The 56,750-nt window shown below is 65.0% G+C and carries 54 protein-coding genes and 1 tRNA gene (2 of these 55 only partly in view); 43 read left to right on the top strand and 12 right to left on the bottom strand.

What is annotated here, in order from left to right; translation table 11 throughout:
• From WDO72_01030 to WDO72_01020, 3 genes are all read right to left on the bottom strand, one after another.
• On the bottom strand, window positions 1-972 hold the 5' portion of the coding sequence (locus WDO72_01030) for a PA domain-containing protein (GenBank protein ID MEJ0084240.1). The gene continues 474 nt to the left of window position 1, outside the view; the window shows 972 of its 1,446 coding nt (coding positions 1-972); its start codon is at window positions 970-972; its stop codon lies beyond the left edge, outside the window.
• Window positions 962-1,474, bottom strand: coding sequence for a hypothetical protein (locus WDO72_01025; protein MEJ0084239.1), 513 nt, complete (start codon window positions 1,472-1,474; stop codon window positions 962-964). The genes WDO72_01030 and WDO72_01025 overlap by 11 nt, the downstream gene beginning before the upstream one ends.
• Window positions 1,475-1,552: 78 nt before the next feature.
• Window positions 1,553-2,158, bottom strand: coding sequence for a choice-of-anchor J domain-containing protein (locus tag WDO72_01020; GenBank protein ID MEJ0084238.1), 606 nt, complete (start codon window positions 2,156-2,158; stop codon window positions 1,553-1,555).
• A 622-nt stretch (window positions 2,159-2,780) separates the two neighbouring features.
• Between WDO72_01020 and WDO72_01015 the strand changes: the two genes are divergently transcribed.
• On the top strand, window positions 2,781-3,194 hold the full coding sequence (locus WDO72_01015) for a secondary thiamine-phosphate synthase enzyme YjbQ (protein ID MEJ0084237.1): 414 nt from the start codon (window positions 2,781-2,783) through the stop codon (window positions 3,192-3,194).
• A 108-nt stretch (window positions 3,195-3,302) separates the two neighbouring features.
• On the opposite strand, the gene WDO72_01010 is transcribed toward WDO72_01015, so the two are convergent.
• Entirely contained in the window at window positions 3,303-5,522 is a 2,220-nt protein-coding gene (locus WDO72_01010; GenBank protein ID MEJ0084236.1) for an ATP-binding protein, read from the bottom strand.
• Window positions 5,523-5,823: 301 nt separating this feature from the next.
• Here WDO72_01010 and WDO72_01005 point away from each other — a divergent pair, with 301 nt between their 5' ends.
• The 6 genes from WDO72_01005 (at window position 5,824) to lpdA (ending at window position 14,513) form a co-directional block, all read left to right on the top strand.
• A complete protein-coding gene (locus WDO72_01005) occupies window positions 5,824-6,369 on the top strand; it encodes a YfiR family protein (GenBank protein ID MEJ0084235.1) in 546 nt (181 codons plus the stop codon).
• Complete coding sequence (locus WDO72_01000) at window positions 6,366-8,288, top strand: TonB-dependent receptor (GenBank protein MEJ0084234.1); 1,923 nt, start codon at window positions 6,366-6,368, stop codon at window positions 8,286-8,288. The genes WDO72_01005 and WDO72_01000 overlap by 4 nt, the downstream gene beginning before the upstream one ends.
• Before the next feature lie 80 nt (window positions 8,289-8,368).
• Window positions 8,369-8,827, top strand: a complete 459-nt coding sequence (locus tag WDO72_00995) for a DUF5658 family protein (GenBank protein ID MEJ0084233.1) — start codon at window positions 8,369-8,371, stop codon at window positions 8,825-8,827.
• A gap of 91 nt (window positions 8,828-8,918) precedes the next feature.
• The gene (locus WDO72_00990) at window positions 8,919-11,807 is read left to right on the top strand and encodes a 2-oxoglutarate dehydrogenase E1 component (GenBank protein MEJ0084232.1); all 2,889 of its coding nucleotides are present in this window, start codon (window positions 8,919-8,921) and stop codon (window positions 11,805-11,807) included.
• Window positions 11,808-11,822: 15 nt separating this feature from the next.
• On the top strand, window positions 11,823-13,061 hold the full coding sequence (gene odhB / locus WDO72_00985; protein MEJ0084231.1) for a 2-oxoglutarate dehydrogenase complex dihydrolipoyllysine-residue succinyltransferase: 1,239 nt from the start codon (window positions 11,823-11,825) through the stop codon (window positions 13,059-13,061).
• Between the two features lie 9 nt (window positions 13,062-13,070).
• Window positions 13,071-14,513 (top strand): dihydrolipoyl dehydrogenase, encoded by a 1,443-nt coding sequence (lpdA, locus tag WDO72_00980; protein ID MEJ0084230.1) that lies wholly within the window; start codon window positions 13,071-13,073, stop codon window positions 14,511-14,513.
• Window positions 14,514-14,552: 39 nt separating this feature from the next.
• On the opposite strand, the gene WDO72_00975 is transcribed toward lpdA, so the two are convergent.
• Both WDO72_00975 and WDO72_00970 read right to left on the bottom strand, forming a co-directional pair.
• Complete coding sequence (locus WDO72_00975; protein ID MEJ0084229.1) at window positions 14,553-16,487, bottom strand: TonB family protein; 1,935 nt, start codon at window positions 16,485-16,487, stop codon at window positions 14,553-14,555.
• Between the two features lie 127 nt (window positions 16,488-16,614).
• The gene (locus WDO72_00970; GenBank protein MEJ0084228.1) at window positions 16,615-18,528 is read right to left on the bottom strand and encodes an HD domain-containing protein; all 1,914 of its coding nucleotides are present in this window, start codon (window positions 18,526-18,528) and stop codon (window positions 16,615-16,617) included.
• Window positions 18,529-18,696: 168 nt separating this feature from the next.
• Here WDO72_00970 and ruvC point away from each other — a divergent pair, with 168 nt between their 5' ends.
• The 17 genes from ruvC to WDO72_00885 all read left to right on the top strand — a co-directional run bounded on the left by ruvC (window position 18,697) and on the right by WDO72_00885 (window position 34,447).
• Complete coding sequence (gene ruvC, locus WDO72_00965; GenBank protein ID MEJ0084227.1) at window positions 18,697-19,254, top strand: crossover junction endodeoxyribonuclease RuvC; 558 nt, start codon at window positions 18,697-18,699, stop codon at window positions 19,252-19,254.
• On the top strand, window positions 19,251-19,838 hold the full coding sequence (gene ruvA / locus WDO72_00960; protein MEJ0084226.1) for a Holliday junction branch migration protein RuvA: 588 nt from the start codon (window positions 19,251-19,253) through the stop codon (window positions 19,836-19,838). Before ruvC ends, ruvA begins: the two co-directional genes overlap by 4 nt.
• Window positions 19,835-20,893 (top strand): Holliday junction branch migration DNA helicase RuvB, encoded by a 1,059-nt coding sequence (gene ruvB / locus WDO72_00955; GenBank protein MEJ0084225.1) that lies wholly within the window; start codon window positions 19,835-19,837, stop codon window positions 20,891-20,893. The genes ruvA and ruvB overlap by 4 nt, the downstream gene beginning before the upstream one ends.
• A 10-nt stretch (window positions 20,894-20,903) precedes the next feature.
• Window positions 20,904-21,299, top strand: coding sequence for a tol-pal system-associated acyl-CoA thioesterase (ybgC, locus tag WDO72_00950; GenBank protein MEJ0084224.1), 396 nt, complete (start codon window positions 20,904-20,906; stop codon window positions 21,297-21,299).
• 21 nt (window positions 21,300-21,320) lie between these two features.
• A complete protein-coding gene (gene tolQ, locus WDO72_00945; protein MEJ0084223.1) occupies window positions 21,321-21,995 on the top strand; it encodes a protein TolQ in 675 nt (224 codons plus the stop codon).
• 3 nt (window positions 21,996-21,998) lie between these two features.
• Window positions 21,999-22,454 carry a protein TolR gene (tolR, locus tag WDO72_00940; GenBank protein MEJ0084222.1) on the top strand — a complete coding sequence of 152 codons (456 nt, stop codon included), beginning with the start codon at window positions 21,999-22,001 and terminating at the stop codon, window positions 22,452-22,454.
• Between the two features lie 5 nt (window positions 22,455-22,459).
• Window positions 22,460-23,362 (top strand): cell envelope integrity protein TolA, encoded by a 903-nt coding sequence (gene tolA / locus WDO72_00935; GenBank protein MEJ0084221.1) that lies wholly within the window; start codon window positions 22,460-22,462, stop codon window positions 23,360-23,362.
• Window positions 23,363-23,366: 4 nt separating this feature from the next.
• Window positions 23,367-24,665 carry a Tol-Pal system beta propeller repeat protein TolB gene (gene tolB, locus WDO72_00930; GenBank protein MEJ0084220.1) on the top strand — a complete coding sequence of 433 codons (1,299 nt, stop codon included), beginning with the start codon at window positions 23,367-23,369 and terminating at the stop codon, window positions 24,663-24,665.
• 20 nt (window positions 24,666-24,685) lie between these two features.
• Complete coding sequence (gene pal / locus WDO72_00925; protein MEJ0084219.1) at window positions 24,686-25,198, top strand: peptidoglycan-associated lipoprotein Pal; 513 nt, start codon at window positions 24,686-24,688, stop codon at window positions 25,196-25,198.
• A 45-nt stretch (window positions 25,199-25,243) separates the two neighbouring features.
• Window positions 25,244-26,014, top strand: a complete 771-nt coding sequence (gene ybgF, locus WDO72_00920) for a tol-pal system protein YbgF (protein MEJ0084218.1) — start codon at window positions 25,244-25,246, stop codon at window positions 26,012-26,014.
• Complete coding sequence (queE, locus tag WDO72_00915) at window positions 26,004-26,657, top strand: 7-carboxy-7-deazaguanine synthase QueE (GenBank protein MEJ0084217.1); 654 nt, start codon at window positions 26,004-26,006, stop codon at window positions 26,655-26,657. The genes ybgF and queE overlap by 11 nt, the downstream gene beginning before the upstream one ends.
• Window positions 26,658-26,700: 43 nt before the next feature.
• A complete protein-coding gene (gene queC, locus WDO72_00910; GenBank protein ID MEJ0084216.1) occupies window positions 26,701-27,393 on the top strand; it encodes a 7-cyano-7-deazaguanine synthase QueC in 693 nt (230 codons plus the stop codon).
• A 20-nt stretch (window positions 27,394-27,413) separates the two neighbouring features.
• A tRNA-Lys gene (locus WDO72_00905) sits at window positions 27,414-27,489 on the top strand.
• A 17-nt stretch (window positions 27,490-27,506) separates the two neighbouring features.
• Complete coding sequence (locus WDO72_00900; protein MEJ0084215.1) at window positions 27,507-29,129, top strand: GMC family oxidoreductase N-terminal domain-containing protein; 1,623 nt, start codon at window positions 27,507-27,509, stop codon at window positions 29,127-29,129.
• A 60-nt stretch (window positions 29,130-29,189) separates the two neighbouring features.
• Window positions 29,190-30,659 (top strand): DUF1080 domain-containing protein, encoded by a 1,470-nt coding sequence (locus WDO72_00895; protein MEJ0084214.1) that lies wholly within the window; start codon window positions 29,190-29,192, stop codon window positions 30,657-30,659.
• A 320-nt stretch (window positions 30,660-30,979) separates the two neighbouring features.
• A complete protein-coding gene (locus WDO72_00890; GenBank protein ID MEJ0084213.1) occupies window positions 30,980-32,878 on the top strand; it encodes an ATP-binding protein in 1,899 nt (632 codons plus the stop codon).
• A gap of 48 nt (window positions 32,879-32,926) precedes the next feature.
• Window positions 32,927-34,447 (top strand): sugar porter family MFS transporter, encoded by a 1,521-nt coding sequence (locus WDO72_00885; protein MEJ0084212.1) that lies wholly within the window; start codon window positions 32,927-32,929, stop codon window positions 34,445-34,447.
• Between the two features lie 42 nt (window positions 34,448-34,489).
• Here the strand turns inward: WDO72_00885 and WDO72_00880 are convergent, their stop codons facing one another.
• Window positions 34,490-34,756, bottom strand: coding sequence for a hypothetical protein (locus WDO72_00880; protein MEJ0084211.1), 267 nt, complete (start codon window positions 34,754-34,756; stop codon window positions 34,490-34,492).
• Between the two features lie 172 nt (window positions 34,757-34,928).
• Here WDO72_00880 and WDO72_00875 point away from each other — a divergent pair, with 172 nt between their 5' ends.
• The 7 genes from WDO72_00875 to WDO72_00845 all read left to right on the top strand — a co-directional run bounded on the left by WDO72_00875 (window position 34,929) and on the right by WDO72_00845 (window position 39,828).
• Window positions 34,929-36,212: a cation:proton antiporter gene (locus WDO72_00875; protein MEJ0084210.1), complete on the top strand. Its 1,284-nt coding sequence runs from the start codon at window positions 34,929-34,931 to the stop codon at window positions 36,210-36,212.
• 106 nt (window positions 36,213-36,318) lie between these two features.
• Window positions 36,319-36,591, top strand: coding sequence for a CsbD family protein (locus tag WDO72_00870; protein MEJ0084209.1), 273 nt, complete (start codon window positions 36,319-36,321; stop codon window positions 36,589-36,591).
• Between the two features lie 2 nt (window positions 36,592-36,593).
• On the top strand, window positions 36,594-37,013 hold the full coding sequence (locus WDO72_00865; protein ID MEJ0084208.1) for a DUF4398 domain-containing protein: 420 nt from the start codon (window positions 36,594-36,596) through the stop codon (window positions 37,011-37,013).
• A gap of 12 nt (window positions 37,014-37,025) precedes the next feature.
• Window positions 37,026-37,937 carry an OmpA family protein gene (locus WDO72_00860; GenBank protein ID MEJ0084207.1) on the top strand — a complete coding sequence of 304 codons (912 nt, stop codon included), beginning with the start codon at window positions 37,026-37,028 and terminating at the stop codon, window positions 37,935-37,937.
• 11 nt (window positions 37,938-37,948) lie between these two features.
• On the top strand, window positions 37,949-39,004 hold the full coding sequence (locus WDO72_00855) for a sigma-54 dependent transcriptional regulator (protein ID MEJ0084206.1): 1,056 nt from the start codon (window positions 37,949-37,951) through the stop codon (window positions 39,002-39,004).
• Window positions 39,005-39,017: 13 nt separating this feature from the next.
• Window positions 39,018-39,287, top strand: a complete 270-nt coding sequence (locus WDO72_00850; protein MEJ0084205.1) for a GlsB/YeaQ/YmgE family stress response membrane protein — start codon at window positions 39,018-39,020, stop codon at window positions 39,285-39,287.
• Between the two features lie 19 nt (window positions 39,288-39,306).
• On the top strand, window positions 39,307-39,828 hold the full coding sequence (locus WDO72_00845; protein ID MEJ0084204.1) for a YetF domain-containing protein: 522 nt from the start codon (window positions 39,307-39,309) through the stop codon (window positions 39,826-39,828).
• Here WDO72_00845 and WDO72_00840 read toward each other — a convergent pair.
• Complete coding sequence (locus tag WDO72_00840) at window positions 39,761-40,156, bottom strand: hypothetical protein (protein MEJ0084203.1); 396 nt, start codon at window positions 40,154-40,156, stop codon at window positions 39,761-39,763. The two genes, WDO72_00845 and WDO72_00840, sit on opposite strands and share 68 nt — an antisense overlap.
• A gap of 133 nt (window positions 40,157-40,289) precedes the next feature.
• Between WDO72_00840 and WDO72_00835 the strand changes: the two genes are divergently transcribed.
• Both WDO72_00835 and WDO72_00830 read left to right on the top strand, forming a co-directional pair.
• Complete coding sequence (locus tag WDO72_00835) at window positions 40,290-41,177, top strand: mechanosensitive ion channel family protein (GenBank protein MEJ0084202.1); 888 nt, start codon at window positions 40,290-40,292, stop codon at window positions 41,175-41,177.
• Between the two features lie 73 nt (window positions 41,178-41,250).
• A complete protein-coding gene (locus tag WDO72_00830; protein ID MEJ0084201.1) occupies window positions 41,251-41,847 on the top strand; it encodes a hypothetical protein in 597 nt (198 codons plus the stop codon).
• Between the two features lie 16 nt (window positions 41,848-41,863).
• Here the strand turns inward: WDO72_00830 and WDO72_00825 are convergent, their stop codons facing one another.
• The 3 genes from WDO72_00825 to WDO72_00815 all read right to left on the bottom strand — a co-directional run bounded on the left by WDO72_00825 (window position 41,864) and on the right by WDO72_00815 (window position 43,319).
• On the bottom strand, window positions 41,864-42,067 hold the full coding sequence (locus WDO72_00825) for a hypothetical protein (GenBank protein MEJ0084200.1): 204 nt from the start codon (window positions 42,065-42,067) through the stop codon (window positions 41,864-41,866).
• A 17-nt stretch (window positions 42,068-42,084) separates the two neighbouring features.
• Entirely contained in the window at window positions 42,085-42,774 is a 690-nt protein-coding gene (locus tag WDO72_00820) for a DUF4142 domain-containing protein (protein ID MEJ0084199.1), read from the bottom strand.
• A 140-nt stretch (window positions 42,775-42,914) separates the two neighbouring features.
• Complete coding sequence (locus tag WDO72_00815) at window positions 42,915-43,319, bottom strand: hypothetical protein (GenBank protein MEJ0084198.1); 405 nt, start codon at window positions 43,317-43,319, stop codon at window positions 42,915-42,917.
• Window positions 43,320-43,588: 269 nt separating this feature from the next.
• Here WDO72_00815 and WDO72_00810 point away from each other — a divergent pair, with 269 nt between their 5' ends.
• Together WDO72_00810 and WDO72_00805 are read left to right on the top strand one after the other, a co-directional pair.
• Window positions 43,589-43,930 (top strand): DUF883 family protein, encoded by a 342-nt coding sequence (locus WDO72_00810; GenBank protein ID MEJ0084197.1) that lies wholly within the window; start codon window positions 43,589-43,591, stop codon window positions 43,928-43,930.
• Between the two features lie 79 nt (window positions 43,931-44,009).
• Window positions 44,010-44,561 (top strand): DUF4142 domain-containing protein, encoded by a 552-nt coding sequence (locus WDO72_00805; protein ID MEJ0084196.1) that lies wholly within the window; start codon window positions 44,010-44,012, stop codon window positions 44,559-44,561.
• Window positions 44,562-44,565: 4 nt separating this feature from the next.
• Here WDO72_00805 and WDO72_00800 read toward each other — a convergent pair whose 3' ends face one another.
• Window positions 44,566-47,730, bottom strand: coding sequence for a PAS domain-containing protein (locus tag WDO72_00800; GenBank protein MEJ0084195.1), 3,165 nt, complete (start codon window positions 47,728-47,730; stop codon window positions 44,566-44,568).
• Window positions 47,731-47,989: 259 nt separating this feature from the next.
• On the opposite strand from WDO72_00800, the gene WDO72_00795 reads away from it, so the two are divergent.
• The 8 genes from WDO72_00795 to WDO72_00760 form a co-directional block, all read left to right on the top strand.
• Entirely contained in the window at window positions 47,990-48,562 is a 573-nt protein-coding gene (locus tag WDO72_00795) for a GNAT family N-acetyltransferase (GenBank protein ID MEJ0084194.1), read from the top strand.
• Between the two features lie 26 nt (window positions 48,563-48,588).
• On the top strand, window positions 48,589-49,143 hold the full coding sequence (locus WDO72_00790) for a polysaccharide biosynthesis/export family protein (protein ID MEJ0084193.1): 555 nt from the start codon (window positions 48,589-48,591) through the stop codon (window positions 49,141-49,143).
• A complete protein-coding gene (locus WDO72_00785; GenBank protein MEJ0084192.1) occupies window positions 49,140-50,342 on the top strand; it encodes a hypothetical protein in 1,203 nt (400 codons plus the stop codon). Before WDO72_00790 ends, WDO72_00785 begins: the two co-directional genes overlap by 4 nt.
• Complete coding sequence (locus WDO72_00780; GenBank protein ID MEJ0084191.1) at window positions 50,343-52,001, top strand: GNVR domain-containing protein; 1,659 nt, start codon at window positions 50,343-50,345, stop codon at window positions 51,999-52,001.
• A gap of 16 nt (window positions 52,002-52,017) precedes the next feature.
• A complete protein-coding gene (locus WDO72_00775) occupies window positions 52,018-52,854 on the top strand; it encodes a CpsD/CapB family tyrosine-protein kinase (protein ID MEJ0084190.1) in 837 nt (278 codons plus the stop codon).
• A 326-nt stretch (window positions 52,855-53,180) separates the two neighbouring features.
• The gene (locus tag WDO72_00770) at window positions 53,181-53,864 is read left to right on the top strand and encodes a putative Ig domain-containing protein (GenBank protein ID MEJ0084189.1); all 684 of its coding nucleotides are present in this window, start codon (window positions 53,181-53,183) and stop codon (window positions 53,862-53,864) included.
• A 59-nt stretch (window positions 53,865-53,923) separates the two neighbouring features.
• Window positions 53,924-55,351 carry a pectate lyase gene (locus WDO72_00765; GenBank protein MEJ0084188.1) on the top strand — a complete coding sequence of 476 codons (1,428 nt, stop codon included), beginning with the start codon at window positions 53,924-53,926 and terminating at the stop codon, window positions 55,349-55,351.
• Between the two features lie 130 nt (window positions 55,352-55,481).
• Window positions 55,482-56,750, top strand: partial view of an undecaprenyl-phosphate glucose phosphotransferase gene (locus tag WDO72_00760; GenBank protein ID MEJ0084187.1) — the 5' portion only. Its footprint extends 162 nt past the window's final position; the window shows 1,269 of its 1,431 coding nt (coding positions 1-1,269); it begins with the start codon at window positions 55,482-55,484; the stop codon falls past the right edge of the window.

Here is a 56,750-nt window from a genome sequence, read left to right as displayed (position 1 = left end):
CTTGTCAGCCGCACTGAAGGCCAGGCAGCCGTCACCATTCGCACCGCCATTGCTGACGGGCATCACGTCCGCGGAGAGGCCCGGAAACTTCAATGGGGGACCGAAGGACGCCGAGCCCAACAGGTAGCTGCCCGCGGTCGCGCCGGCCGCTGGCCCGCCGATCGTGAGCCGTGGAACGCCACGCAGAACCTGCGGCACTTTCGCCGTCACGTTCGGACCGGTCCACACGAGGCTATTGACGCCGACCGCCGAGGCCACGCGCTGCGCCGGAGTCATCTGCACCCAGTTCACGCCAGCGACGTTGTCGTACAGGTAGTGATCCCAGATCGCAGGCTGCGGGATATCCGGTTCGCCCAGCAGGGTTCCGTTCGAGCCGTTCGTAAACGTCTGGAACCCGAGCCCATGAGCCATCTCGTGCGTCAGCACCGTGACGAAATCGACCGCGGAGCCATGGTTGTTGTCGAGACCGAAGTAAAACGGAACGCCGGTGAGGCAGCCCGTTTTACCGAGGTTCACATTGAAATTGGCGTTGATGTCGTATGCGACCGGATCCAGATCCTCTCCGGCGATCTTGTCGGCCAGCGCATTCGAGTACCAGGTGTTGGCAATCGGTGCGTTGGGGAAGTCCGAGAAGACCTCCGTCGTGCCGGCGGAGCCGAGCACCGCGCCGGTCTCGCTGCATGCGAGCGCAGTGAAGCGCGCGTAGATGTAGACGTCGACCGAGCTCGTGAGTGTGGCACCCCATTTCTGCGCCGCGTACGCGAACGCAATCTGGCGCTGCTGGCCAAGCGTCGTGCCGCTGTTGCCGCCGACCGGCGCGACCGGAGTCGTGTCGTTGAAACCCACGCCGGCAGCGTTGCCGTTGGCGATGTAGATGGTGAGAGCCGCGTTCGCGGCAGGAGCGGCCATGAGGCCGGTTGCGAGCGTCGCCGCCGAAGCGAGCAGGCGCAGTTTTGCAAAACTATTTTTCATGGCTGTCTGCTCCGGCCTTCGCCGCAACCGCGAGGGCTGCTTGCTGATTCGGCTGTTGATCGACACAGGCCTGTTTGACCTTTCCGTCCGGGCCGACGGTCGCTACGGCGTAGGAGAGGTACGCATCGTCGAGCGAGACCTTTTTGACACCGTTGGCGAGTTTCTCGACCGCCGGGCCAGTCTTTACGGCCGCAGTGGCGACTCCTGCGCTGCGTTTGGCGGCCGCGGGGGCCGCGGGGCGCGCGGCCGACTCGTTCAGCTCGGCCTGTGTGGCCGCGCGTAATTGTTTGGTGTCGGCATCGATGTAGGCGCGCATGCCGGCGCCACTCTGTGTGGAATCGCCGCCGTGGCGCGCGATCTGCTCCGGGGTCGCCGTGATGAACTTTACGACAACCTGCTGGGTCGCCGGCTTTTGTTCATCGGCCATTGCGGGCGAAGCGATCGTGAGCGCACCGGTGATACCGGCCGCGGCCACGAGACGCGTTATGTGAATTTTTTTCATCGTCAAACTCCCTTGAGTCGATGGAAAACAAATGGGAAAGAAGCGGCCGGCCCGCAGGCCGGCCGGATCAAAGAGCGTTCAGATCTGGCCGCGACGACGGCGTGTTGCCACGAACATCATCAGCAGTGCAGCGGCGAACAGCGCAATCGTGGACGGTTCCGGTACGGCAACCGAAAGCGAATCGATTCCGATGTAGTCGCCGTTGTTCAGCGTATCCGTCACGAGATAACGGAATGCGAGCCGGATGTCGGCGGTGCCGGTGCCGACCAGCGAGAACGTGCCCCAATCGATCGGATACACCGCGCTCAGGATCGACCCGAGCGAGAAGAAGTCCGACGTGTTGGTGCCGCCCAGGCTGTACAGCACTTCGAGGTTGTCCCCCGGAAGCCCGCCCGCGGTGCGGGTTGCAAACGTGATCAACGTGGCCTGCTCGATGTGGAACACGGGCGTGATGAGCCAGTTGTCGACGTTTCCACCCAGACCCGCATTGAGGTAGTTAGCCGCGATGTACGAGTCCGCGGCGCCCGACTCGGCGGCGAAGATGCCCGAGTTGCCTTGAAACCAGCCGGTTTCGCCACCCGGCGTGCTGTTATTGGACTGGACCCAGCCGGCGGCCGCGAGGTTGGCGACGTCGTCGAATCCTTCGTTGTAAATGACGTCGGCATTTGCCGCCGCGCTGCTCACAATCAACACTGCGCTCAATAAAATTTTCCGAAACATTTGTGAATTCTCCCTGAGCATTTGATTTTTCATGTTGGCGCGTTTCTCTTTCGTCGCGCCGCTCGTTTCACTCGCTTTGGCCGATTCTAGTCCCGAGCGCGCGCGATTCGAAAGCGAGAATTTTCGAGCTGTAAAGTTTCTCGACGATCTAGCTAGCAAAATCTGCGAAGAGATTTCTTCGCCGAGTCGAGAAAAAATCGGCGCGCTGTAAGAAATTCCGACAGAAACGAGCGGCGCGCGGCGCTGTGGCGATCGGGCTTGTAGGTGTTTTCCGTACACACGAAGTTCGCGCGGTCTTCAGCGCGCGCGATTCATGCGCGCGCCGGCGTTCTTTGAACCCACTCGCGAACAGGAATACGCTTCGGCCGCCGGCGCGATTCATCGCGAACAATTCAACGAGTTATCGGGCGTTGTGTCGGCTGGAACGCAGGTCCCTGCAATGCTGTCGCGTGAGACCGCGAAGGTTTCACACCTGCGTATTCGACATAACGAGGTCCGGCGCTCGCGCAGCGCGCGGCACGTTGGACATGACCGCGGTCAATGCGCCGTTGAAGCAGCACGTGTTCGTAACGCGGGAGCTTTGAAGATGAAGCAGGCGATGCACACTTTGCGGACGCGGGCGCCGCGCCGCGGATTGGTCGAGATAACCGCCGAGGTGCGCCGCTGGGTCGCTACCCAACCGATCGAGGCGGGGATTCTCACGCTGTTCTGTCGACACACTTCGGCGTCCCTGCTCATTCAGGAAAATGCCGCGCCCGCGGTGCGCGCCGATCTCGAGATGTTTTTCGCACGCCTCGCACCCGAGGACGGTTCGTATACACACGACGACGAAGGACCCGACGACATGCCGGCGCACTTGCGCACCGCGCTGACGCAGGTGCAGCTGACGATTCCGGTTTCCGGCAACCAGCCGATGCTCGGAACGTGGCAGGGAATCTATCTCTTTGAGCATCGCGCCGTTCCGACCGAGCGGCAGATCGTGCTGCATCTCATGGGCTAGGCGGCGAGGGCGCCGATCAACACGTTCGATCAGTCGTGCGGCGTTGCGCGGCTCAAAGGTCGCGGCCACACCTATATATAGGTGTGCGGGGTGGCGCGGCACAGCCTCTCAGCCATTGCCGACGGATTCGCTGGGCCCGCCGGCGTGTGGCTTCGCGGACGACAGGAGCCGATCGCCTAACATGCGTTCCACATCGACCGGGTCCACGGGCTTCGTCATGTGTTCGTCGAACCCCGCGGCAATCGCGGCTTGTTTATCCTGCTCCTGGCCCCAGCCGGTCAGCGCGATCAATACCGCGTTTTTCCCCCAGGCTTCGTGCCGCATGCGGCGCGCAACTTCATGGCCGCTCATGCCGGGCATGCCGATGTCGATGAGCCCGGCATCGGGCCGCTCGCGGGCGGCGATTTCCAGCGCCTCGGCACCGCCGAACGCGATGAACACTTCGTAACCCGCGAAGCGCAGCACCAGCGCCAGCGATTCGGCGGCATCGCGATTGTCATCCGCGACGAGCACGCGGCCGCGCCGCACGGAGCTGGCATTCGCGGCGCCGCTATCTGCCTCCTGCGTGGCTTCGTTCTTCGGCGCCAAAACTTTGTGCGGCAGGTGCACGATGAATTCGCTGCCCTTACCCAGTCCCTCGCTCTTCACTTCCACGCGTCCGCCGTGCAGCGCCACCAGTCCTTTCACCAGCGCCAGCCCGATACCCAGCCCGCCTTCGGCGCGATCCACCGCCGAATTGACCTGCGAGAACATGGTGAACAGCCCCGGCATCACTTCCGGCGTGAGCCCGATGCCGTTATCGCGGATGCCGATGACGAGCTCGGCGTTTTCGATGCGCGCATTCAGCGCGATGGCGCCTTCCGGGTCGGTGTATTTCGCAGCATTCGTCAGCAGGTTGCCGATGACCTGCGAGAGGCGCAGCGGATCGGCTTCGAGCTTGATGTTCTCGGCGGGTAGATGGACGGTGAGCCGGTGCTGCTTGGCGTCCATCAGCGGCCTTGCGGTTTCCACTGCGACACCCACCACCGATTTCAGATCGACGTAGTCCTTCTTGAGCTCGAGCTGGCCGCGCGTGATGCGCGAAACGTCGAGCAGGTCGTCGAGCAGCAGCGACATGCGATGGACCTGGCGCGCGATGACCTCGCGGCCCCACTTGCGCTGCCTCTCGTCGGCGGCGGCGGAATCGAGAATACGCACCGCATTGCGGATCGGTGCCAGCGGATTGCGCAGTTCGTGGGCGAGCGTCGCCAGGAATTCGTCCTTGCGGCGGTCGGCTTCGAGCAGCGCGCGTTCGGTGTTTTTCAGACGCGAGATGTCGAGATTGATGCCGGCCCAGCGCTGCACCTGGCCTTGTTCGTCGCGGATCGGCACACCCTGCGCGAGGATGGAGTGGTACTTGCCGTCCACACCCAGCATGCGGTGCTCGCGATACCAGGTGCTGCCGGTGCGCGCGCATTCCTTCCAGGCGGACATCGTTTCCTCGATGTCGTCCGGATGCAGCACGCTGCGCCAGCCGTCGTCCGCGGCCTGCTGCATCGTGAGGCCCACGAGCCGCAGGAACGAATCGCTGGCGTAGATCGTGCGGCCGTCGGCGCTCGTCACCCATACGCCGTAGTTGATGGATTCGCCGATGGCGCGATACAGCTTCTCGCTCGTCTCGAGCGCGCGCGAATGCGACTGCACCTCGTCGAGCATCTTGTTGAATGCGTCGATGACCACGCCGATCTCGTCGTCGGTGGTTTTCTCCGCGCGAAAGGAGTAGTCGCGTTTTTCCACGATCTGCCGCGCCACATTGGCCATGGATTCCATCGGCCGGCTCACCACGCGTTGCAGCCAGCTCGAGGCCAGCAGCGCCGCGATGAAGCCGATGACCATCACTGCCCCGAGTACGCTGAGATATGCGCGCACGCGCCCCTCGACATCGTATTGCGCCCGCAGGTAGATAGTGCCGAGCATTTCGTCGCCCTGTTTGACGACCTTCACGAGGTCCACCTGCGCGCCGTCGATGTGTATTCCGGGCGCGATGGCCGGCACCATTGCCGGTGCCGGGTTCTCCCCGCGCCTTGCGTATTGGACGAAATTGGCGCCGTCGGCGGTATAAAGTGCCGCCACGCGAATGGATTCGCGCGCCTGCAGGGCGATGACCGCGCGCTGCGCGCCTTCGCGATCGTTGAAAGACAATGTCGGCTGAACGGAGAGCGAAAGAATGTCGGCTTCAGTCAGCAAATCGTCGGCCCAGGCCGCGCGGTTGTCGCGCAGGTCGGTGAACAGAAGCGCCGCGCCGGCTGCGGAGAGCGCGATCGCGGTCGTTGTAAGCATTACAACCATGAGCTTTCCGCTCAGCGAACGCCGGGCGTTGCGCATCGACGCCAATGCGCGCCATAAACGCGGGCTTTCATCGCGACGATGGTATTTTTCGTTAGGGTTCACGCGCGCTCATCTTGCCTAAGTTTTGGAAATACGGTCCACTGCTATCAGACGATTCCTACACGCCTCATCAGGGAGCTATACCAAGTTGACGAAGCCGGCGATGAAGCGCGCGCGACGGATGGCGCGTGTCTCATTACTCGTTCTCGCAACCCTGTTAGCCGCCTTTCAGGCTCACGCGGCGCTATTCTCCGCCGACGCCGTGAAAGCCGCATTCCTTTATCGTTTTGCTTCGTACATCGACTGGCCTGAGGACGCTCCGGCGGTGGGTCCGTTCGTCATCGCTGTGTACGGCGCCGAGGACGTCGCCAAACAACTCGACGAACTACTGCCGAAGATGACGGTGCACGGGCGCGCCGCGCTGGTACGCAGGGTCACGCGCGCCTCGGAGCTCGACGGCGTGCACATCTTGTATGTCGGACCCAGAGAGCCGTTGGCGCGCAGCCGCTCCGTGCGGGAGGCGGCGATTCAATTGCCCATCCTCATCGTCACCGACGATGAGAAGGGTCTCGATGCCGGCGGCGTGATCAATTTCATCGAGGTGTCGCGCAACGTCCGTTTCGAGGTTTCGCTGGCAGCCGCGGATCGTGCGCGGCTCAAGATAGCTTCCGGCTTGCTGTCGGTGGCCGCACGGGTGGAGCGGCGGCCGCAGGCGTGGTTCAACTGCGCCGACCCCTATATGCAGCGTCATCGAAACTCCGCCTGCGTCATCCGCGTGGCGATGACTGAAACGCGGTCGAGCCAATGATCTGCGCAGCCGGCAAAACCGCGGCCGTCGTCATGGCCGTGTTGCTGACGATGACGCAAGCCGTCCGCGCGCAGCAGCTGGCCGATGCCGGTGGCCCCATCAACGAGCTCGGCCGCATGTCGCTCGAAGAGCTCGCCAACGTCGAGGTCACCTCGGTTTCCAAGAGCGCGCAGAGCCTGTCGAGCGCGCCGGCCTCCATCTACGTGATCACGCGCGAAGAAATCCTGCGCACGGGTGTGCTCAGCATTCCCGAAGCATTGCGGCTCGCGCCGAACATGCAGGTGACGCAGCTCAATTCGAGCGAATACTCCAACGGCGCGCGTGGGCTCGCCGGTTCGCCCGACCTGCAGAACTTCTCCAACAAGACTCTGATCCTCATCGACGGGCGCAGCGTGTATTCGCCGCTGTTTTCCGGTGTCGTCTACGACATGCAGGATGTGCTCATGGATGACATCGATCGCATCGAAGTCATCTCCGGGCCCGGCGCCACGTTGTGGGGCGCGAACGCAATGAACGGCGTGATCAACATCATCACGCGCAAGGCCGCCGACACGAAGGGTGCGCTGATCCGTCTCGATGCCGGGGACGAGGAGCAGGCGATCGGCGCGCGCTACGGCGGCGCGCTCGGCGACGACGGCGCGTTTCGTGTGTACGCCAAGTGGTTCGATCGCGGCGCCAGCAATTTCGCCAACGGCGACAGCGCGCAGGACGACTGGAGCAAGTGGCAGGCCGGGTTCCGTACGGAGTTCGGCTCGCCAGAGGACATGTTCACAGTGCAGGGCGACTATGAACGCGCCAGCCAGAATTTCCTCGAGGACGACGGCGTCGGCTTCACCGGCGCGAACGTGCTCGGCCGATGGGAACACGCGGGCCCGGTTTCGACGCGTGTGCAGGTCTACTACGACCGTGTGCAGCGCGACCACCCGCCGAGCGGCATCGCATACGACATCGACACCTATGACTTCGAGTTGCAGCAGAGCGCAGCGCTCGGTACGCGGCACCACCTCATCTGGGGTGTGGGCCGGCGTTCGAACGACTATCACACCGTCAACAACGTGCTCGCGTTCGTCCCCGACCATCGCACGCTCGAGCAGACCAACCTGTTCGTCCAGGACAACATCGCGCTGACCGACGAGATCAAGCTGGTGGCGGGCATCAAGCTCGAGGACAACAGCTACTCGGACTGGAGCGTCCTGCCGGACCTGCGGCTTTCCTGGTCGCCGAACGACACCACGCTTCTCTGGATCGCCGGTTCGCGGGCGATCCGCGCGCCGACCCCGTTCGACACGGACGTGCAGGAGTTCGTCGACGGACAGCTGTTCCTGAGAGGCGATCCGGACTTCAAGCCGGAGAAAGTGACCGCGTACGAGATCGGTTATCGCGGCCAGCCCAGCGCCACCGTGTCGTTCTCCGCAAGCGTCTTCTACGACGAGTACGACGATTTGCGCAGCATCGAGATCACCCCGGTGACCTTGCTGCCGTTGCGCTGGGGGAATTTCATCGAGGGCAGCACGTACGGTATCGAGGCCTGGGCCAATCTGCAGGTGAACGCCTGGTGGCGTCTGTCGCCCGGATATCGCTCGGTGCACAAGCGGCTGGAATTCAGCGAGGGCGGGTCGGGTCTCGCCGGTATCGGCCAGGCAGGCAACGATCCCACCTCGAGGTATCTGCTCAAATCCTCGATGGACTTCGGCAAGTTCAGCGTCGATGCGGTGTGGCGCAAAGTCGGCGCGATGCCAAGCCCCGCGGTTCCGGAATACACCGAACTCTCGGCGCACGTCGGCTGGCGCGCCAGCGAGCGTCTCGAGATCGCTGTCAAGGGTTTCAACTTACTTAACGAAACGCATCGTGAGTACGCGGAACCGCAGGGCCGCGAGATTCGCCGCAGCGTCATGGCGGAGCTGCGCTACAGCTACTGAAACGAAATGGGACTTGGCTCACACGCCTTTGCGTGTTCGCGACCGTCCGCGAAGCGGCGGCACTCTAGAATGAATGCCACATGCCTCAACCCAGTATCGAACGACGCGTCCCCATCGAACGGCGTCGTTCCGTCCTTCGTGCGTTGTGGCATGGCAACTTCCAACGCCGACGCATCGCTCCGCGCCGCGACACCGAACGTCACATCGTCGTTACCGACTGGTTTCATCCGCAGTGGCTCGCGGTCGGCGTCCTGATCCTGGTTCTGTGCGGCGCCGACGCGTTCCTGACGCTCATTCTGATCGGCCATGGTGCGAATGAGGTCAATCCGCTCATGGATCCGCTGGTCCGCGGCTCGGGGCACAGCTTCGCTTACTGGAAATTCGGCTTGACCGCCCTGGGTGTCGTCGTTCTGACGCTCTTGGCGCGGCTGCGTTTTTTCGGCAAGGCGGTGGGATGGGTGTTGTACGCCGTCCTTGGAATGTATTGCGTGCTCGTGGGTTACGAGCTCTTTCTTTTACGTAACATTCCCCTAGATTAGGCACTGGTCGCCTTTCGGGTGGGGGCCGCTTCGGCTAACATACCGCCCCCTTATTGCTCCAGGACCTTGAGTCCACAGGATTTTTTCTCGTATGGCCGGAAGCCTTGGCGAGTTGCTGGCATCCACGCCTCTGTCGGGTGGCAACGCTCCTTACGTTGAAGCTCTTTATGAGCAGTTCCTGACCGATCCTCAATCGGTCGATGCGAAGTGGCGCGACTACTTTCAGAAGTTGCGCGACGGCGCGGGTGCCGAACAGATTCACTCCGCCGTGCAGGCGGGAATTCTGCAACGCGCCGGCAAGCCGCGGCTCGCGGCAGGTGCGGTATCGCGCGGCGGTGAAACGGCCGCCAAGCAGGGCGCGGTCTCGCGCCTGGTGCAGATCTACGCCAATCGCGGCCATCTGATCGCCAATCTCGATCCGCTCGGGCTGCAGAAACGCGAACGGCCGCGCGTACTCGAGCTCGGCTATTTCGGCCTCACCGATGCCGACCTCGACACCGAGTTCCTGACCGGTTCGCGTCCGAGCGAGCTCGCACCGCGGCTCAAGCTGCGCGAGATTGTCGCCCAGCTCGAATATGCCTACTGCGGCACGATCGGCGCCGAGTTCGCGCACGTGTCGAATACCGAAGAACGCCTGTGGCTGCAGGACCAGTACCTGGTCGGCCGTCTGACGGGCAAGCTCACCGTCGAAGAACAAAAAAACATTCTGTGGCAGCTCTCGGCGGCCGAAGGCCTCGAGCGTTACCTGCACACCAAATACGTCGGCCAGAAGCGCTTCTCGCTCGAAGGCGGCGATTCGATGATTCCGCTGCTCGACGATCTCATCCAGCGCGGCGGCGAGCAGGGCGTCGAAGAGTGTGTCATCGGCATGGCGCATCGCGGCCGCCTCAACGTACTGGTGAACTTGTTAGGCAAGTCGCCGTCGGTGCTGTTCAACGAATTCGAAGGCAAATACGACACCGCGCACATGCAAGGCTCGGGCGACGTGAAGTACCACAAAGGCTTCTCGTCGGATCTGCGCACGCCCGGCGGCAACGTACACGTCGCACTCGCGTTCAACCCCTCGCACCTCGAGGTGGTGAACCCGGTGGTCGAAGGTTCGGTGCGCGCGCGGCAGGAGCGCCGCGGCGACACGGCCGGCACGCGCGTATTGCCCATCCTCATTCACGGCGACTCGGCCTTCGCCGGCCAGGGCGTCGTCATGGAGACGCTGCAGCTGTCGCAGGCGCGCGCGTTCTTCACCGGTGGCAGCGTCCACGTCATCATCAACAACCAGGTGGGTTTCACCACCTCGGATCCGCGCGACACGCGTTCGACGATGTACTGCTCGGACGTCGCGAAGATGCTCGAGACGCCCATCTTCCACGTGAACGGCGACGATCCGGAAGCCGTCGTGTTCGTCACGCGCCTCGCGCTGGCCTACCGCCAGCGGTTCCACAAGGACGTGGTCATCGACCTCGTGTGTTATCGCCGTCACGGCCACAACGAGGCGGATGAGCCGGCGGCCACGCAGCCGGTGATGTACCAGACCATCCGCAAACATCCGACCACGCGCAAGATCTACGCCGACCGCCTCGCGGCCGCCGGTGTGCTGACCGATGCCGAAGCCGCCGCCTTGAGCGAGTCGTATCGCCAGGGTCTCGACGAAGGGCGCCCGCAGGCGCGCGCCTCGCTCGGCATGATCGGCAACAAGTACACCGTCGACTGGAGCAAGTATCTCGGCAACGACTGGACCGAGCGCGTGAAGGGCGGCGGCAACATGGCGCGCCTGAAATCGCTCGGCGAACGCATCGTGAAAGTCCCCGAGAATTTCGCGCTGCATCCGCGCGTCGCGCAGGTCATGGCGAATCGCGTGAAGATGATTCACGGGGAATTGCCGCTCGACTGGGGCTGCGCGGAAACGTTGGCGTACGCCAGCATCCTCGAGGAAGGCAATTCGATCCGCTTCACCGGGCAGGACGCCGGCCGCGGCACTTTCTTCCATCGCCATGCCGTGTTGCACGAGCAGGCCACCGGCGCGCAGTACATTCCGCTGCAGCACATCGCGGAGCGTCAGCCTTCGTTCCAGATCACGGACTCCGTGTTGTCGGAAGAGGCCGTGCTCGGTTTCGAATACGGTTACTCGACCACCGATCCGTCGGCGCTCGTCATCTGGGAAGGCCAGTTCGGCGATTTCGTCAACGGTGCGCAGGTCATCATCGACCAGTTCATCAGCTCGGGCGAAGCGAAGTGGGGCCGCCTCTGCGGTCTCGCGCTGTTCCTGCCGCATGGCTACGAAGGCCAGGGGCCGGAGCATTCCTCCGCGCGCCTCGAACGCTTCCTGCAGCTGTGCGCGGAGAACAACATGGCGGTGTGTGTGCCGTCGACGCCGGCGCAGATGTATCACATGATTCGCCGGCAGATCCTGCGCAGTCTGCGCAAACCGCTCATCGTGATGACACCGAAGTCGCTGCTGCGTCACGAGCTGTCCGTGTCTTCGCTCGAAGACCTGGCCAATGGCGAATTTGCCGTCGTCATCGACGACATCGACAAGCCGCAGGCGGCGAACGTGCGCCGCGTGGTGTTGTCCTCCGGCAAGGTGTACTTCGACCTGCTGAAGGCGCGCCGAGCGACCAGCAACAATGACGTTGCCCTGGTGAGAGTCGAGCAGCTGTATCCATTCCCGGTGCCGGAGATGGAAGCTTTGCTCGCGAAGTATCCCAACGCACGCGAAGTCGTGTGGTGCCAGGAAGAGCCGCAGAACCAGGGCGCCTGGTACCAGATCCGCCATCGCCTGCAGGCGATGGTGGGGAAACGCGAGTTGCTGTACGCCGGCCGTCCGCCGGCCGCTGCGCCCGCGACCGGTATTTCGAAGATCCACGACGCCGAGCAGCGCGGCCTGATCGAAGCCGCGTTGACGGCCACCAACAAAGAAGACGGGGCGCGCGAAACCAAGCGCCTCACGGCAACGCCAGCGGCCGCCACTGGCACGTCGCGTTAAGGACATACAAACAACATGGCCATTGAAATCAAAGTTCCGCAGTTACCCGAGTCGGTCGCCGATGCGACGCTCGTCACCTGGCACAAACAGGCTGGGCAGGCCGTGACGCGGGATGAAAACCTCGCGGACCTCGAGACCGACAAGGTCGTGCTCGAAGTCCCCGCGCCAGTCAGCGGCGTGTTGAAGGAATTGCGCATCGTCGCCGGCACGTCGGTCACCAGTGGCCAGGTGCTCGCCGTTCTCGAAGAAGGCGCCGCGGCTGTTGCTGCTCCTGCTCCTGCTCCCGCTGCCGCCAAGCCTGCCCCTGCTGCTGCCGCTCCGGCGCCCGCTGCCGCGAAAGCCGCCGCCGCACCCGCGGGTGGTGACAAGCTCGCTCCCTCGGTGCGCCGCATGGTCGAAGAAAAGCAACTCGACCCGTCGAAGATTCCGGCCTCGGGCCGCGATGGACGCATCACCAAGGGCGATGTCGTGGACTATCTGGACAAGCCCGCGGCCGCTGCGCCTGACAAGGTTGCCGCGGTTGCCGCGCCGGCCACGGTCAGCGGCGCCGCCGGCCGCCAGGACCAGCGCGTGCCGATGACGCGCCTGCGCGCGCGTATCGCCCAGCGCCTGCTCGAAGCCCAGCAGACACAGGCACAGCTCACCACGTTCAACGAAGTCGATCTCAAGGCCGTCATGGACGTGCGTGCGAAGTACAAGGACAGCTTCGAGAAGAAACACGGCGTGAAGCTGGGCTTCATGTCGTTCTTCGTGAAGGCCGCGGTCGAGGCGCTGAAACGCTTCCCGACGGTGAATGCGTCGATCGAAGGCAACGACATCGTCTATCACGAGTACTACGACATCGGTGTCGCGGTGTCGACGGAAAAAGGCCTGATGGTGCCGGTACTGCGCGACGCGGACCTGCAGAGCTACGCGGACGTCGAAAAGAACATCGGCGTGTTTGCCACGCGTGCCCGCGAAGGCAAGATCACTCTCGAAGAACTCACCGGCGGCACGTTCTCCATCACCAATGGCGGCACGTTCGGTTCGCTGCAGTCGACGCCCATCGTGAACATGCCGCAGAGCGCGATCCTCGGCATGCACAAGACCATGGATCGGCCCGTGGTCGTGAACGGCGAGATCGTCATCCGGCCGATGATGTACGTGGCGCTGTCCTACGATCACCGCATCATCGACGGCCGCGAGGCCGTGCAATTCCTCGTGACCATCAAGGATTGCCTGGAAGATCCGGCGCGTCTGCTGCTCGGCGTCTGAGGAAACCAAATGGCCAATGAACTCGGTGCCAAAGAATTCGATGTAATAGTCATCGGTGGCGGTCCCGCCGGTTATCCCGCCGCCATCCGCGCCGGCCAGAACAAACTCAAGGTCGCCTGCATCGACGAGTGGAAGAACAAGGACGGCACTGCCGTCTTTGGTGGCACTTGCACGAACGCCGGCTGCATTCCGTCGAAGGCGCTGCTCGAATCGAGCGAGCTGTATCACAAGACGAAAGAAGAGCTCGCCGTGCACGGCATCAAGGTCGGCAGCGTGGAATTCGACGTCGCCCAGATGCAGAAGCGCAAGACGGGCATCGTGAAGGCCAGCACCACCGGTATCGCCATGCTGCTCAAGGGCGCGGGTGTCACGCCGCTGCAGGGTCACGGCAAACTACTCGGCAAAGGCAAGGTCGAGTTCACGGCGCACGACGGCAAGGTCGAAACGCTCACTGCCAGACACATCGTGCTGGCGAGCGGCTCGATCCCGACCGAGCTCAAGAGCATGCCGTTCGACGGCAAGAACATCGTCGATTCCTGGGGCGCGCTCGATTTCGACGCCGTGCCGAAGAAACTCGCCGTGGTCGGAGCCGGGGTCATCGGCCTCGAGCTCGGTAGTGTGTGGCGCCGTCTCGGCAGCGAAGTCGTGGTGCTCGAAGCGCTCGATACGTTCCTCGCGGTGGCCGACCAGGGTCTGGCGAAGGAAGCCGCACGGCATTTCAAGAAGCAGGGCCTGGATATCAAGCTCGGCGCGAAAGTTTCGGGCGCCAAGATCTCCGGTAGTTCGGTCGAGGTCAGCTACTCGGACGCCACCGGCAACCAGACGATCACCGTCGACAAACTCATCGTGGCCGTGGGCCGCAAGCCGTTCACGAAGAACCTGCTGGCCGACGGCACCGGCGTGTTGCTCGACGAACGCGGCTTCATCAAGGTCGACGATCACTGCAAGACCAGCGTCGAGAATGTCTGGGCGGTGGGCGATTGCGTGCGCGGCCCGATGCTCGCGCACAAAGCCAAGGAAGAGGGCGTCATGGTCGGCGACCTGATCGCCGGCAGATATGGCCACACGAACTACCACACCGTGCCTTCCGTCATCTATACGCACCCGGAGATTGCCTGGGTGGGCCTGACGGAAGAGCAGGTGAAGGCGGGCGGACGCCCCTACAAGATCGGACAGTTCCCCTTCGCGGCCAGTGGCCGCGCGCGGGCGATGGAAGCGACCGCGGGCTTCGTGAAGCTGATCGCCGCGCAGGATGACGACGAAATCCTGGGCGTACACATCATCGGACCGATGGCGGGCGAACTGATCGCCGAGGCGGTGCTCGCGATGGAGTATTCGGCCAGCAGCGAAGATCTGCAGCGCACGATCCACGCGCATCCGACCCTGTCCGAAGCGCTGCATGAAGCGGCCCTCGCGGCCGACAAGCGCGCCATCGACAACATCAACCGATAGTTTCGATGCGCGCGGCGGCGATGACGGCGGCGCAACCGTCTAGTTAGACGCGTCGAATACCAGCTTCGCTTTCGCCGGCGACGCGACGGCCACGCCGTTTTCCTTGCGCGGCTCATAGACCCACTTGCGCACCGCGTCCAGCGCGGCATCGTCGAAGGTGCCGGCGGGCTCCGATTCCAGTACCTCGACATCACTGACCCGACCCGCCTCGGTGATGTTGTATTGGACCAGTACGTAGCCCTTTGCCTTGCGCGGAAGTCCGCCCGGCAATACGGGGGATACGCGCTTGACGATTTTCGCGAGCACGACATCCGTGGCGGCGGGCGGTGCCGGCGCGGGCGCCGCGACCGGCGGCATGTTCACCGCGGCGGAACCGGCGGCGGCCGGTGCAGGCGTGACGACGGAATTCGCAGCCGCGCCGGGAGGCGGTGCAGCCGGGTAGCGCGTGGCGGGCGCCGGAGTGGGAGAGCGCGTCGCGGAGTTGTCGCTGGCCTCGACGGTGCGTCCGCTGAAGGCATTGTCATTGCGCCGCATCGTCGTGGTGGGTGCGGCATTGATGGGCGCGTTGAGCGGAATGCTTTCGCGCGGCGCCTCGCCGATCGGCGCGCCATACGTACGCGGCAGCGTGGACGGTGCCTCGCGCAGCGTGCGTTGTGCGACGGTGCGTTCCGGAGCTCGTGACACGACTCGTTCCGGCGTGCGATCGACGGCGCGCTCCGCGGGGCGCAGGCGCGCGCTGTTGCGTGGTTCGCCGGCCGTGGGCAGCACCGCCGCCTGCGTCGGCACGGACGTCTTCGCAACGCCCTTGTCCGCAACCTTGTCCGGGCCTTGGGGCGACAACTTGGCGAGTTCGACGGCGCGGTCGATCGAAGCCTGCAGGAACTCGCGGCGCGGATGGTCGGGCGCCTTTTCGACCAGCGTCGCGAGCTCGCGGCGTGCCGTGTCGAAGTCGTTGTTCATGATCGCCTGCTCGATGTCGACCTCGATCATCATCAGGTTGTCGGTGACCTTCTGCTCCTCCGACATGCGCGTCTTTTCAGCAGTGATGACCTGTTCGCGCGCGCGCGCGGCGGGGTCGTAGAACTTCTCGATCAGGAACACGAGGGCGCCCGCCACCACGACGGCGATGCCGCAGGCGGTGAACAGACGCTGCCGCTTGCGGCGCGAGGCTTCATCCACGACCTTCTGCTGCACGCCGAGCCGCGCCTGCGCCGCGATGGCAGCGAAATCGTCTTCGGACGGCGCTTCGGGAGTCCACGCCGGCAGCATGTCGCGCGGCGCCGCCGCGCTCAGCGGCATCGGCGGAATGGATTGCATGGGTGCTGCGGGCGCACGCATCTGCGCCGGCGCGGAGGCACGCGCGGCCGGGCCCGGAATGGAGCGCGGCGGCGGAGCACGCGGCGGCGGTTCCGGCTGGGCTTGTGCGAGGCGCGCGATGGCGTATCGACCCGATGCCGACGTGCCGGGCTGCGGTGCGGCGGCAACCGGCAGCGGTGATGCGGCTGACAACGGCGCGGGTGGACGCGGCGGAATCGGACCGCGCGGCACGCTGCCGGCGGAAGGAATGCCGCGCTCGTCGAGCACCACGCGTTCGATGGTGCCGTCGGTCCCGTCGTCGGGCCCGCCGGTCACCTGCGCGATGGCCAGCCACAACTCTTCGAGATCGATGGGGTAGTTGATCGTCCGCTGCACCTTGAACGGCGCGAGCCGCGGGCCTAACAACTGCAACCGCTCGGGAGCCGCGGCGAAGATGCGCTTGAGCGGAACCGCGGTGCGGGTCGTGCGGCCGAGCAGGTCCAGGCCCGAACCGTCGATGGCGCGCTCACAGGCGATGAGCACGTCATACGTGTTCTGGCGCAGCAGCAGGAGCGCATCGCCCTTGCTGGTCACGCAGTCGAGTTCGAGCACCCCACGAATGGCACGCGCAATGGCCTCGAGAGCCTCTGAGTCATGGTCGACCAGCAGGACACGCATGAGCGGTCTTGTTACCCCGGAAAAAAACTAGGAAAAATCCCTTGTGAGTAAACGCGAAACGGCTCTTTTGGGCGTCGCAACACGTCACGTTTCGGCCCCGGCTGGGGGACCGCCCTTCGGGCTTAAGTTAACCCGAGCGGCGCACCGAAAGGACACTTCCCACCTTCCGGATACGCTGCAGTAAACGCGTCAGATGCTCGACACCGTCAATCGCCACTCGCACGTCGATGGTAGCCGTCGACTGCGCCCGGTCGGTAGTGGTGTGCATCATTTCGATGGAGATTTTTTCGCTCGCGAGCAGATCGCCGATGTCCCGGACCAGTCCCTGTCGGTCGATCGCGACAATATTGAGCGTTACTGGCTGGGTTTGCGCGGCGTCGGCCCATTCCGCGGCTATCAACCGGTCGGGGCGCGGCGCACTCATGCGTTTCAAACCCGGGCAATCCGCCCGATGAATGGTGACGCCGCGACCGATGGTCGCGTAGCCGGCGATGGGCTCGGGTTTCACGGGCGCGCAGCAGCGCGCCAGACTTACGGGCAGGTCTTCGACGCCTCCCAGGATCACCGGCGAACGCGCGCTTTTGCGGGTCGGCGCCTTGCGGCGCGGCGGCGCGGGTGCCGGCACGGCCGCGGCCGGCTCAGCCGGCACACTCGCTGCCTGCGCACCTTCCTCGTCTAACTTCCGGAACCAGGCGCGCACCTTGGAACGGCTGCGCGGCGAGACCAGGAACCCCTGCGTTTCGGACAACCAGTCGCGGCTCGGCTGCGGGTGTTTGTGCGTGATGATCTCGACGATTTCGCCGTTGGCCAGCGCCCGGGTCAGCGGCACGATGCGGCCGTTCACGCGCGCGCCGCGGCAGCGGTGCCCCAGGTCGGTGTGCACGTGATAGGCGAAATCGAGCGGGGTCGCGTGCAGCGGTAGATCGACCACTTCGCCCTTCGGGGTCAACGCGTAGACGCGATCCTCGAACAGCTCGGCCCGTACCTCATCGAGAAAGTCCTTGTCGCCGTGCGTCGGCTCGAGCAGCTTGCGCACCCACTCGATCTTGCGATCGTAGGTGACGTCGTGGGGGCGCGACTCCATGTAGCGCCCCTCTTTGTATTTCCAATGGGCCGCGAGACCGAGGTCGGCCTGGTCGTGCATCTCGCGCGTGCGGATCTGCACTTCGACCACCTTGGCTTCCGGTCCTAACACGGCGGTGTGGATGGAGCGGTAGAAGTTGTCCTTCGGCGTCGCGATGTAGTCGTCGAACTCGCCCGGAATGTAGGTGTAGCGGCCATGCACGAGTCCCAGCACCGCGTAGCAATCCGCCACCGTCGCCGTGACGATGCGCACGGCACGCAGGTCGAACACCTGCTCGAAGGTCAGCTGCTTGCGTTCCATCTTCCGGTGGATGCTGTAGATATGCTTCGGGCGGCCATTCACCTCGGCGCTGATGCCGGCGTGCCGCATCATGTCCTCGAGCGTGCGGCACAGCTCCGCGATGTAGCGTTCGCGGTCGGCGCGTTTTTCGGCCAGCGCGCCGGCGATGCGGCGATAGTCGTCCGGCTGCAGGAAGCGGAAGGCAAAATCCTCCAGTTCCCATTTGAGCTGCCACAGGCCCAGCCGGTTCGCGAGCGGCGCGAACACTTCGCGCGTTTCGAGTGCCAGCCGCTCGCGCGTCTCGGCGTGGCCGTCCTTGGACGCCTGCAGATCCACCAGCTGGCGGGCGAGGCGCGCCAGCACCAGGCGCGGATCGCTGACCACCGAGAGCAACATCTTGCGCAGGGCTTCGGCCTGCGCGGGTTCGAGGTGGTGAGACGCGGCCGACGCGGCTGTCAGGCGGATGTCGCCGAAATGCGCGAGTTCGCGCGCCAGCGCGCTCACGGCCGGACCGAAATGCAGCTCCACTTCGCGCGATTCTTCGGCCTCCGCACTGAAGGCCACCTGTGCGAGCAGGGCGGCGGCGAGCCCCGCGTCTTCGGTCAGCGACGCCACGATGACGGCCGCTTCCGACGCGCGCTCGATCGCCGCGCGCGGTACTCCCCAGCCGGCGAGCATCGCGGCATGCGCGTTTATCGAAGCGTGGATTTCAGGCGAACAGGAATGGAGGTTGTGCACTCGGAAAACGGCCGCGCGAGGCGTGAGGAGCGGCGCATTTGCGGCTATGATACGCGCAGTTTTTTCCAACGGGCGCAGGCATTTAAGACAGCAATGGCGCGATACCCGATGAGATCGTCCTGGCGCGCATTCCGACCGGAAGAAAAGTCGGCGGCGCCGGTCGTCGCGCGCATGTTGGCGGCGGGCCGCAAGCGCATTCTCGGGCTCGATCCGGGCAGCCTGCGAACCGGCTTCGGCATCATCGATTGCGACCGCGGCACCGCGGTGCTGGTCGCGCAGGGCTGCATCGCCACCGCTGGCGGGCCGCTGGCCGATCGGTTGCGCATCATCCACGCGCAGGTTGCGGCGTTGATCGCCGAACATCGCCCGCAGGAGATCGCGGTCGAACGCGTGTTCCTTTCCAAGAATGCAGACAGCGCGCTGAAGCTGGGCCAGGCGCGCGGCGCCGCGCTCGCCGCCATTCCTGTGGCGCTCGGCGTGCACGAATATGCGCCGCGTGCCATCAAACTAGCCGTGGTCGGTGTCGGCGGCGCCGAGAAGGCGCAGGTGGCGCACATGGTCAGGCGACTGCTGTCGATCGAGATGAAGCTCGCGGCGGATGCCGCCGATGCGCTCGCAGTGGCGATCTGCCACGCCAATACCCGCCGTCTCGAGATGATCGCGTGATCGGATTCGTGCGCGGAAAATTGGCCGTGAAAGCCCCGCCGCATCTCACGGTGGACGTGGGCGGTGTCGGCTACGACCTCGAAGCGCCCATGTCCACGTTCTACACGCTGCCCGCGGTCGGCAGCGAAGTGCGCCTGCTCACGCATCTCGTGGTGCGCGAAGACGCCCACATCCTCTACGGCTTTGGCTCGCAGGAAGAGCGCGCGCTGTTTCGCAGCCTGCTCAAGGTGTCGCAGGTGGGGCCGAAGCTCGCGCTGGCGATCCTCTCGGGCGTGAGCGTGGATGGATTCGCGACCTTGGTGAAATTGCAGGACACGGCGTCGCTGACGAAAATTCCCGGCGTCGGCCGCAAGACCGCCGAACGCGTGCTCATGGAAATGCGCGACCGGCTCGAGGCCGTGGCGGCCAGCGCGGCGACGATGCCCGGCGGCACGGGCGTGGAGGGCGAGGCCTGGAGCGCGCTGGTCGCGCTCGGCTACAAACCGGCCGAGGTCACGCACATGTTGAAACCATTCGCGGGGCAGGGCGGTTCCACTGAAGACCTGATCCGTCGTGCGTTGCAGGGTGCGGTGCGTCCGCAATGAGTGCCCCGGAAAAAACCGGCACCGATCGCATCGTCGAAGCCGTCGCCTCCAAGGAAGAAGAGGCCGTCGATCGCGCCATTCGCCCGAAACGGCTCGCCGACTATGTCGGCCAGGAGCACGTCAAGGCGCAGCTCGAGATCTTCGTGAAGGCCGCCGTGAATCGCGGCGAGGCGCTCGATCACGCGCTGATCTTCGGGCCGCCGGGTCTCGGCAAGACCACGCTCGCGAACATTCTTGCAAGCGAGCTTGGCGTAAACCTGCGCCAGACTTCCGGACCGGTGCTCGAACGGCCGGGCGACCTCGCGGCGTTGTTGACCAACCTGCAGCCGCGCGACGTGTTGTTCATCGACGAGATCCATCGTCTCTCGCCCGTGGTCGAAGAAGTGTTGTACCCGGCGATGGAAGATTTCCAGCTCGACATCATGATCGGCGAAGGCCCCGCGGCGCGCTCGATCAAACTGACGCTGGCGCCGTTCACCTTGATAGGTGCGACCACCCGTGCGGGGTTACTGACATCCCCGCTGCGCGACCGGTTCGGTATCGTGCAGCGCCTGGAGTTCTATACCGTGGGGGAGCTCGAGAAGATCGTCACGCGCTCGGCCAGCATCCTCGGTGTGCCCATCGATGCGGAAGGCGCCGCGCGTATCGCGACGCGTTCGCGCGGCACGCCGCGCATCGCGAACCGGCTGCTGCGCCGCGTGCGCGACTACGCCGAGGTCAAGGCGGATGGCCGCATCGACGAAACCGTGGCGCGCGCGGCGCTCGACCTGCTCGAGGTCGATCCGCAAGGATTCGACGCGCTCGATCGCAAGCTGCTGTCGACCATCATCGAGAAGTTCGATGGCGGACCGGTGGGTATCGAGAGTCTGGCCGCGGCGGTGGGCGAGGAACGCGGCACGCTCGAAGACGTGATCGAGCCCTTCCTGATCCAGCAGGGTTTTCTGATGCGTACGGCGCGCGGCCGTATGGCCACGCGTCATGCCTATCTGCATTTCGGTCTGAAAGTGCCCGAACGGGTACTCGGCACGATGCCGCTGTTCGAGGCCGAACGATGATAACGCGGCGATGAGCGAATTCTCCTGGCGCACGCGCGTCTACTGGGAAGATACCGACGGCGGTGGGGTGGTCTACTACGCTAACTACCTCAAATTCATGGAACGCGCGCGCACCGAATGGCTGCGCTCGCTGGGTCATTCGCAGATGGAACTGGCCGAAACCCAGGGGTTCGTATTCGCGGTCGTCGAGGTCAAAGTGAACTATCGGCGGCCGGCGCGACTCGATGATGAGCTGCTGGTCAGTTGTGTACCGGTGCCCGAAGGCCGCGCGTCGATCCGCTTCACGCAGACGGTCACGCGCGCCGACGCCACGCTGCTGGCCGAGGGCGAAGTACGCGTCGCCTGCGTCGATGCGAAGACATTCCGGCCGCGGCCGTTGCCCGATTTCGTGCGGCCGGCTTCCTAAACATGGTTTTGAAGGTGTTCGATGGACAATGAACTGTCGATAGTCAGGCTGGTGCTGCAAGCGAGCCCGGTGGTGCAGGTGGTCATGGGCCTGTTGCTGCTGGCCTCGCTCATGTCGTGGACCATCATTTTCCGCAAGCGCGCGTTGCTGTCGCGGGCCAGCGATGAAGCCGAGTCCTTCGAGGCGAGCTTCTGGAAGGGCGGCGATCTCACCGCCCTGTACCGGCAGATCGAGACGCGCGGCGGCGCCACCGGCATGTCGAGCATCTTCGAATTCGGCTTCCGCGAATTCGCGCGCCTCAAGCAGGGCAATATTCCGTCGGACCAGTTGTTAGAGGGCGCGCGCCGCGCGATGCGCGTCGGCCAGCTCAAGGAGATCGAACGTCTCGAGGAAAGCCTCGCCACGCTCGCGACGGTGGGCTCCACCAGTCCGTATGTCGGCCTGTTCGGCACGGTCTGGGGCATCCTCAATTCCTTCGTCGCGCTCGGCGGCGTGCAGCAGGCCACGCTGCAGATGGTGGCTCCCGGCATCGCCGAGGCGTTGATCGCCACGGCGATCGGGTTGTTCGCCGCCATCCCCGCGGTGATCGCCTACAACCGCTTTGCCGACAAGCTGAGCCGCCTCGAGCTGCGCTACGACGCGTTCATGGAAGAGTTCTCGACCATCCTGCAGCGGTATGCCGGACGCGGAGTCTGACCCATGGCCCAGCAACACAATTCGCGCCGCAAGCGGCGCCTGATGGGCGAGATCAACGTGGTGCCCTACATCGACGTGATGCTGGTTCTGCTCATCATCTTCATGATCACCGCGCCGCTGCTGGCCGAAGGCATCAAGGTGCAATTGCCCAAGGCCGGTGCGAAGCCGATCCCGCCGGAGATGATGAAGGACGTCAAACCCATCATCCTCAGCATCGATGAAGCCGGGCGTCTCTTCCTCAATTACCACAAGCCCGAGACTGAACCGCTGACCGCGGCCGTGGTCGAAGCGCAGGCGGCCGCGGTGTTGCGCCGTGCGCCAGAAACCGTGGTGCTGGTGCGCGGGGACTATCGAGTGGCCTACGGAGAAGTAGTTGGGGCGATGACCATCCTGCAGCGCGCGGGCGCGGACAAGGTCGGCTTCGTCACCGAAGCGCCGGACAAGAAGCGAGCCCGCTGAGCGCGATGCCGCCCCGTTCAAAGTCCGTCACCACCGGCAGCTGGCGCGCGATCGCGCTGTCGGTACTGCTGCACGCCGGCATCGTCGCCGCCGCCGTCTACAGCTGGTTCACGTGGAAACACCGGCCGCCCGAGACGGTATTGGCCATCGAAGCCACGGTAGTCGACGAGCGCACATTGAAGGGCGCCTCGACGACACCCGCGCCCGAACCGCCGCCGCCCGAGCCGGTGCCGGAACCCGAACCCGTGCCGGTGGAAGAGCAGGGCCCGCCCAAGCCGGATCCGGCCGAGATCGAACGCAAGCAGGAAGAAGAGCGCCGCGCCGCCGAAAAGCTCGAGCAGGAAAAAGCCGAGCAGCAGAAACGCGAGCAGGTGAAGCAGGAACAGCAGCGGCAGGCGCAGGAATTGAAAGAACGCGAAGTAGCGGAGCGCCTCGAGGTCGAGAAGCAGGCCGCCACGAAAGCCGCGGCTTTGAAGGCGGCCGCTGACAAGAAGGCCGCCGAGAAGAAGCGGGCCGACGATGCCGCGGCCGCCAAGAAAGCCGCCGACGAAAAGGCGCGGCTGGCGCAAGAGGCTGAATTGCGCCGCAGTATGGAGGCCGAGGAGCGCGCCAATGCCGCGAGCAACAGCGACGAGGCCAACCGCTGGCATGCCGCGATCGTCGCGCGCATCACCCGGGCGTGGATTCGTCCGCCCTCGGCACGGGCCGGCGTCCAGTGTAGTGTGTCGGTCAGCCAGGTCCCGGGTGGTGAAGTCACCTCGGTTCACGTGAATGGTTGCACCGGTGGCGACGATGCGCTGCGCGAGTCGGTAGAACGCGCGGTGTATAACGCCTCACCACTGCCGACGCCGCCTCCGGGTGTGCCGTTCGAACGCATTTTGGAGCTAACATTCGCGCCGAATGAGTAACCGCATGAAAAAACTCGCGACCTTCCTCGCACTGGCCGCGCTCGGCGCGGCGAGCCCGGCCTTTGCCCAGCTCAAGCTCACAATCACGCAGGGCGTGACCGATCCGATTCCGATCGCGGTCGTGCCGTTCGCGCGCGCGGTGCCCGCCGATGGCGGCATCGATGTCGCAGCCATCGTCCAGCGCGATCTCGAAAGCAGCGGCCGCTTCAAGGGCATGCCGCGCGCGGACCTGTTGTCGATGCCCACCACGTCGGCCGACGTCGACGTCGCGGCCTTCAAGCAGCAGCGCAACGATTACGTCGCGGTCGGCCGCCTCACTGCGGTCGGCAACGGCGACATTGCCATCGACGTGGAGCTGGTCAACGTGCTCACCGGCCAGCGCGTGCTCGGGCAGAAATGGACCGTGAAGGCCGCCAACCTGCGCAACGGCGCGCATCGCGTCGCCGATGCCATCTACGAGAAAGTCACCGGCGTGCGCGGCGCGTTCGCCACGCGCATCGCGTACGTATCGGTCGACGGGCGCGCGCCGGCGCAGCGTTACCAGCTGATCGTCGCGGATGCGGACGGCGAAGGCCCGCGCATGATCCTGCAGTCGGACCGGCCCATCATGTCGCCGGCCTGGTCCACGGACGGCGACTGGCTCGCATACGTGTCGTTCGAACGGCGCGTGTCCGCCGTGTACGTGCAGCAGGTACGCACCGGCCAGCGGCGCATGGTATCGGCGCGCGCCGGCATCAACGGCTCACCGGCGTGGTCGCCCGACGGCAAGAAGCTGGCGCTCACCTTGTCCGGCACCAACGGCAACCTCGATATCTATCTACTCGATCTCGGCACGCAGGGGTTGACGCGGCTGACCGACGATCCGTCCATCGACACCGAAGCGGTGTTCACGCCGGACGGCACCGGACTTTATTTCACCTCCGACCGCTCGGGCAATCCGCAGGTCTACAAGCTGACGCTCGGCAGCAGCGAGCGGCCACGCCGCGTCACCTTCACGGGCGCGTACAATGCGCGGCCGCGCATCTCGCCCGACGGCAAGAAGCTGGCCGTGCTGACGCTCGATGACGGTGCCTATCGCATCGCCATCCAGGACGTGGCCAGCGGTTCGCTCGGCGTGTTGTCGAAGGGCCGCCAGGATGAGTCACCGAGCTTCGCCCCCAACGGCGACATGGTGATCCTCGCCGGCCGCGAACGCGGGCAGGGCGTGCTGCAAACGATTTCGATCGATGGTCAAACCTCGCTGCGGCTCAATGCCGACGCGGGTGAAGTACGTGAACCGGTGTGGGGGCCGTTTCTTCCGTGAGTTTCAAGGAGTAGGTAGCAATGAAAAATTTCGTCTCGACAGTATTCGTTCTCGCCACGGCCGCGTTTCTCGCCGGTTGCCCGGCCAAGCCGGTCGAACAGCCCGCGCCGCCACCGCAGTCCACCGCCGACACCAGCGGTGTCGACAATTCCGGCGCCACCACGGACAGCACCGAATCGCAGGGCCCCAGCGGTGAGCTGCTGTCGAAGCGCATCGTGTACTTCGATCTCGATCGTGCCGATATCCGCGCGGATTCGCAGTCGGTGGTCGCGGCGCACGCGGCCTATCTGTCGAAGAATCCCAGCCAGAAGGTGCGGCTCGAAGGCCATGCCGACGAGCGTGGCTCGCGTGAGTACAACATCGGCCTCGGTGAGCGACGCGCCCAGTCGGTGCGCCGTGCGCTGTTGCTGCAAGGGGTCGCTGAAGTGCAGCTCGCGACCGTGAGCTACGGCGAGGAGCGTCCGGCCGAGGTGGGCAGCACCGAGCAGGCCTATGCCGCGAACCGCCGCGTCGAAATCGTCTATCTGAAGTGATTCCCGGGAAGTGACGTGATCACCCGGACTGCATCGAGGTTCGTCATGAGACAGCGACTGCTGGCCCTGTGCGCCGTGGCGGCGGGGTCGTATACGCTCATCGGTTGCGCGGTGTCGCCGGAAGAAGATCCGGTGTACATCCGCATGAACGATCTCGACGCGCGCGTGCAGCGCATCGAGCGCGTGGTGACCAACCAGAGCCTGATCGAGATGGCGCAACGCATCGACGCGCTGCAGGCCGAGCTGCGCGCCATGCGCGGTGAAGTCGAGGTGCTGCAGAACCAGAGCGAGGGCGGCAAGACGCAAACGCGCACGTTGTACGGCGACCTCGAGAAACGCATCGCCGCGCTCGAAACACTGGGCGGCGTCGCCGGTTCGAACGCCGGTTCCGCCACGCCGGTGGTGCCGCCTCCGGGTGGTGTCTCCGCGGGCGGCGGCGAGCAGGCGAGTTACGACGCCGCGTTCAACGCGCTGAAAGGTTCCGACTACCAGCGCGCCATCGCAGGGTTCAAGAACTTTGTCAGCACCTATCCGGCGAGCCCGCTCGCCAGCAACGCGCAGTACTGGTTAGGCGAGGCGTACTACGTCAACCGCGAGTACCCGAATGCGATCGGCGCATTCCAGCGCGTGATCGCGGATTGGCCGGATTCGCGCAAGGCGCCGGACGCTCTGGTCAAGATCGGCTTCACCCAGGCCGCGCTCGGCAAGACGGCCGAGGCGCGCGACACGCTCGAAAACGTGCAGAAGCGTTACCCGGGAACCGAAGCCGCGACGCTGGCCGCCGAGCGGCTGAAACGCATGTCGAATGGAAAATGATCCGGCACGGCTGAAGATCACTGAAATTTTCCATTCGCTGCAAGGCGAAGCCGACACCGTGGGTTTTCCCACGGTGTTCGTGCGGCTCACGGGCTGCCCGCTGCGTTGCCAGTTCTGCGATACGGCCTATGCGTTTCACGGCGGGGAGTGGATGACGATCGATGAAATCCTGGCGCGTGTCGCCAGCTTCACGCCGCGTTACGTGTGCGTGACCGGCGGCGAGCCGCTGGCGCAGAAGAACTGCCTGCCGCTGCTCACGCGGCTCTGCGACGCCAACTACCACGTCTCGCTCGAAACCAGCGGCGCCATGCCGCTCGGCGGCGTGGACCCCCGCGTGAACCGCGTCGTGGATATCAAGACCCCCGGATCGGGCGAAGAAAAACGCAATCGTTACGAGGAGCTGTCGCTGCTGCGCGGCGAGGAACAGATCAAGTTCGTGATCTGCGATCGCGCCGACTACGAATGGAGTCGCGAGCGGCTGAGCGCGCTCAAACTCCCCGAGCGCTGCACCGTGCTGTTTTCACCCAGCGCCGAACAGCTGCCCGCCCGCCAGCTCGCAGACTGGATCCTCGAAGACCGCCTCCCCGTACGCTTTCAACTCCAGCTCCACAAAGTCCTGTGGGGCAACGTGCCAGGGAAGTAGCGGTGCCGGGGTGCAATTCTCGTAATTACCGGGCGGTCTGCGGATGATCACGCGTGCAGTCGTGTTGTTGTCAGGCGGACTCGATTCCGCCACCGTGCTGGCGATGGCGCGCGCCGCCGGGCTCGAGTGTTACGCCTTGTCGGTGTCGTACGGCCAGCGGCATCAGGCCGAACTCAACGCGGCCGCGCGAATCGCGCATGCGTCAGGCGCACGCGAACACCGCATCATGCACGTCGACCTTGCGCGGATCGGTGGCTCCGCGCTCACCGACAAATCCATCGACGTACCGACCACCAGCGCGCCCGGAATTCCCGTCACCTACGTGCCGGCGCGCAATACCATCATGTTGTCGCTGGCGCTCGCCTGGGCCGAGGTCCTGAAGGCTTCCGAGATCCACATCGGTGTGAATGCCGTGGACTATTCGGGTTATCCGGATTGCCGCCCCGAGTTCGTCGCGGCGTTCGAGGCGCTCGCCGGCCTCGCGACAAAAGCGGGCGTGGAGGGCGGAAGCCTCAGGATTCGCGCGCCGCTCATCGATCTGAGCAAGGCGCAGATCATCCGGGTGGGCGCGGGTTTGGGTGTCGACTACGCGCTCACGGTTTCCTGCTACCAGGCCGATGCGAGTGGCCGCGCGTGCGGCCGCTGCGACTCCTGCCGGCTGCGCCGCGAAGGCTTTGTCGCGGCAGGAATTTCCGACCCCACGCGCTATGCCCAAGTTGGTCCTCAAATCGGGTAAACTGCGCGCCCCAAAAATCCGGGTCGGTAGCTCAGCTGGTAGAGCAGCGCCCTTTTAAGGCGTTAGTCGTGGGTTCGAGCCCCACCCGACCCACCAAATAACAACGGCGGGTCATGGCCGATCCGGCATTCGACTTCGTGATCATCGGCGCCGGCACTGCCGGATGCCTGCTCGCGAATCGCCTCAGCGCAGATCCCACCCGCCGCGTGTTGCTGGTCGAAGCCGGCGGCCACGACAACTACCACTGGATCCACATCCCCGTCGGTTACCTGCGTTGCATCGGCAACCCGCGCACCGACTGGTGTTACCGCACGGAAAAGGAACCCGGCCTCAACGGCCGCGACCTGCTGTATCCGCGCGGCAAGGTGCTCGGCGGCAGCTCGAGCATCAACGGCATGATCTACATGCGCGGCCAGGCGCGCGACTACGATCACTGGGCGGGTGTCACCGGCGACGACGAATGGAGCTGGGCCCGTTCGCTGCCGGATTTCCGCGCGCACGAGTCTCACTACCGCGGTGACGACGAGCATCACAATTCGCTGGGTGAGTGGCGCGTCAGCAAACAACGGCTGCGCTGGGACATCCTCGATGCCTTTGCCGCCGCCGCGGCCGAGGCCGGGTATGCACGTATCGAGGATTTCAATCGCGGCGACAACGCCGGGGTCAGCTATTTCGACGTGAATCAGCGCGATGGCTGGCGCGTGAGCTCCGCGAAGGCGTTCCTGCGGCCGGCGCGCTCGCGGGCCAATCTCACGGTGTGGACCGGCTCGCTCACCGAATCCCTGGTCCTGGCGCGGGACGCCAGCGGCCGGCTGCGCTGCGCGGGAGCGGTGTTGCTGCGCGGAAACGAGCGGGTGCGGGTTTCCGCGGCGCGCGAGGTGATCCTCTGCGCGGGTTCGATCGGCACGCCGCAGATCCTGCAGCTTTCGGGCATCGGCCCCGCCGCAGTGCTGCGCGATCAGGGCCTCGAGGTTGTCCACGAACTGCCGGGCGTCGGCGCGAACTTGCAGGATCACCTGCAGATCCGTCCGGTGTTCAAGGTGACCGGCGTCCGCACCCTCAACGCGGTTGCGGCCAGTTTCTGGGGCCGCGCGGGCATCGCACTGGAGTACGCGCTGCGGCGCACCGGCCCCGCGAGCATGGCGCCATCGCAGCTCGGTGCATTCATCCGCAGCGATCCCGCGCGGCTGCATGCGAATCTTCAATACCACGTGCAGCCTTTGAGCCTGCGCGCCTACGACGAACCGCCGGATTCGTTCCCCGCGTTCACGGCGAGTGTCTGCAACCTCAATCCGACCAGCCGCGGCACGGTGCAGATCCGCAGCCCGCGCATCCACGACGCGCCGCGCATCGCTCCTAACTATCTAGCCACCGCCGAAGACCGGCGCGTCGTGGCGGATTCGCTGCGGCTGACGCGCCGCATCGTGGCGCAGCCCGCGCTTGCGAAATACTCGCCGGTCGAGCACCTGCCGGGACCGCAATACCAGAGCGACGAGGAACTGGTGCGGGAGGCCGGCCACATTGCCAACACGATCTTCCATCCGGTCGGCACCGCCCGCATGGGCGCAGCCGAAGATGCGGCGGCGGTGGTGGATAGCCACCTGTGCGTGCGCGGTGTCGCCGGCTTGCGCGTCGTCGACGCGAGCGTCATGCCCACCGTCACCAGCGGCAATACCAACAGTCCGACATTGATGATCGCGGAGAAGGCGGCGCGCTGGATCGCGCGCGGCGGGTAAAGCGCCGCGATTTCGATTTGCTACACTGCCGCGCCATCTTTTCGTGGCTGGGGGATGCGAATGAACAGGATGTCCGTGGCTGCCAGTGCGGCCTTGTGTTTGTTTGCCGGCGCGGCCTTCGCCGCTGACGCAACTCCAGCCTGGAAACCCCTCTTCAACGGCAAGGATCTCAAGGGGTGGACGGTGCACTACGCATCCAGAACCGCCGCCGATGCGCCGCCACCCGCTACCTTGTTTGCCGTGGCGAACGGCGAGATCCGCACTTATCCCACGCAGGCCGCCGGCACGCCGCAGCCGAACGCGTACCTCGAGACGGTCGCTGACTACCAGAACTACCGGCTGAGCCTCGAATACCAATGGGGCGAGAAGAAATTTCCGCCCCGCCTCGAACAGGTGCGCGACGCGGGGCTGCTCTACAACGTCCACCGCGAAATCCCCGCCAACTGGCCGGCGGGCTTCGAGGCGCAGATCCAGGAAGGCGACACCGGCGATTCGTGGGCCGTGTCCTCGCAGCTGTCGAGCTTCGTCGATCCGAAGACGCGCTTCTATGCCCTGCCGGAGAACGGCGGAGTGCCCGTCACCGTCGGCAGGAACGGCGAGTTCCAGCGCACCTTTCATTCGCGCACCAATGAGTATCCCGGCTGGAACACGCTCGAGGTGATCGTGCGCGGCGATCGCGCCACCCACCTCGTCAACGGACTCGTGAACATGCGTGTCAGCGACATGAAGGGCTGGGACGCGGCCACGAACAGCTGGGTGAAGGTCGATCACGGCAGGATCGCGTTGCAGGCCGAGAGCGCGGAGATTGCCTATCGCAATATCCGGATCCGGCCGCTGACGAATGCCGACGATCTGCCGCCGGAACCCAAACTCACGGAGATCTGGTTCCCGGTGCCTCCCAAGGTAACTCCAGCGACGACCTCCGGTGCGCCGCCATCCGATGCGATCGTGCTGTTCGACGGCAAGAACATTGACGCGTGGAAGAGCGCGAAGGGCGGCGACGCTAAGTGGACGGTAACCAATGGCGAGATGATCGTGGCGCCGGGCACCGGCGACATCCAGACCCGCGCCGCGTTCGGCGACGTGCAGCTGCATGTGGAGTGGTGGGATCCGGAGCTGCCGGCCGACAAGGTAAACCAGGATCGCGGCAACAGCGGCATCTTCCTGCAGGACGTCTACGAAGTGCAGGTGCTCGACAACTTCAGGAACCCGACCTACGTGAACGGCATGGTCGGTTCGATCTACAAGCAGTTCCCGCCCCTGGTGAACGCCGCGTTGCCCGCGGAGCACTGGCAGACCTACGACATCATCTGGACTGCGCCGCGGTTCGCGGCGGACGGCTCGTTGACGTCGCCCGCGCGTGTCACCGTGCTGCTGAACGGCGTGCTGGTGCAGAACAACTCGGTGCTCAAGGGCGCCACTACCTACATCGGTGCGCCTGGCTATACCCCGCACGGCGACATGCCCATCCGGCTGCAGGATCACTCGCACCTGGTCCGCTTTCGCAACATCTGGCTGCGCAAGCTCTGACGAAAAGCGGAAAAGGGGACATGCCTATTTAAAAAAGGGGACAGATCTATTTTTCGTCGGGGCGTCATGTACACGGCTTGCTAAACGGCGAAAAATAGATCTGTCCCCTTTTTTAAATAGGCATGTCCCCTTTTCCGCTGCCCCCTTTTCGTGAGACATCCGTCACAGGTGAGCTGAACGGCAATTTCTTGCCGCCGCGCAGCGCCTCGCTTCGAGGCCCTTCGCACCCTTTTCGTTCAAGGGAAGCCCTTTTTGATCCGATAAACCTCCCGGGCCAGCGGGCAAACAACCCCGCTCGCCGCCCATGGGACGGAGCTTTCATGAACGACGCGAATCGGGATTTCACGGCCGAACACGCTACCACTGACCTGCCGCTGCAGGCCCAGCTCATGGGCAGTCTCGCGCTGGTTTTCATCCTGAGCGCGATCGCTGGCATCGTGGGATACGCGACGTTCGACGGTTCCTCGCTCGAGGCCAGCGCGCGCGCCAAGGCGACCATGTACAGCTCGAACCTCACCGCGCAGTTGTACGGCGCGGTTGCGACGGGTGATGCCGGTCTCGCCGAGGAAATCATTCAACCGCTCGTCACCGACCGCAACGTGTATGGCGTCGCGGTGTATGCGCCGGGCGGACGCCGGCTCGCGGGGCATGGCCGTTATCCGAGTTCGTTCGTCGGCGGCGATGCGGTCACGGCCGCCGACGACCGGGTATTGCTGTCGCTGCACGACATCGCGGTGGGTGAGGGCGCCGCCGGGCATCTGTATCTCGCCCTATCTACCGAACACATCGCCTCCGCGCGGTTCCGCGCGGCGCAGTTTCCGGCGATGACCACGGCCGTCGTATTGCTGTTCGCCATCCTGCTGGCGCTGGCGCATTCCTTCAGCGTCATGATGTCCGAGGTGGTGCGCATGTTCGAAGAGCGCCGCCAGATGGAGCGCACCGAGAAACAGCGCCTGGAGACGCTGGTGTCGGAGCGCACCCGGGAGCTCGAACGCGGCCGGGAACAATATCGCCTGGTGGTCGAGGGCACACACGCCATTCCGTTCGCCCTCGACGTCGAGGACGGGCACTTCGAATACATCGGCCCGCAGGGCCCGCAGCGCCTCGGGTTCAGCGAGGAGATCTGGAAGCAGATCGGCTTCCTCGACAAACTCATGCCGCGCGATCGCAACGGCCCGGTGCGCCAGAGCATCGACGACAGCAAGAGCGGCAACTTCGAGCTGGAAACCACCGTCCTCACGCAGGACGACAAACGCATCGACCTGCGCTGGGTGGCCAGTTGCGAGCAGAGCGAAAGCACCGGCCAGCACAAAGTGTTGCGCGGCATGATGCTCGACGTCACCGATCAACGCCGCCTCGAAAGCGAGCTCGCCCAGGCACAGAAACTCGAGAGCGTCGGCCGTCTCGCCGCCGGAGTCGCGCACGAGATCAACACACCCGTGCAGTTCGTGTCCGACAGCGTGCACTTCGTGCGCGAGGCAATGGATGACCTGTCCGGGATCGTCGACAAATATCGTGAGCTGCGCACCGCCACGCAGAACAGCAACGGCGATGCGAACATCGCGGCCGCCGCGAAGGCCGCCGAAGAAGCCGAGGACGACGCCGACCTCGACTACATTCTCGAGAACGCGCCGGTGGCGCTCGATCGCGCGCGCGACGGCCTCGGCCGGGTCGCCGCCATCGTGCGCTCCATGAAGGAATTCGCGCATCCGGATCGCAAGGAGATGGCGCAGGTCGACATCAACCAGGCGATCTCGAGCACACTCGTCATCGCCACCAACGAATACAAGTATGTCGCCGAACTCGAAACCGGTTTCGGCGAGCTGCCGCCGGTGAACTGCTACGCCGGCGAGATCAACCAGGTCGTGCTCAACCTGATCGTCAACGCGTCGCACGCGATCGCGGACGTCGTCAAGGGCACGGCTGCGAAGGGCAAGATCCGCGTGACCACACGCGTGCTCGGCGAGCAGGTCGAGATCGCCATCTCCGACACCGGCAACGGGATCCCGGTGGAAGTGCGGCCGCGCATCTTCGATCCGTTCTTCACCACGAAGGAAGTCGGCAAGGGTACCGGGCAGGGCCTCGCCATCGCGCGCAGCGTGGTGGTCGACAAACATGCCGGAACCTTGCATTTCGAAACGGAGACTGGTCAGGGCACCACGTTCTTCATCCGCCTGCCCATCGCCGGCATGAACGGCGCCTCCGTGGCGGCGGCGTGAGATCCGCCATGCACTGTTCGCACCTGGCAACCCGCTGCATCGAAAACGATGTCACTCCGCCCTCCAACTACTGATTCGACGGACGTGCGCATGAAACTCGCCAAGGTCTCCACAAGTCACATTCAAGCAGTTACCGGTACCACGTTCGTGGCGACGCTGAGTTCGCTGCTGTTCGGATACGCGACCGCGGTGATCGCGGGTGCGGTGGGCGCGATCGATCACAACTTCATCGCGCCGCGGCAACTGTCGAATACCGCCGCCAACGCCTTGCTGGGCCTGACGGTGTGCAGCGCGCTGCTCGGCACCATCCTGGGCGCGCTGATCGCGCGCCCGACCTCCGCCTTGTTAGGGCGCAAGCGCCCGATGATTCTCGCGGCCGTGTTGTTCATCGTGTCGGCGGTGGGCTCGGCGTATCCGGAGATCGGCGTGGCGCCGGTGGGCACGATGGGCCCGGACGCCATCTGGGCTTTCAACATCTACCGCATGATTGGCGGCGTCGCGGTGGGCCTGGCATCGATGATCGCGCCTACCTACGTGGGCGAGTTCGCGCCGAGCGCCGTGCGCGGGCAACTCGGCGCCTATCAGCAGATCGCGATCACGGGCGGCATGACCATCGCGTACTTCGTCAACTGGGGCATCTCGTTGCAGGGCGACGACCAATGGGTGCTCGAGATCGGCTGGCGCTGGATGATGCTGGCGCTGGCGATTCCCGCGCTGGCATTTTTCTACCTGAGTTTCTCGGTGCCGGAATCTCCGAGCTGGCTGGTGAAGACCGGGCGGATCGCTCAGGCCCGCAAACAGCTGGCGCGCTCCGGCGACGCCGATGAAGTGCGCACGATGTTGAGCGAGCTCGCCGAGTCGCATCCCGATGAGAAGCCGGCGCCGCTATTGACGTACGGCTGGCGGGTCGTGCTGGTGGGCGTCGCCTTGTCGGTATTCCAGCAGGTGATCGGCATCAACACCGTGCTGTACTACGGTCCGGTGATCTTCGCGAAGATGGGCTATCACATGGATGAGGCATTCCTCGGCACGTTGGTCGCCTGCGTGATCAACCTCATGTCGACCATGGTCGTGGTGCTCATCGTCGACAAGGTCGGGCGCAAACCGCTGCTGATTTTCGGCGGCCTCATCATGGGCATCTCGATGTTGACACTCGGTGCGTTGTTCCACGCGCAGAACACCGGCATGTTCGGCCTGGCCGCGATCTGCATCTACCTGGCGGGCTTCGCGATCTCGTTCGGGCCCATCGTGTGGATCATGATGACCGAGATCTACCCGGCGCCGATCCGCGGGCAGGCCATGTCGATCGCGGTGGCTTCGCAGTGGATAGCCAACCTGGCGGTTTCCGCGACCTTTCCGCTGCTGCTCGGCAACGACACGCTGAACTCGGCGTGGAACCACGGCTTTCCGTTCCTGCTGTACGGCAGCTTCGGGCTGCTCGCGGCGTTCGTCGTCATGCGTTACGTACCGGAGACACGCGGAGTGGATAGCGAATCGCTCGTGGCGCTGTGGCGGCGCGAAGACGTCGCCGCGGCCGAGGAGAAATATCTGGAGCGCGCGCGCCCGTAGAATCCCGCGCGGCTCGGCGGGCCGCGCGGGCATGGGCTGTCTCTATTGGCGCGATTGCCGGAAAGAGTCGTCGTACTCGGCGTTGTCCAGATAACCGTCGCCGTTCTTGTCGGCGGTTGAAAAGCTCTCGACGAGTCTGGGATCCGCCGAGGCCTCCGGCATCGAAATGCGGCCATCCTTGTTCGCATCGAGCGAGTCGAACGATGCGCTCTGGCCGGCGGGAGTGGCAGGCCGGGTCTTGTCTCCTTCAGCGGCCGCTGCAGCCAACGGGATCAATGCGACGACGGCCGCGGCGAGTAGTTTGTTCATGAGCGTTTCCTTTGAGTGGGCTTCCGCAACCACTCTACGGCGCTGCTCGCCGGCCGTGCCATGCGACAAAGCCGCCTCCATGCGCCGGCGGACGGCGACAGGCGCCAACCACTGACACGGATGTAGGACCCGTCCGAAGGCCGCGACGGCCGTATCACCGCAGCCTACGTCGATGAATGCTTTCTGGTTCCTGCTGGTCGGTGTGTTGCTGGTCGTGATCGCGCTGCTGGGGCGGTTTCTCGATCGCCTGCCGGTGAGTCCGGCCATGATCTATCTGCTGGTCGGGTTTGCGCTCGGCCCCGCCATGTTCGACGCCCTGGAACTGCATCCGCTGCGCGAACTCGTGTTGCTGGAGTCGATCACCGAAATCGCGCTGTTGATCGCGCTGTTCACGGTCGGGATCAAGCTGCGTGTTCCCATCGGGGACTGGCGCTGGAGCCTGCCGCTGCGGCTGGCCACGGTATCGATGCTGATCACGATCGCCGGCATCGCGGCGATTGCCGTCTGGTTCCTGGGGTTCGGCTGGGGCCTGGCGCTGGTTCTCGGCGCGACCCTGGCGCCCACCGATCCGGTGCTCGCATCCGACGTGCAGCTGCGCGGTCCGCACGACCGCGACGCACTGCGTTTCGGATTGACCGGTGAGGGCGGTCTGAACGACGGCACTGCATTTCCTTTCGTGCTGCTCGGGCTCGGACTCATGGGATTGCATGACCTCGGCGCGCACGGCTGGCGCTGGATCGCGATCGACCTGGTCTGGGGCACGGTGGGTGGCCTCGGCATCGGCTTCGCGATCGGCCACCTGCTGGCGATGGGGGTGCGTGCGCTGCGCGCCTGGCGCCAGGACCTGGTGCACTTCGACGAATTCCTGCTGCTGGGCACGATCGCAGTGAGCTACGGCGCGGCACTGGCCGCGCATTGCCTCGGGTTCCTGGCGGTGTTCGCGGCGGCGCTGGCGCTGCGCCGCGCCGATGACATTCATGCGGATTCGCGCCGCACCACCGACAAACCACCGCTCACTCCGAGCATGCTGAATGTGAACGAGCAGCTCGAACGCATCGTCGAGGTGGCGATCGTGCTGCTGGTCGGCGCGATGATCTCGACCGGTTACTGGTCGTGGGACGGCTTGTTGCTGGCCGCGATCCTGTTCGTCGTCATCCGTCCGCTGTCGGTCTGGGTAGGCGTGCTCGGCATGCCGGCCCAGCAGGCGCCGCGTCGCTTGTTAGGCTGGTTCGGCATCCGCGGCATCGGCTCCGTCTACTACGCCGCGTACGTCGTGAGCCATGAAATCGACTACCCCGTGGCGGTGCAGCTCTTGTCCTGCGTGTTCACGGTGATCGCCGCGAGCATCGTCGTGCATGGAATCTCCGCCGCCCCGCTCATGGAGCTCTATCAAACCAGGAAGGAGCGCAGGCGGGGCCGCACACGCGCTGCCGCCGCGCCGCTGTCGGACAAATGATGACGGTGGAACGCCTCGATCCCCACGAGCATTGCAGCGCCCGCCGCTGCCGCGCAGCACGGCAGCCGTCCAGACTCGATGCAACAGGATGACAACGAGGGCAGTCATGAACTGGGACCGCATTTCCGGCAATTGGACACAGTGGAAAGGACGCATCCAGGAGCGCTGGGGCAAATTGACCGAAGACCATCTCGACGTGGTCGCCGGGCGCCGCGATCAACTCTCCGGCCGCATCCAGGAAGTGTATGGCCTCACCAAAGACGAAACCGAGCGTCAGCTGCGCAACTGGGAGCGCAATCTCGCGGTGGAAGAATTCGACGCGCAGGACCTGGTGCTCGATGAGGACGCGCCATCCACCGACATCAATGGACGGGGGTAGCCATGTTCACCTTGAACGGAATTCGTAACGCCTTCTTCTGCGCGATCGCGTTCGGCATCGTCGCCTGCGCCACCGCACCCATGCCGGTGGAAAAGCTCGCTGTCGCGAAGAGTTCGATCGAACGCGCCGAACAGGCCCAGGCCGCGCAGTTCGCCCAGGTGGAGCTCACCAGCGCGCGCAACAAGTATGCCGCCGCGCAGGCCGCCACCGACAAGCACGAAGCGGACATCGCCGCCCGTATGGCCGATCAGGCCGACGTCGATGCGCAGCTCGCCGAATCCACCGCGCGCGCCAAGCAGCAGGAACAGCTGGTTGGCGAGATGGACAACTCGCTGCGCGATCTGCGTAACGAGACGCTGCGCCGGGACAACGCGGGCGCCGGCGCCTCGACGCCGCAACGCGCCACGCCGCCGCAGCAGTAAGGAGACGCCGCCATGAAACGCAATCTCATTGCCATCGCAGTCGCCTCCGCCCTGTTAGGCATGGCCGGTTGTGAAACCACGCCCACGAGCAACGCGACGCTGGAGCAGGCGCGTGCTGCCGTGCAGGAAGCCGAATCGGATCCGAATGTCTCCAGGTACGCAGCGACCGAACTCGATCGCGCCCGCAAGCTGTTGATCAACGCGGAAGGCTCCGCGAAGGAGCACGGCGCGAACGACAAGAACGCCGCGCACTACGCTTACCTGGCGACCCAGATGGCGCGCATCGCGGCGCAACGCGCGCAGGAACAGGTTGCGACCGCGCGCATCAAGGCCGGTGAAAGCGAGCGCCAGCAGATCCTGCTGTCCGCGCGCGAGCACGAAGCAGATAACGCGTTGTCCCAGGCGCGCGTCGCGCAGTCGCAGGCCGAGGCGGCGCGCAACGAAGCGCAGAATGCGCAGGCGCAGCTGAACCAGTCGCAGGCGGAATCGCAGCGGCTCGCCGCGCAACTCGAGGACCTGCAAGCTTCGCAGACCTCGCGCGGGATCGTGCTGACCCTGCAGGACGTGTTGTTCGACACCGGGCGCTCGCAACTCAAGCCGGGCGCGGAGCGTTCGCTCGACCAGATCGCCGCATTCCTGAACGACCATCCCGAGAGACGGGTGCAGGTCGAGGGGTTCACGGACAGCCAGGGAACGAACGACTACAACCTGGAGCTCTCGCAGAGCCGTGCCGATGCGGTGGCCATGGCCATCATCCAGCGCGGCATCGACGCGCAGCGCGTGCGCGCGATGGGTTACGGCGAGGAATATCCCAAGGCCAGCAACACCAACGCCGGCAGTCGTCAGCTCAACCGTCGCGTTGAAATCGTCGTGTCCAACGGCGACCAGGCGATTCCCGGCCGCGCCACGGCCGGCGCGCCGTAACTTGCGCAGCGATGAAAGGCAGCGGTCAATTCATGCCGGCCAACTACGGTGGTGGCCTCGTCGAGCGTTCTCCGGTGGTTAGCCTCGGACCGGTGCTCGATGACAGCGCGCTGCGCCTGATCGGGAATTCTCAGGCACTGCAGAAGGTGCGCGACCTGATCGGGCGCGTCGCGCCGACCGATTCGACCGTGCTTATCTGCGGCGAGAGCGGCTGCGGCAAGGAGCTGGTCGCCGAGTCCATCCACGCCATGAGCCCGCGCGCGGCCAAACCACTGGTGGCCATCAACTGCGCCGCGATTCCGGCGACGCTGATCGAAGCGGAGCTGTTCGGTCACGAACGCGGCAGTTTCACGGGCGCCATGCGCACGCGCGAAGGAGTGTTCGAGCGCGCCAGCGGTGGCACCCTGTTGCTCGACGAGATCACGGAAATGCCGCTGGAGTTGCAATCGCGCCTGCTGCGCGTGCTCGAGACCAAACGGCTGAGCCGGGTGGGCGGCTCCGCGGACCTGCCGATCGACGTCCGAGTGCTGGCGTCCACGAACCGCCCGGCCACGCAGGCGATCGCGGAAGGCCGCCTGCGCGAAGACATCTACTACCGGCTGGCGGTGTTGACCGTGCATTTGCCGCCGCTGCGCGAACGTGGCGACGACGTCCTGCTGCTCGCGGACTTTTTCCTCTCCGAGCTCAATCTTCGCAACGGCACGCACAAGCGCCTTTCGGAGGAACTGCGCGCGCGGTTTCTCGCGCATCGCTGGCCCGGCAACGTGCGCGAATTGCGCAACGCCGTGGAGCGCGCGTACATCCTGTGCGACGGCGAGCTCAACCTGACCGACGCGGAGATGCCGACGCTGCCCGATCCGCAAGACGGCGGCACCTTGGACAAGGAAAACATTCACATGCCCATCGGCGCGACGCTGGAGCAGATCGAGCGGACCTTCATCCTCGCGACCCTCAGACATTTCGAAGGCGACAAGCGCCGCACGGCCGACGTGCTCGGTTGCAGCCTCAAGACGCTTTACAACAAGTTGCATGCGTACCAACGCGATCGCAACGCCGGCATGAACTAAAAAGGAGATATCGATGGGAATCATTCTGTGGTTGGTAATCGGTGGTGTCGTGGGCTGGCTCGCCAGCATCGTGATGCGCCGCGATGGTAGTCAGGGGATCATCCTCAACGTCGTGGTGGGCATCGTCGGTGCCGTGCTCGGCGGCTGGTTGTTGAGCCCGGTGCTTGGCGCGCCGACGATCAATTCCGGCGTCATCAGTATCGGCAGCTTGCTCGTGTCGTTCCTGGGCGCCGTGATCCTGCTCGCCATCGTCAATCTCATCTCGCGCAATCGCGTGCGTTGATCGGAAAGGGGATCGGGGCGTGCTCGCGGATCTGTTCCGCATCCATGTCTCGATCCCCGAGTTGATGTTGCGGGGCACGCTGGTCTACTGGCTGCTGTTCCTCATCTTCAGATTCATCCTGCGCCGCGACGTCGGCGCGGTCGGCATCGCCGACATCCTGTTGCTGGTGATCGTGGCGGACGCGGCGCAGAACGCGATGGCCGGTGGCTATGACACGTTCGCCGAAGGCGCGATCCTCGTGCTCACCATCGTCGGCTGGAACTGGCTGCTCGACCTGTTGTCGTATCGCTTCACGGTCGTGCGTCGATTCGCCTCACCGGGCCGTCTCACACTCGTTCGGCGCGGGATTCCGCAGCGCAAGAACCTGCGCCGCGAGTTCATCACCATGGAAGAACTCGGTGAAAAACTGCGCGAGCAGGGGATCGAGCAGATGAGCGACGTGAAGGTGGCGTATCTCGAAGGTGACGGCCAGATCAGCGTGATTCGCAACGCGCCTGCGCAAGAAGGGAAGCCGCAGCGCCGTGATCCTCCGGGAGCGTGAAAGCTACAGGCGCGCGGAAAGTCAGCTCGCCGCTCTCGGCGTTCCATTCGAATTCAACGGTTCTTTGTGCACCACGGCTCAGCAGCCGGCGCAGCTCGTCCGCATCGGGGTCGGTGGTAATCCGCTCGAATCGTAGCTCGATGCGTTGAGCTGACTCTCCTGCAGGGCAGTCGAGCAGCTGAACCGCGCGCGCGGCATCGATCAATTCCCCAGCAGTCCGTAGTCCCGTCTCTCGCGGCGCGGGCGGCGCCTGCGCATCGGTCGCTGCGAGCGCCATGCCGGCGCCCAGCCAGGAGACGATGAAGACCAGCCGTTTCCCTGAATTCATGTGCTTATCGTGGAACTTTTCGCCGCTGTCGCCTTTCGGAGTCCGCAGCAGCCGCTCGTAGGAACACGCCGCATGTATCGACGCGGCGATTTACGCTAACTTGCGGGCTCGAACTTCAGACACGGGGCGATCGATGGATCACGAAGAAAAAGTGGTGCAATGGTTCAACGCGATGGATTGGATCCAGGCCGGCTCGCGTATTGCGGCCATCCTGGCGATCTCGTTCCTGCTGGTGTTCGTCGCGCGCCGGTTGATCGCCGGTCTCGAGAAGTTCACGGCCACGCACGCGCACGACGTGGAAGCGAAGAAACGCGCCGCCACGGTCAGCAACGTGCTGCGCAAACTCGCGACCATCCTGATTTCCGCGCTCGCCACGCTCGCAATCTTCAACACGCTCGGCATCTCGATCCTGCCGTTCCTTGCCACCGCCGGTGTCGCGGGCATCGCGATCGCCTTCGGCGCGCAATCGCTGGTCAAGGATTTCTTCCGTGGCTTCTTCCTGCTGGCGGAGAACCAGATTCGTCAGGGCGACGTCGTGGAGGTGGCCGGCAAGAGCGGCCTGGTCGAAGACCTCACACTGCGCTACGTGCAGCTGCGCGATTACGAGGGCAACGTGCACTACGTGCCGAACGGTGAGATCGGCGTGGTGACGAGCTCGAGCCGTACGTTCGCGTACGCGGTGGTGGACGTGACGATTGCGCTGGAGCAGGACATCGCGCCTGTCATCGACGTCATGCGCGACACCGGCGTCGCGCTGCGCGCGAACTCGGTGTTCGGCCCGAAGATCCTCGACGATCTGGATATCGCGGGTATCGAGGCCTGGACCGAGCGCGGCATCACGTTGCGGGCGCGTATCAAGGTGCAGGCGCTGGAGCAATCCAATGTGAAGCGCGAGTTCCTGCTGCGCCTCAAACATGCCTTCGACAAGGCCGACATACAGCAGCCCCGTTCGACCGTCACGATCATGGAACGGGGGCCACCCACCGCGCGTGCCCCGGTGCCCGAAGGACCTCCTGCGTGAGGTCCTTCTAACAAGTGGCGGGCCCGACGGGCCGCATTGTCAGAAAGCGTCCCCTGGCGGCAGACTGCCTGTCATGCCCACCAGGATGCTGCTGCTATTTGCCTCCCTGCTGTTGGCCGGCTGCAGGCCATTCCTCGAGCTGGGCTACTCACCACCCGCGCCCGAATACCTGCCGGGCCTGGCGTCCAGGCCGTTCAACCTCGTCGTCACCGACCTGCGGCCGTACGTGACACACGCCAGGAAGTTTCCGTTCTATCTCGGCATTGTCAGGGGTGGGTACGGCAATCCGATCGACGTCTTCAACAAGCAGAAGCGCTCGCTGGCGGAGCAGATGAAGGGAGATTTGCGGCAGGAATTGCTGAGCCTCGGGATGGTGGAAGCGTCCGGCGCGGCTGTGCCGCAATTGTCGGTGCGTATTCACGACTGGAACTTCGACAGTGCGGTGTCCAGCCGCTTCTGGTACGACGTGGAAGTGTCGGTGACGACTCCCGACGGCAAGTTGCTGGCCAACAATCGCGCGGAGGACACCAAGATCCTCGACAACACCAATGTCTTCACGGGTGGAATTCCCGCCATGCAGAAGGCGATGCCGGCGTTTTACGCTGAGCTCATCCACAAACTGATACGCAACGATCCGGCAATACTCACGGCCCTGCAGCTGGGGCGTTGACCGCCGTCGAACGGGTTCAGTGCGCGGTCACCGCGCTCTGCGTCGCAGGCCCGGTATGCGACGCGCCGCCTTCGCTTTCCCAGCGCTCGCGCTCGAGATCCTCGTTGAGACGGCGGCGCTGTTCTTCGGCCTTGCGCTGCGAGCGCGCGGCGACGAACGAAGCCGCCAGGATGGCGATGCCGGCAATGCCCAGTAGTTTGATGATTCGCATGGCTACCATGTTTTTCTCCGTGGTGGTCATTTCTGCAGACCTTTGAGTTGGGCGAGGTGCTGCTCGATGGTCGGCAGGGTGTCGCGCGCGTATTTGCGCAAATCCTTGTCTTCGCCGCCGGCCGCCTGTGCCCGGTAGAGGGCAACGGAGCGCTCATGCCCGGCGATCATCTCCGCGGTCCATTTCGCATCGAAGTCGCTGCTTGCGCTGCCCGATGGCGGGGCGGCGGGCGCGGACGGTGGCGGCACAGGCCATTGCTTCGCCTCGGCGATCTGCGACAGGCGGGCATTCGCATTGTTGTGGTCGGTGACCAGCATCTCGGCGATGCGCTTGAGTTCGGGAGCCTTCAACTGCGGCAGCGCCTCGCGCGCCGAAGTCACTTCCTTGCGGCCGTTTTCGGTAGCGACCCTGACGAACGCGATGTCGTCGAGGGGTTTGCCCACGGCCGGCGCACCGCCGCCTTCGGCCGCCGGGGCATCGATCGTGGCGGCGTGGTTGGCTTCCATTTCAACCGCCATCAGCGGCACCAGCGAGCCGCTTCCGGCGCTCCAGCTGTCACCTGAAAGGGAGGCGGCATTGTTCAGGGCGGAGTCGGGCAACGGCTGCGCCGGTCCGACCGTGGATAGGCTCACGGCCCAGGCGGGCGCGGCCGTCGCGATGCCGATCGCCACGAGGCTCGTGCCGACCGACCGCAGTTTCCTCGCAATCATGTTCATTCTCCTCTATCCGGACAACCCGTCCGGCGGCAGTAGTTAGCTGCCGCCGGACGGTCTGCCACGCAATCACGACCGTTTGCAATGGTCTCGCAGGTGGGCATCACCCCGTCGTGAGTGCGCATTCCTTCCATCACCAGACTTCAGTTCGTCGGCTGAATCGACGCCGAACCGGAACGCTTCGCGGCATCGAGTGTCGCCTGGGCCTGCGCCTTGGCCGACTCGTAGGTCGCGTCAGCCTGGTCCTTGCAAGCCTTCTGTGCATCGCTGCCCAGGGTCTCGCACTTCTCGGTGGCGATCTTCTTCTGGCCATCGGCCTGCGCCACCGCCACGTCGTACTCGGCCGCGGCGCGGTCTTCCGCACCTGCGGTCGCCGTATCCGCCGCCTCGCGTGTCTCTTCGGCGACGTTCTCGTTGGCGTCCTGGCGGGCCTCTGCCACATCCTTCGCCGTCTCGTTGGCCGATTCACGCTGATTGCAGCCGGCAAGCGCGCATACGCCCACCGCTGCCGCCACTGCCAATGTCCAGCTGCTGTATGTCTTTGTCATGTCATCTCCTAGAAGGGGGTTCGAATGGCGAGTCGTTGGTCCGATTCGGTTGTCGCACTGAATGCTGCGCCCGCGCGCCAGTGCGGCGCGCGCAGAAGATGCGCCCATACGTCGTAAGACGTGACCGACCGCGATGGACGTGTCGGTGCATCCCTACACGCGTCCGGTGCGGATGAGGGGCCGCTGTGCTGTGTGCGCTGACACGGCTGCAAGGCCATCAGCCTTAGGGTGGCACACCCCACAACGTATTCCCCTGAGGAGGAGACTCGATGAGCATTCAATCAAAGGCCTATGAGAACGGCACGCGCAATTCCGAAACCACGGTGATCGAGCTCAACCGCATCGTCGCGCAGGCAGAAGAACTGCTGAAGACGCTGGGCGAAGAGGGCGGAGCCGCGGTGGATGCCGTGCGCGCGCGTGTTTTGCGCACCGTCAGCCAGGCGAAGGTCCGTCTCGCCGATGCCGGCACGCGGGTGCGCGGCGCCGCCAACGATGCGGCCAAGGCCACGGACACGTACGTGCAAGAGAATCCGTGGAAGTCGATCGCTTACGGTGCGGCCGCCGGGGCTGCCGTGGCGCTCATCGCCGCGATCGTGCTTCGTCGAGACTAGTTAGAGACGGAAGTGGGCGGCGCCGGCATCGCCGGTGCCCGCCTGCGACCGGGAAGTCTGTCGGTTCAACGGAGCGCCGATGATCACATTCACGATTTCCATGCTGCTGGCCGGCGCGACCGTCGGGCAGACCACATTGCCCCGTCACCCGGATCCGGCCGGGCTGCGGCAACAGCGCGACGGCACTCCGACCGATCCTCTGTTCGATCGGGCGCTGGTGGCGACCGATGATCCGGCGTTTATCGCCGCTGCCCTGGAAAACACGCGGCAGGGCGTTGCCGAGGCGCGTACCGCGAGTGAAATCCTGGAGGCGGCGCCACTGCGCGCGGCGGCGAAACAGATCGGCGCGACGAACGATGCGACCGCACGCAGCCTCGAGGCGATCGCCAAACGCAAGGGTTGGCGCCTGCCGGAAGGTAATCCGCAGCGCGCAGGTTCGATCGCCGCCAACACCGAAGCGCGCAGCAACGCGAATTTCATCATCGGGCAGCTTTCCTGGCACCAGGCGACCATCGATCAGTACCGCGCGCAGATCGCAGGCCAGGGCGATGCGGAGCTCAAACGCGTGCTGCGCGAGGCGCTGACGCGTTACGAGAAAAACCGCGACCTGTTGCTGACGCTCAAGCCGTAGCGGTTCAATGCCGCCGCGGAGGCGTACCGCCCGCCGCCGCGCCAGTCAGCTGGCGAATCGCGCCGATCAGCCGTCCGACCTGCACCGGCTTGGCGAGATGTTTCTGAAACCCCTTGTCGAGCGCCCGGTCCCGGTCCTGCGGACGGGTGAATGCGGTCAGCGCCACCGCCGGCAGATCGCTGGCGTTCACCTTGAGGCGCTGCCGCACGGCTTCGATGAGGTCGTAACCGGTAGAGCCCGGCATTCCGATGTCGCTCACCAGCAGGTTGAAACGTCCGGAATCGGCGGCCAGCTCGTCGAGTGCTTCCGATGCCGAGCTCACGCTGACGATTTCCGCGCCTTGTTCTGCCAGCAACCGTTGCAGGTATTCGCGCGAATCCGCCTCGTCATCGACCGCGAGAATGGTGAGGCCGGCGAGCGGCTTGTCGGTCTGGCGCGTGGGGAAATGATGGTGGGCGATCGCCACTTCGCCATCTCCCGGCACGAGGGGTGGAACCCGCACGGTGAACTTCGCCCCCTTGCCGCGGCCTTCGCTATCTACCGAGATCGACCCGCCGTGGGATTCGACCAGTTGCCGCGTGATCGCCAGCCCGAGGCCGAGACCCGCGAAGCGGCGGGCGCTGCCGACATCGGCCTGGCGGAACTTCTCGAAGATATGCGGCAGGAATTCCACCGAGATTCCCTCGCCGCTGTCGCGGACTTCGCAGCACGTCATGTCTCCTTGCACACCGGTGGCGATCTCGATGACGCCATCGGCGGGAGTGAACTTGATCGCGTTGGACAGCAGGTTGCTCACGATCTGTTGCAGTCGCACCGAATCCCCCATGACCGGCAGCGGCTCTTCGCTGAGCGAACATTCGATCCGGATCTTGCGCGCAGCGATGGTCACGCGCATGGAATCGAGCGTCGCGCGCACCGCGTCGTTGAAATCCATCGGCTCGAAGGTCAGCGACAGCTTGCCGGACATGAGCTGGTTGGCGTCGAGCAGGTCGCCTAACAACTGCGTCTGCGCGCGGGCATTGCGTTCGATGACCTTGAGCCCGTCCTGGATCATGGCAGGGGCGACGCGCGGACGTTGCAACAGCGTCGTCCAGCCGAGGATGGCGTTGAGCGGGGTGCGCAACTCGTGCGAGATGGTGGCGAGGAATTCGTCCTTGGCATGCGCGGCCGCGTTGAGCTCGCCGCGCGCGGCGCGTTCGGCGTCGAGCGCGGTTTCGAGCCGCTGCAGGCTGTCGCGCACCTGTTGTTCGGCGGCGCGTTGTTCGGTGATGTCGGTATGCGACCCCACCCATTCGACGATCTCGCCGCGTTCGTCGCTGACCGGGACGGCGTGAACGGAGAAGGTGCGGTACACGCCATCGCGGCGCCGGACGCGCTGCACAGTGACGAGATCCGTGCCCGACCCGATGGCCTGTGCCCACGCGTCGAGCGTGGGCTGCACATCGTCGGGATGCAGCGCTTCAATCCAGCCCATGCCCTGCAGCTCCTCGCTCGACTGCCCGGTAAACGCACTCCAGCTGGTCTGTTCGCCCACGGCACGGCCGTCGCGCGAGTGTGTCCAGATGATGCCGGCGGTGGCGAGCAACGCGGCCTTGAAACGATGTTCGCTGGTCGCCAGGCGCGCTTCAGCTTCCTTGCGCTCGGTGATATCGAGCACGCTGCCGACCACGCGGACGATGCTGCCGGCGCGATCGCGCGTCAGGACGCAGTGATCCCAAATCCAGACGAAACGTCCGTCGCGGTGACGCACGCGGTACTCGCAGGCGATGCTGTCGATGTCGTGGGCGGAATCGGCGGCGCGCAAGACACGCGCCGGCAGCGACAACGCGCGGTCCTCGGCATGCACCAGGTCTTCCCACCAGCGGCTCACCGGCGAGATCTCGGAGCCGCGATAACCCAGGATCTGTTCGATGCCGGAGGTGCGCAGGATCTTGCCGCTGCGGCAATTCCAGTCGTAGACAAAACCCGGCAATGCCAGCGCCGCGAGCTGCAGCCGCGTTTCGCTCGCCTCGAGCGCCAGCGCCGCGTGTTTGCGCGCGGTGATGTCCATCGTGATGCCGACGATCACGGGCTGCCGGTCGCGCAGTTCGCGCCAGCAGGTGGCCAGCATCCAGCTGTCGTCGTGCATCGGAAATTCGAATTCCGCCTTGCCATCGCGCAGGCAACGCGCCAGACCCGTTTCGAGATACTCGTTGCCGGAGGGGTCGAGCCGTTCCTCGCCGTCGATGCACACCCACTCGCGCGTGCCGGGCAGCCACTCCCACATGAGGATTCCGGTGGCGGTTTTCGCCAGGCGCAGCCGGTTGGCGGCGAGCTGCATCGCCTCCCTCGCACTCGCGGCGCGCCGCTGCGCGCGTTCGACCCGCGCCGCGTTCCACATCACGAGCCAGGTCAGGCCGCAGCACATCGTGGCGGCCAGCAGCGCGAATGCGAAGTGCAGGGTGTACAGGCCCGCGCGCACGCCGGCCAGCGCCAGTGCGGCGAACGTCAGCGGTGCGAGGATGGTCCAGGCGATGATGCCGCGGGCCGAACTACCCGCGGCCGAAGGCCCTAACAACACCGAGACCCAGCCGGCGTCGCCGCGCAGCGTGAGCGTGGCGAGGATGACCAGCGCGGCGATCGCGTGGGCCGCGGCGGAGGGCAGCCGATCGAGGCCGAAACTCGCGAGCGTCGGGCTGCCGAGCAGCAGGCCCACCAGCGACGTGCCGATCATGAACAGCCCGACGCCGGCCGAGGCCGTCGACAGCCGCACGCCCAGCCGGTCGTGCAGCGGACTCAGCGCGACCGCGAGCGCGGCTACCAGGCACACGAGGCTCGTCGAATGGGCGATGCCGCCGGGAAACGGCGCGGCGAATGTCCGCAACCCGTAGGGCGACGCGAGCAGCCACGGGCGCAGCAGCGCTTCGAGCGCCACCGCCGCGGCAGCGGCGGCTACGACTTGCGCGGCGCTGCGTGTCCACCGCGGCTGGAGGCTCGACAGCAGCGCCGCGAGCGCCAGCAGCGAAATACACAACGCCGTCTGCGGCGTCATGAGCGCGGGAATCAGCGGACGCAGCGGCGCCACGTCGAAGGCCCAGCCGCCGAGCACGACGAGACTGACGAACAAGGCGGTGCCCGAGAGCAGTCGCGACACGCGCATCGTCGTGGTGGAGAGCGGGGCGGTCTTCATGCGTGCCGATGAGTATTGCAGGCGGGTTGGGGCTGTGACTGTCGGGTTGTTCCTACAGTACGCTTCTTTGCTGCGTGCGAGGCTCCGGTTCTGTCCTGCAACACAGACTCCGCCGCGTCGGCCGTGCTGCATGACGGAAAGTTCTGTCGGACGGCGCCGCATGATTTGTGCCGGCGCGCGTCACATGCAGGTGTTTTCCAGCTTCGCACGGCGCGGCCTCCGACGGCGAGGCGGTTCGCGGTACGCGACTCTACGCCCCATGCACAGAGCCGCAGCTTCTCCCGCACCGCGTTTTCAGGCTGGTTTGTCGAGCGCGTGGCTGGCGCGACGCTGGTACTACACGCCGCGTTCGCATCGCGCCTACAGCGTGCGGCAGATCTCGCCCGGCGACCGCCGCCTGCTGGCGGAATTCGCGCTGGCGCTGCATCACGGCGCGGCGGAGCGCGATCGGCGCGACATGCAGGGCCTGAACCACATTCTTTTCGATCGCGTCATCGCCAGCGACGGCGCGGACTCCTCGGTGGGATTCGCCGCGCTCGAAAACACGTCGGCCGGAGATCGTGTGATCGGCGTCGCGGCCTACGCGCCGTCGAGCCGGGTCGACGCGGATTTCATCGTCGCGGTGGCCAACACTTATCGCGAGGAACAAGTCGGACGCACGTTGCTGTCGACGCTGTTGCGCCACGCCAAACGTGTCGGCTTGCCGCGCCTGAGTGGCGAGATGTTCTGGTCGAACCGTCCGATGCAGATGCTGGCGATGTCGATGGGTTTCGTGGTCGAGACGTCGCCGGGCGACCGCAACCTGCGGCGTTTGCAGCTGTCGCTCAAGTAGTTCCAAACCTTGGCTGGAGAATTGCGATGAAGAAGTTTCTGATGGCCTGCTGCGTCGTCATGGCGCTGGCCTGGGCCACCAACCTCCTGGCGCAGGACGCTAACTACACGGTGAAGCCGGGCGACCTGCTGTCGGTCAGCGTGTGGAAGGAGCCCGACCTGCAGCGCCCCGCGCTGGTCCGTCCCGACGGATCCTTCTCCTTTCCGCTGGTGGGTGAGGTGGATGCGAAGGGCAAGACCGTGGCGGATCTCAACAAGACGGTGAGCCAGCGTCTCGCCAAATTCATCTCCGATCCGGTGGTGACGATCTCCATCCAGGAGATCAAGGGCAACAAGGTCTACGTCATCGGCCAGGTGAACAAGCCCGGGGAATTCATCATGAACCCGACGGTCGACGTGATGCAGGCATTGTCGATGGCCGGGGGCACGACGCCATTCGCGGCGCTCTCCGACATCGTGATCCTGCGGCGCACGCCCACCGGCAAGCAGGCGCTGCCGTTCCGTTACAACGACCTGGTCAAGGGAAAACGCCTCGACCAGAACATCGATCTGCAGAGCGGCGATGTGGTGGTCGTTCCGTGAGCAGGCACGCCGCGCAACGCATCGTCGTCACGCTCATCGCGAGCGCCGTCAGCATGGCCGCGGCCGGAGCGGACTGGCAGTTCAATCCAGCCGTCGAGGCGGGGTATCTGTACGACGACAACTATCGCCTGACCGCGCCCGGCTCCGAGATCGACGTGCAAGGCGCCTTGCTCGACGCGCAGCTCGAAATCCTCAATCTCACGCCGGCCGGTGAATTCAGCTTCACGCCGCGCGTGCGCAGCACGTATTTTCCGGACGCCGGCGACGTCGATACGACGGACTATTTCGGCACGCTGAACTGGCAGCATCGCGGTCAACGGGTGACCAGCGGCGTGCGCGCGGACTTCGCGCAGCAGGACGTGGTCAACAGCGAGCAGCCCGATGCCGACGTGGACTCCGGACTCGGCGATCCGGTGCTGGGCGATTCCGGCCGCGTGCTCGCACGCAACCGCCGCACGCGCGCCTCCCTGGCGCCATCGGTGGAGTTCGATTTGTCTGCGCGCCGTGCGCTGCAGTTCCAGGCCAACTACACCGACATCCGCTTCGACCGCGAGATCGACAATGCACAGGTGGGTTACAACTCGGCGGATGTGAGCGCCGGACTGGTGTCGCGTCTCACCGAACTATCGACGCTGACCACACGCCTGCGCGGCGCGCGTTTCGACATCGACACGCAGGGCGTCACCAATTCGTATGGCGCGGAACTGCAATGGGATACGCGCAATGCCGCCGAGACCCGCAAGTTCCTGCGCCTCGGCGCGCAGCAGGTGGAGCTCATCGACGGGGGTTCCGAAACCGCGTGGGTGGCCGGTGCGGGCGTGAGCTTCGTGCTCGGCCGCAACGAGCTGTTCGCCGACCTGGCGCGCAGCGTCGGTCCGTCGGCGGCCGGTGCCGTGGTGGCGCGGGATCAGCTGCGGCTGCGCTGGACGCGCGCGATGACGCCGCGACTCAGCGTGCTGGCCGGCCTGCGCGGCACGCACGACGACGACGTGAACGACGCGTCGGATTTCCAGGCACGTTCGTACGCCACCGGCGACGTGGGCCTGCAATGGCGCTGGCAGGAGGAATTTTCGCTGCGCGTCGCCTATGACTATACGTGGCAGGAATTCGAGGACGCGCCGTTCGACGCGACCTCCAACGGCGCCACGATCTCCTTTCTCTACCAACCCGTGCAGCGTGGCCGCGCAAGGAACGACTAGATGGACTCCCAGGCATCACCCGAATTTTCCGACTACATCCACGCGATCGCACGCCGCAAATCGTTGCTGGTCGGCGTGGCGATCCCGATCGCGTTGCTGGCGGTGCTGCTGTCGGCGACGTTGCCCGACGTGTACACCTCGTCGGCGCTGGTCGAGATCGACGAGCCGTCGAACACGGCGTCGCTAGCCACCGGAGCGAGCGCCTCGGCGGAGTCCAGTTATGCCGACCAGTACGTGCAGAACCTCAAGGGCATCGTGTTGACGGATGCGAACCTGCGCAAGCTGAACGCCGAATTCGATCTCTACCCGGATCTCGCCGACGATGAATCGGCGATGTTGCAGCGGGTACGCCGCGACATCGACGTGAAGATCGTGACCACGCCGATCCTCGATCCGCGCACCGGTCGCGAACGTGAGGTGGTCGATGCGTTCACCTTGTCGTACGACAATCGCGTGCCGGCCAAGGCGCAGCAGGGCGCCCAATGGCTGGTCGGCGCGTTCCTCGCTGAGCATCGCCGCCAGCGTCAGGGCCGCGCTTCGAACGCCGCCGAGTTCTATGCGAAGGAGGCGGAGCGCGTCCGCACGCACGTTGCGCAGCTCGAATCCAAGCTCGCGGATTTCAAACGCGCGAATGCCGGCCAGTTGCCGGAGCTCACCGAAGTCAACATGTCGATGATGGATCGCACCGAAAGCTCGCTGGCCGCCAACGACATGCAGGCGCGTTCGCTGCGCCAGGAGCGGGTGTTCCTGGCCGCGCAGCTCGAGCAGACCCGCGCGCAGGGCCCGGATTCCGCCAGCGTGCGGCAGCTCGAAGACCAGTATTCGCGCATGCGTTCGAGTTACGACGAGAGTCATCCGGACATGGTCGCGCTGCGCCGCCAGATCGACAGCCTCAAGTACGGCACGAGTGCCGGCGCCGGCACCAGCCTGCGTTCGCAGCTGGCGGCCAAGAAGTCGACGCTCACCGAAGCGCGGCAGCGTTACGGCGAGGAGTACCCCGACGTCAAGAAGCTGCAGCGCGACATCGCGACGCTCGAGGCGCGTATCAAATCGGGCGAACGCGGCGATGTCGAGATGAGCGACGGCACGGCGGTCGGCATGCAGCTGCGCACGCAGATCAACGCCATCGACAGCCAGCTGGCGAGCCTCGCGGCGCAGAACGCCGAGCTGCGTTCCAAGATGTCGGGGCTCGAGCGCAATGTCACCGCGGCGCCGCAGGTCGAGCGCGAATATTCCAACGCCACGCGCGACCTGACCATTGCGCGCGAGAAATACGAGCAGTTGCTCAATCGGCAGATGGACGCGGAAGTGAGCGAAGCCGCTATTGTTGGAGGCCGCGTGGACGAGTTCCGTCTGATCCAGTCGCCGATGCTGCCGGCCATGCCGTCGAAGCCGCAACGGCTCGCGATTCTGCTGATCGGCCTGGTAGCCGCCATGGTCCTGGGGCTTACCGCGACCGTCGGCGCCGAAGCCCTCGATCCGAAAGTGCGCGGTGCGCGCGACGTACGCGAGCTGCTCGGCGTGTCGCCGCTGGTGGCGATCCCGACGATCCGCAATTCGCGTTCGCGGCGTCGCAATGCATGGCGGTTCGCCGCGGCGAGCGCGAGCGGCGTTGTCGGCGTGTGGATCGTGTTCACCGTCGTCAAGAATTTCATCTGAAAAAGAGCACAACATCATGAGCACCACCTTCGATGACGTGCGCCGGAACCTGGCCGAACGAGCCGGCCCCGAGCGTACCGAACGACCCAACGCCATCGAGTCTTCCAGCTTGCGCCAACGTGTGCGGCGCGTGAGCGCGGCGCCGGCCGATTTGCAGCAGGCGCGCCGCTTCCAGAACGCGAGCGTCGACACGCGCGCCATGGAACGCCAGTGCGTGTTGCCGGCGGTGTCGGATACCGCGGCGTTGCGCGCCTTCAAAATCCTGCGCACACGTGTACTGCGCCGGCTGGACATGCAGAAGTGGAGCAGCATCGCCGTGTCCGGCATGTCGGTGGGCGAGGGCAAGACCCTCACCGCCATCAACCTCGCGCTGGCGCTGGCGCAGGACGTCAACACGTTCGTGTTCCTGGTCGACCTCGACCTGCAACGCCCGCAGGTCGCCAACTATCTAGGCATGAGTTTCGAGAAGGGTCTGTCGGACTATCTGCTCGGCAAGGCGGAGCTGGACGAAATCGTCTACAAGCTGCACTCCGAGCGCCTCGGTGTGATTCCGAATGCGCGCGCATTCCAGCACTCCTCCGAATTCCTCAACAGCCCGCGCATGGGCGAATTCCTGCAGGCGCTCGAACGCGAGGCGCCGCGCCGCATCGTGATCTTCGACATGCCGCCGCTGCTGGCGTCGGACGACGTGCTGGCGTTCGCGCCGCAGTTCGATTCGTTGCTGCTGGTGGTGTCGGAAGGCAAGAGCGGCCGCGCGATGTTGCGCGGCGCGAAGGAAGTGCTCGCCGAGATGAATCTGTTGGGCGTGGTGCTGAATCGCTCCAAGGAACGCAACGAAAGCGCCTACTACTGAGCTGCCACGTGTTAGCTAGATAGAGGGCCTTCATTCCTCGATCCTGCGGGTCGCCGCGCCCGGCTGGAAGCCACCCGCCGGTGGCCTTCCATGCTTCATATATAAGAGAGAGGCGGAGCCAGCCCCGGCAACCGCCCGTCCGGCGTCACGGTTTTGCCCTATCGGGTAAACACCGGCGTTGACTTAAGTCATTGATTCTGGCCGCTGTCGCCAACCTGCGACGTCAGCCGCCTAGGGCACTTTCCTTTTACTGCGTTGAATCGTTTTCAACCGGACTCCTAAATCGCACCTTCTCAAACACGGTGCGAGCCGGAGGATTCCGACACATGCAATTTTTCGCGCGTAACGGCGTAAGAACTTTCTTACCGGCACTGGCCCTGGCGCTCTGCCAAGGCGGGTGTGGTGGAGGCGGGGATGCGGGTTCTGCCGCTGCTCCGCAGGGAAGCGCGCCAACCGCTCCAGCCCCGGCAGCCAACTCGGCGCCTTCGATCGACGGCGCGGCGTCGGCCTACGCGCAGGTCGGTGTCCCCTATGACTTCCGGCCGACGGTCAAAGATGCCGACGGCGACGCCCTGACTTTCAGCGCCGCGAATCTGCCGCCGTGGGCGACCCTCGATCCGAAGACCGGCCGCATCGCGGGCACGCCGGCCGCGGACGACGTCGGCGCCTACGAATCCATCGTCATCAGCGTGGCGGACGCGACGCACACGGTGAAGACCGGCGCATTCGAGATCACCGTGTTGTCCGTCGCCAGCGGCATGGCGGCCCTGCAGTGGGAGATTCCTGCGTCGAAGGTCAACGGTTCTCCGCTCGACGATCTGGCCGGCTATCGCATCCTGTTCGGCCGCAGTCCGGAAGACCTCGACCACAGCGTCTTCATCGATGGCGCGGCCGTGACCACGTATGAAATCTCGGCGCTCGACCCGGGGGTCTGGTATTTCGCAGTAGTTGCCGTGAATGCGAACGGACTCGAGGGTCCGCCTTCGACCGCCGCGATGAAGTCCATTTGATGATCGGCCCAGCGCTTCCCATCGACAAACAACGTCCATCTTCTTCGAGGGTTTCCGGAATGCAGTTCGCCACCGTTCGCCGTTTGCTGACGCAACGATTTCTGCTGGCCGCCGCCGTGCTGGCACTGGCCGCGACCAGTGCTCACGCAGTGCCCGTGATTCCTGGCGCCGCGGGCTTCGGGATGGACAATCCGGCGGGCCGGGGAGGCACCGTGATCAAGGTGACCAACCTCAACGCCAGCGGACCCGGTTCGCTCAAGGCCTGCGCCAGCGACTTCAACGGTCCGCGTGTCTGCGTGTTCGAAGTGTCGGGGGTCATCCGCATCACCGAAGACATGATGATCCGCTGGAACAACATCACGATCGCCGGCCAGACCGCGCCGTCGCCCGGCATCATGATCCGCGGTGCAGCGCTGCGCATCCAGGCATCGAATGTTCTCGTGCAGCACATCCGCGTGCGCGCCGGCGACGATCCGAACGGCCCGGATCCGGCCAATCGCGATTCGCTCAAGATCGAAGGCACGGCGGCCAAGCCGGTCGCGAATATCGTGATCGACCATTGTTCGTTCGGTTGGGCGGTGGATGAAATCGCCAGCGTCTGGGGCGTGCACGACAACGTCACCTTCACGAACAACATCTTCGCGGAGCCGTTGAACCAGTCCATCCATCCGACGGATGACGGCAAGGCGATCGAAAGCCATGGCTTCGGTGTGATCTTCGGCAGCAGCCCGAGCGGTGGCCGCGTGACGCTCACCAACAATCTCATGGCGGACATCGTCGAGAGAAATCCGCTGTCGCGCACGCGTGAACTGGTCATGGTCAACAACGTGGTCTACAACCGCGTCAATTTCGACGTCGACCTGCAGAGCGAGAAGGGGATCTCCACCAGGAACTCGGTGGTGGGCAATGTGTTCCTCAAGGGCCCGAGCTTCACGCTCAAGACCAAGCCAATCTATCTGCGCACCAAGGGCAGCTTCACGCTGCTGGCGGGCAGCAAGGTGTACGTGAAGGACAACTACGCACCGGAAAATGGCGGCAGCGCCGTTGCTTCGCTGGTGCAGTTCACCGGCGGCGACATCATCTCGGGATTGCTCCAGACCGCGACTGCACCGACGTGGAACACCGGTCTCAACGTGCGCACCACCGCGAACAACGCCGTCTACAACAGCGTGCTCAAGTACGCCGGCGCGCGGCCCAGCGACCGCGATGCGGTCGAGAAGCGCATCGTCAAGCAGGTGCAGGACCGCAAGGGCGCCATCATCAACTGCGTCGCGAGCAACGGCAGCGAGCGCTGCAAACTGAACGCGGGCGGCTGGCCGAGTTACGCGCAGAACACGCGCAAGCTCACGATTCCTGCGAACCCGGGCACAATGACATCGAATGGCTACACCAATCTCGAGAACTGGTTGCATTCGATGGACCAGACTGTGCAAGGCGTGACGGCGGCCGAGAGTCCTACATCACCGCCGTCGCTGTCGGTGCGATGAGACAGATGTAGGAAGCGGATGGGGACGCGTCGTCGTCCCACCGATAGGGCTTCGAGGAAAGGGCTGGCGTCGCAAACGCCGGCCTTTTTTTATCCTGCAGACGTTGTAAGCAGGGAGGCGACCCGTCGCGATGAACGATTACCAGCACCAGGTGAGTCAGCCGATCATATTCAAACGCGGCCACTCGCTGGTCGCGCCCGCGATGCTGTGGCTGATGGATGCGTTGCCCGCGGTGCTCGCCGGCGTGATGTTCTATCCACTGTGCCGCGTGTTCGACGTCGACTTCGACAAACCCTTCGTGGTCCTGTCGATTCTCGCGGCGACCGCCACGCTCGCGGTGTTGCCGCCGCATAACCAGTCGACGCAGGTCATCGCTCCGCCGCTCGAGCTTGCGACGAACCTGTTGCTGCGCTGGGCGGCGCTGGTCGCGGCGCTGCTGGCGCTCGGTTACATGACCAAGTATTCCGAGACCTTCTCGCGGCGCGTGGTGGTGACCTGGGTGCTGGTGACGCCGGTGTTGCTGGTGATGTTGTCGCTGGTACTGCAGTCCGCCACGCGGGCGTTATTGCAGGATGCCACCCAGGCGCGGCGCGCCATCGTCATCGGCTGCACCACGGCGAGCATGGAACTGACGCGCAGGCTCAGCCAGCACAACGAACTCGGCATCTCCGTGGCGGGTTTCTTCGACGACCGCGGCAGCGACCGCCTCGGCTGCTCCCGGCACGCGCAGCTGCTGGGGCGTTTCAGCGACGTCGCGGCATTCGTCAACACGCGCAGCATCGACATGATCTTCTTCGCGATCGCACCGGGGCAGGTGACCCGCGTGCGCGAGCTCATGAACGAGCTCGGCGACACCACCGCGTCCATCTACTTCGTGCCGGACATCACCGGCTTCGACGCCATCCAGCAGCGCACCAGCGAGATCCTCGGCTTCCCGGTCGTGGCGATGCGCGAGACGCCGTTTCACGGCTATCGCGGTCTCATCAAACGCCTCATGGACGTGAGCATCGCGGGCGCCGCGCTGCTGCTGCTCTCGCCATTGTTGTTAGGTATCGCGTGGGCGGTGAAGCGCGGTTCGGCCGGTCCGGTTTTGTTCCGGCAACGCCGCTACGGTCTCGACGGCCGCGAGATTCTGGTCTACAAGTTTCGCACCATGACGGTGTGCGAAGACGGCGCGCGCGTGACGCAGGCGCGCCGCAGCGATCAACGCGTGACACCGATCGGGAAACATCTGCGCCGCTGGTCGCTCGACGAACTACCGCAGCTGTTCAACGTAATTCAAGGAACCATGAGCCTCGTAGGACCCCGCCCACATGCGGTGGCACACAACGAGGAGTACCGCAAGCTGATCAAACGGTACATGGTTCGTCACAAGGTGCTGCCGGGAATCACGGGGCTC

The sequence above is a fragment of the Pseudomonadota bacterium genome (assembly GCA_037200975.1).
Classification (GTDB): Bacteria; Pseudomonadota; Gammaproteobacteria; order Steroidobacterales; family Steroidobacteraceae; genus CADEED01.
This window is presented reverse-complemented; position numbering and strand designations above follow the sequence as displayed.

Coding starts and splice junctions, on each gene's coding strand:
- WDO72_00990 (MEJ0084232.1), top strand. CDS start 8,919: ATGGCCGGAAGCCTTGGCGAGTTGCTGGCATCCACGCCTCTGTCGGGT.
- WDO72_00970 (MEJ0084228.1), bottom strand. CDS start 18,528: ATGCTCGCCGGCTGGGGAGTACCGCGCGCGGCGATCGAGCGCGCGTCG.
- WDO72_00780 (MEJ0084191.1), top strand. CDS start 50,343: ATGGACTCCCAGGCATCACCCGAATTTTCCGACTACATCCACGCGATC.
- WDO72_00805 (MEJ0084196.1), top strand. CDS start 44,010: ATGATCACATTCACGATTTCCATGCTGCTGGCCGGCGCGACCGTCGGG.
- WDO72_00895 (MEJ0084214.1), top strand. CDS start 29,190: ATGAACAGGATGTCCGTGGCTGCCAGTGCGGCCTTGTGTTTGTTTGCC.
- WDO72_00765 (MEJ0084188.1), top strand. CDS start 53,924: ATGCAGTTCGCCACCGTTCGCCGTTTGCTGACGCAACGATTTCTGCTG.
- WDO72_00790 (MEJ0084193.1), top strand. CDS start 48,589: ATGAAGAAGTTTCTGATGGCCTGCTGCGTCGTCATGGCGCTGGCCTGG.
- WDO72_00825 (MEJ0084200.1), bottom strand. CDS start 42,067: ATGGTAGCCATGCGAATCATCAAACTACTGGGCATTGCCGGCATCGCC.
- WDO72_00830 (MEJ0084201.1), top strand. CDS start 41,251: ATGCCCACCAGGATGCTGCTGCTATTTGCCTCCCTGCTGTTGGCCGGC.
- WDO72_00840 (MEJ0084203.1), bottom strand. CDS start 40,156: ATGAATTCAGGGAAACGGCTGGTCTTCATCGTCTCCTGGCTGGGCGCC.
- WDO72_00890 (MEJ0084213.1), top strand. CDS start 30,980: ATGAACGACGCGAATCGGGATTTCACGGCCGAACACGCTACCACTGAC.
- WDO72_00795 (MEJ0084194.1), top strand. CDS start 47,990: ATGCACAGAGCCGCAGCTTCTCCCGCACCGCGTTTTCAGGCTGGTTTG.
- WDO72_00800 (MEJ0084195.1), bottom strand. CDS start 47,730: ATGAAGACCGCCCCGCTCTCCACCACGACGATGCGCGTGTCGCGACTG.
- WDO72_00850 (MEJ0084205.1), top strand. CDS start 39,018: ATGGGAATCATTCTGTGGTTGGTAATCGGTGGTGTCGTGGGCTGGCTC.
- WDO72_00875 (MEJ0084210.1), top strand. CDS start 34,929: ATGAATGCTTTCTGGTTCCTGCTGGTCGGTGTGTTGCTGGTCGTGATC.
- WDO72_00885 (MEJ0084212.1), top strand. CDS start 32,927: ATGTCACTCCGCCCTCCAACTACTGATTCGACGGACGTGCGCATGAAA.
- ruvC (MEJ0084227.1), top strand. CDS start 18,697: ATGAGATCGTCCTGGCGCGCATTCCGACCGGAAGAAAAGTCGGCGGCG.
- WDO72_00900 (MEJ0084215.1), top strand. CDS start 27,507: ATGGCCGATCCGGCATTCGACTTCGTGATCATCGGCGCCGGCACTGCC.
- pal (MEJ0084219.1), top strand. CDS start 24,686: ATGAAAAATTTCGTCTCGACAGTATTCGTTCTCGCCACGGCCGCGTTT.
- WDO72_00815 (MEJ0084198.1), bottom strand. CDS start 43,319: ATGACAAAGACATACAGCAGCTGGACATTGGCAGTGGCGGCAGCGGTG.
- WDO72_00880 (MEJ0084211.1), bottom strand. CDS start 34,756: ATGAACAAACTACTCGCCGCGGCCGTCGTCGCATTGATCCCGTTGGCT.
- queC (MEJ0084216.1), top strand. CDS start 26,701: ATGATCACGCGTGCAGTCGTGTTGTTGTCAGGCGGACTCGATTCCGCC.
- WDO72_00870 (MEJ0084209.1), top strand. CDS start 36,319: ATGAACTGGGACCGCATTTCCGGCAATTGGACACAGTGGAAAGGACGC.
- WDO72_01000 (MEJ0084234.1), top strand. CDS start 6,366: ATGATCTGCGCAGCCGGCAAAACCGCGGCCGTCGTCATGGCCGTGTTG.
- WDO72_00855 (MEJ0084206.1), top strand. CDS start 37,949: ATGAAAGGCAGCGGTCAATTCATGCCGGCCAACTACGGTGGTGGCCTC.
- tolQ (MEJ0084223.1), top strand. CDS start 21,321: ATGGACAATGAACTGTCGATAGTCAGGCTGGTGCTGCAAGCGAGCCCG.
- lpdA (MEJ0084230.1), top strand. CDS start 13,071: ATGGCCAATGAACTCGGTGCCAAAGAATTCGATGTAATAGTCATCGGT.
- tolR (MEJ0084222.1), top strand. CDS start 21,999: ATGGCCCAGCAACACAATTCGCGCCGCAAGCGGCGCCTGATGGGCGAG.
- tolB (MEJ0084220.1), top strand. CDS start 23,367: ATGAAAAAACTCGCGACCTTCCTCGCACTGGCCGCGCTCGGCGCGGCG.
- WDO72_00975 (MEJ0084229.1), bottom strand. CDS start 16,487: ATGCGTGTCCTGCTGGTCGACCATGACTCAGAGGCTCTCGAGGCCATT.
- WDO72_00810 (MEJ0084197.1), top strand. CDS start 43,589: ATGAGCATTCAATCAAAGGCCTATGAGAACGGCACGCGCAATTCCGAA.
- queE (MEJ0084217.1), top strand. CDS start 26,004: ATGGAAAATGATCCGGCACGGCTGAAGATCACTGAAATTTTCCATTCG.
- odhB (MEJ0084231.1), top strand. CDS start 11,823: ATGGCCATTGAAATCAAAGTTCCGCAGTTACCCGAGTCGGTCGCCGAT.
- WDO72_00860 (MEJ0084207.1), top strand. CDS start 37,026: ATGAAACGCAATCTCATTGCCATCGCAGTCGCCTCCGCCCTGTTAGGC.
- ruvB (MEJ0084225.1), top strand. CDS start 19,835: ATGAGTGCCCCGGAAAAAACCGGCACCGATCGCATCGTCGAAGCCGTC.
- WDO72_01025 (MEJ0084239.1), bottom strand. CDS start 1,474: ATGAAAAAAATTCACATAACGCGTCTCGTGGCCGCGGCCGGTATCACC.
- WDO72_00865 (MEJ0084208.1), top strand. CDS start 36,594: ATGTTCACCTTGAACGGAATTCGTAACGCCTTCTTCTGCGCGATCGCG.
- WDO72_01010 (MEJ0084236.1), bottom strand. CDS start 5,522: ATGGTTGTAATGCTTACAACGACCGCGATCGCGCTCTCCGCAGCCGGC.
- WDO72_00835 (MEJ0084202.1), top strand. CDS start 40,290: ATGGATCACGAAGAAAAAGTGGTGCAATGGTTCAACGCGATGGATTGG.
- WDO72_00770 (MEJ0084189.1), top strand. CDS start 53,181: ATGCAATTTTTCGCGCGTAACGGCGTAAGAACTTTCTTACCGGCACTG.
- WDO72_01015 (MEJ0084237.1), top strand. CDS start 2,781: ATGAAGCAGGCGATGCACACTTTGCGGACGCGGGCGCCGCGCCGCGGA.
- ybgC (MEJ0084224.1), top strand. CDS start 20,904: ATGAGCGAATTCTCCTGGCGCACGCGCGTCTACTGGGAAGATACCGAC.
- WDO72_00775 (MEJ0084190.1), top strand. CDS start 52,018: ATGAGCACCACCTTCGATGACGTGCGCCGGAACCTGGCCGAACGAGCC.
- ybgF (MEJ0084218.1), top strand. CDS start 25,244: ATGAGACAGCGACTGCTGGCCCTGTGCGCCGTGGCGGCGGGGTCGTAT.
- tolA (MEJ0084221.1), top strand. CDS start 22,460: ATGCCGCCCCGTTCAAAGTCCGTCACCACCGGCAGCTGGCGCGCGATC.
- WDO72_00820 (MEJ0084199.1), bottom strand. CDS start 42,774: ATGAACATGATTGCGAGGAAACTGCGGTCGGTCGGCACGAGCCTCGTG.
- WDO72_00995 (MEJ0084233.1), top strand. CDS start 8,369: ATGCCTCAACCCAGTATCGAACGACGCGTCCCCATCGAACGGCGTCGT.